Annotated in this window: 48 protein-coding genes; 17 read left to right on the top strand and 31 right to left on the bottom strand. The window is 64.2% G+C overall.

Features of this window, described 5'->3' with window-relative positions; all coding sequences use genetic code 11:
* On the top strand, window positions 1–192 hold a 192-nt coding region (locus tag JJ959_RS18420), incomplete at its 5' end, for a hypothetical protein (protein WP_292886998.1).
* A gap of 542 nt (window positions 193–734) precedes the next feature.
* Complete coding sequence (locus JJ959_RS18415; RefSeq protein WP_292886996.1) at window positions 735–2,066, top strand: peptidoglycan DD-metalloendopeptidase family protein; 1,332 nt, start codon at window positions 735–737, stop codon at window positions 2,064–2,066.
* A gap of 21 nt (window positions 2,067–2,087) precedes the next feature.
* Here JJ959_RS18415 and nhaA read toward each other — a convergent pair whose 3' ends face one another.
* The gene (nhaA, locus tag JJ959_RS18410) at window positions 2,088–3,308 is read right to left on the bottom strand and encodes a Na+/H+ antiporter NhaA (protein ID WP_292886994.1); all 1,221 of its coding nucleotides are present in this window, start codon (window positions 3,306–3,308) and stop codon (window positions 2,088–2,090) included.
* A gap of 225 nt (window positions 3,309–3,533) precedes the next feature.
* Here nhaA and JJ959_RS18405 point away from each other — a divergent pair, with 225 nt between their 5' ends.
* Genes JJ959_RS18405 through JJ959_RS18395 form a run of 3 tightly spaced genes read left to right on the top strand, consistent with a single transcriptional unit; the run spans window position 3,534 to window position 7,476 of the window.
* The gene (locus tag JJ959_RS18405; RefSeq protein ID WP_292886991.1) at window positions 3,534–4,457 is read left to right on the top strand and encodes a methylenetetrahydrofolate reductase; all 924 of its coding nucleotides are present in this window, start codon (window positions 3,534–3,536) and stop codon (window positions 4,455–4,457) included.
* 37 nt (window positions 4,458–4,494) lie between these two features.
* Complete coding sequence (locus JJ959_RS18400; RefSeq protein WP_292886987.1) at window positions 4,495–5,400, top strand: methyltetrahydrofolate cobalamin methyltransferase; 906 nt, start codon at window positions 4,495–4,497, stop codon at window positions 5,398–5,400.
* A gap of 18 nt (window positions 5,401–5,418) precedes the next feature.
* The gene (locus JJ959_RS18395; RefSeq protein ID WP_292886984.1) at window positions 5,419–7,476 is read left to right on the top strand and encodes an ASKHA domain-containing protein; all 2,058 of its coding nucleotides are present in this window, start codon (window positions 5,419–5,421) and stop codon (window positions 7,474–7,476) included.
* Window positions 7,477–7,663: 187 nt separating this feature from the next.
* Here the strand turns inward: JJ959_RS18395 and JJ959_RS18390 are convergent, their stop codons facing one another.
* The 4 genes from JJ959_RS18390 to JJ959_RS18375 form a co-directional block, all read right to left on the bottom strand.
* Complete coding sequence (locus JJ959_RS18390; protein ID WP_292886981.1) at window positions 7,664–8,149, bottom strand: toll/interleukin-1 receptor domain-containing protein; 486 nt, start codon at window positions 8,147–8,149, stop codon at window positions 7,664–7,666.
* A gap of 510 nt (window positions 8,150–8,659) precedes the next feature.
* On the bottom strand, window positions 8,660–9,049 hold the full coding sequence (locus JJ959_RS18385; protein ID WP_292886978.1) for a hypothetical protein: 390 nt from the start codon (window positions 9,047–9,049) through the stop codon (window positions 8,660–8,662).
* Between the two features lie 379 nt (window positions 9,050–9,428).
* The gene (locus JJ959_RS18380) at window positions 9,429–10,022 is read right to left on the bottom strand and encodes a hypothetical protein (RefSeq protein ID WP_292886975.1); all 594 of its coding nucleotides are present in this window, start codon (window positions 10,020–10,022) and stop codon (window positions 9,429–9,431) included.
* 226 nt (window positions 10,023–10,248) lie between these two features.
* Window positions 10,249–10,776, bottom strand: coding sequence for a PH domain-containing protein (locus JJ959_RS18375; protein WP_292886972.1), 528 nt, complete (start codon window positions 10,774–10,776; stop codon window positions 10,249–10,251).
* Between the two features lie 300 nt (window positions 10,777–11,076).
* Between JJ959_RS18375 and JJ959_RS18370 the strand changes: the two genes are divergently transcribed.
* From JJ959_RS18370 to JJ959_RS18360, 3 genes are all read left to right on the top strand, one after another.
* Window positions 11,077–12,210, top strand: coding sequence for a M20/M25/M40 family metallo-hydrolase (locus JJ959_RS18370; RefSeq protein WP_292886969.1), 1,134 nt, complete (start codon window positions 11,077–11,079; stop codon window positions 12,208–12,210).
* Window positions 12,211–12,720: 510 nt separating this feature from the next.
* Window positions 12,721–13,689, top strand: a complete 969-nt coding sequence (locus JJ959_RS18365; RefSeq protein ID WP_292886967.1) for a quinone oxidoreductase — start codon at window positions 12,721–12,723, stop codon at window positions 13,687–13,689.
* A 10-nt stretch (window positions 13,690–13,699) separates the two neighbouring features.
* Window positions 13,700–14,368 carry a DUF4286 family protein gene (locus JJ959_RS18360; RefSeq protein ID WP_292886964.1) on the top strand — a complete coding sequence of 223 codons (669 nt, stop codon included), beginning with the start codon at window positions 13,700–13,702 and terminating at the stop codon, window positions 14,366–14,368.
* 160 nt (window positions 14,369–14,528) lie between these two features.
* Here JJ959_RS18360 and JJ959_RS18355 read toward each other — a convergent pair whose 3' ends face one another.
* A complete protein-coding gene (locus tag JJ959_RS18355) occupies window positions 14,529–15,323 on the bottom strand; it encodes a phytanoyl-CoA dioxygenase family protein (protein ID WP_292886961.1) in 795 nt (264 codons plus the stop codon).
* Between the two features lie 236 nt (window positions 15,324–15,559).
* On the opposite strand from JJ959_RS18355, the gene JJ959_RS18350 reads away from it, so the two are divergent.
* The 3 genes from JJ959_RS18350 (at window position 15,560) to JJ959_RS18340 (ending at window position 18,193) form a co-directional block, all read left to right on the top strand.
* Window positions 15,560–16,378: a VOC family protein gene (locus JJ959_RS18350; protein WP_292886958.1), complete on the top strand. Its 819-nt coding sequence runs from the start codon at window positions 15,560–15,562 to the stop codon at window positions 16,376–16,378.
* Window positions 16,379–16,380: 2 nt separating this feature from the next.
* Window positions 16,381–17,217 carry a glutathione S-transferase family protein gene (locus JJ959_RS18345; RefSeq protein ID WP_292886955.1) on the top strand — a complete coding sequence of 279 codons (837 nt, stop codon included), beginning with the start codon at window positions 16,381–16,383 and terminating at the stop codon, window positions 17,215–17,217.
* A 139-nt stretch (window positions 17,218–17,356) separates the two neighbouring features.
* A complete protein-coding gene (locus JJ959_RS18340; protein ID WP_292886953.1) occupies window positions 17,357–18,193 on the top strand; it encodes a hypothetical protein in 837 nt (278 codons plus the stop codon).
* A 50-nt stretch (window positions 18,194–18,243) separates the two neighbouring features.
* Here the strand turns inward: JJ959_RS18340 and JJ959_RS18335 are convergent, their stop codons facing one another.
* The 3 genes from JJ959_RS18335 to JJ959_RS18325 all read right to left on the bottom strand — a co-directional run bounded on the left by JJ959_RS18335 (window position 18,244) and on the right by JJ959_RS18325 (window position 21,292).
* Entirely contained in the window at window positions 18,244–18,771 is a 528-nt protein-coding gene (locus JJ959_RS18335) for an N-acetyltransferase (protein ID WP_292886950.1), read from the bottom strand.
* Window positions 18,772–18,872: 101 nt separating this feature from the next.
* Entirely contained in the window at window positions 18,873–20,444 is a 1,572-nt protein-coding gene (locus JJ959_RS18330) for an ATP-binding protein (RefSeq protein WP_292886947.1), read from the bottom strand.
* Between the two features lie 242 nt (window positions 20,445–20,686).
* The gene (locus tag JJ959_RS18325; protein ID WP_292886944.1) at window positions 20,687–21,292 is read right to left on the bottom strand and encodes a peroxidase-related enzyme; all 606 of its coding nucleotides are present in this window, start codon (window positions 21,290–21,292) and stop codon (window positions 20,687–20,689) included.
* Window positions 21,293–21,434: 142 nt separating this feature from the next.
* Here JJ959_RS18325 and JJ959_RS18320 point away from each other — a divergent pair, with 142 nt between their 5' ends.
* From JJ959_RS18320 to JJ959_RS18310, 3 genes are all read left to right on the top strand, one after another.
* Window positions 21,435–22,043 (top strand): DUF1684 domain-containing protein, encoded by a 609-nt coding sequence (locus tag JJ959_RS18320; RefSeq protein ID WP_292886941.1) that lies wholly within the window; start codon window positions 21,435–21,437, stop codon window positions 22,041–22,043.
* A 90-nt stretch (window positions 22,044–22,133) separates the two neighbouring features.
* Window positions 22,134–23,180 carry an SDR family oxidoreductase gene (locus JJ959_RS18315; protein WP_292886938.1) on the top strand — a complete coding sequence of 349 codons (1,047 nt, stop codon included), beginning with the start codon at window positions 22,134–22,136 and terminating at the stop codon, window positions 23,178–23,180.
* 18 nt (window positions 23,181–23,198) lie between these two features.
* The gene (locus JJ959_RS18310; RefSeq protein WP_292886935.1) at window positions 23,199–23,708 is read left to right on the top strand and encodes a nuclear transport factor 2 family protein; all 510 of its coding nucleotides are present in this window, start codon (window positions 23,199–23,201) and stop codon (window positions 23,706–23,708) included.
* Between the two features lie 9 nt (window positions 23,709–23,717).
* Here the strand turns inward: JJ959_RS18310 and JJ959_RS18305 are convergent, their stop codons facing one another.
* Genes JJ959_RS18305 through JJ959_RS18295 form a run of 3 tightly spaced genes read right to left on the bottom strand, consistent with a single transcriptional unit; the run spans window position 23,718 to window position 25,412 of the window.
* A complete protein-coding gene (locus JJ959_RS18305; protein ID WP_292886932.1) occupies window positions 23,718–24,032 on the bottom strand; it encodes a virulence factor in 315 nt (104 codons plus the stop codon).
* Between the two features lie 13 nt (window positions 24,033–24,045).
* A complete protein-coding gene (locus tag JJ959_RS18300) occupies window positions 24,046–24,687 on the bottom strand; it encodes a DUF1638 domain-containing protein (protein ID WP_292886929.1) in 642 nt (213 codons plus the stop codon).
* Between the two features lie 11 nt (window positions 24,688–24,698).
* Window positions 24,699–25,412 carry a B12-binding domain-containing protein gene (locus tag JJ959_RS18295; RefSeq protein ID WP_292886927.1) on the bottom strand — a complete coding sequence of 238 codons (714 nt, stop codon included), beginning with the start codon at window positions 25,410–25,412 and terminating at the stop codon, window positions 24,699–24,701.
* 200 nt (window positions 25,413–25,612) lie between these two features.
* On the opposite strand from JJ959_RS18295, the gene JJ959_RS18290 reads away from it, so the two are divergent.
* Window positions 25,613–26,779: a hypothetical protein gene (locus JJ959_RS18290; protein WP_292886924.1), complete on the top strand. Its 1,167-nt coding sequence runs from the start codon at window positions 25,613–25,615 to the stop codon at window positions 26,777–26,779.
* Here the strand turns inward: JJ959_RS18290 and JJ959_RS18285 are convergent.
* The 17 genes from JJ959_RS18285 to JJ959_RS18205 form a co-directional block, all read right to left on the bottom strand.
* The gene (locus JJ959_RS18285) at window positions 26,776–27,495 is read right to left on the bottom strand and encodes a DNA helicase (RefSeq protein ID WP_292886921.1); all 720 of its coding nucleotides are present in this window, start codon (window positions 27,493–27,495) and stop codon (window positions 26,776–26,778) included. The two genes, JJ959_RS18290 and JJ959_RS18285, sit on opposite strands and share 4 nt — an antisense overlap.
* Before the next feature lie 172 nt (window positions 27,496–27,667).
* A complete protein-coding gene (thiD, locus tag JJ959_RS18280) occupies window positions 27,668–28,471 on the bottom strand; it encodes a bifunctional hydroxymethylpyrimidine kinase/phosphomethylpyrimidine kinase (RefSeq protein ID WP_292887003.1) in 804 nt (267 codons plus the stop codon).
* Window positions 28,472–28,499: 28 nt separating this feature from the next.
* A complete protein-coding gene (gene glmM / locus JJ959_RS18275) occupies window positions 28,500–29,864 on the bottom strand; it encodes a phosphoglucosamine mutase (RefSeq protein WP_292886919.1) in 1,365 nt (454 codons plus the stop codon).
* A gap of 43 nt (window positions 29,865–29,907) precedes the next feature.
* Entirely contained in the window at window positions 29,908–30,957 is a 1,050-nt protein-coding gene (gene folP / locus JJ959_RS18270; RefSeq protein ID WP_292886916.1) for a dihydropteroate synthase, read from the bottom strand.
* A gap of 88 nt (window positions 30,958–31,045) precedes the next feature.
* Complete coding sequence (ftsH, locus tag JJ959_RS18265) at window positions 31,046–32,980, bottom strand: ATP-dependent zinc metalloprotease FtsH (protein ID WP_292886913.1); 1,935 nt, start codon at window positions 32,978–32,980, stop codon at window positions 31,046–31,048.
* A gap of 46 nt (window positions 32,981–33,026) precedes the next feature.
* Window positions 33,027–34,448 carry a tRNA lysidine(34) synthetase TilS gene (tilS, locus tag JJ959_RS18260; protein WP_292886910.1) on the bottom strand — a complete coding sequence of 474 codons (1,422 nt, stop codon included), beginning with the start codon at window positions 34,446–34,448 and terminating at the stop codon, window positions 33,027–33,029.
* Window positions 34,420–35,496, bottom strand: coding sequence for a tol-pal system protein YbgF (ybgF, locus tag JJ959_RS18255; protein ID WP_292886907.1), 1,077 nt, complete (start codon window positions 35,494–35,496; stop codon window positions 34,420–34,422). The genes tilS and ybgF overlap by 29 nt, the downstream gene beginning before the upstream one ends.
* Before the next feature lie 172 nt (window positions 35,497–35,668).
* Window positions 35,669–36,178 carry a peptidoglycan-associated lipoprotein Pal gene (gene pal, locus JJ959_RS18250; protein WP_292886905.1) on the bottom strand — a complete coding sequence of 170 codons (510 nt, stop codon included), beginning with the start codon at window positions 36,176–36,178 and terminating at the stop codon, window positions 35,669–35,671.
* Window positions 36,179–36,346: 168 nt separating this feature from the next.
* Window positions 36,347–37,684 carry a Tol-Pal system beta propeller repeat protein TolB gene (gene tolB / locus JJ959_RS18245; RefSeq protein ID WP_292886902.1) on the bottom strand — a complete coding sequence of 446 codons (1,338 nt, stop codon included), beginning with the start codon at window positions 37,682–37,684 and terminating at the stop codon, window positions 36,347–36,349.
* A 68-nt stretch (window positions 37,685–37,752) separates the two neighbouring features.
* Window positions 37,753–38,715 carry a cell envelope integrity protein TolA gene (locus JJ959_RS18240; protein ID WP_292886900.1) on the bottom strand — a complete coding sequence of 321 codons (963 nt, stop codon included), beginning with the start codon at window positions 38,713–38,715 and terminating at the stop codon, window positions 37,753–37,755.
* Window positions 38,716–38,719: 4 nt separating this feature from the next.
* The gene (gene tolR / locus JJ959_RS18235) at window positions 38,720–39,169 is read right to left on the bottom strand and encodes a protein TolR (protein ID WP_292886899.1); all 450 of its coding nucleotides are present in this window, start codon (window positions 39,167–39,169) and stop codon (window positions 38,720–38,722) included.
* A 3-nt stretch (window positions 39,170–39,172) separates the two neighbouring features.
* The gene (gene tolQ, locus JJ959_RS18230) at window positions 39,173–39,904 is read right to left on the bottom strand and encodes a protein TolQ (RefSeq protein WP_292886897.1); all 732 of its coding nucleotides are present in this window, start codon (window positions 39,902–39,904) and stop codon (window positions 39,173–39,175) included.
* Window positions 39,905–39,911: 7 nt separating this feature from the next.
* Window positions 39,912–40,418: a tol-pal system-associated acyl-CoA thioesterase gene (gene ybgC, locus JJ959_RS18225; RefSeq protein WP_292886894.1), complete on the bottom strand. Its 507-nt coding sequence runs from the start codon at window positions 40,416–40,418 to the stop codon at window positions 39,912–39,914.
* Window positions 40,411–41,490 (bottom strand): Holliday junction branch migration DNA helicase RuvB, encoded by a 1,080-nt coding sequence (ruvB, locus tag JJ959_RS18220; protein WP_292886891.1) that lies wholly within the window; start codon window positions 41,488–41,490, stop codon window positions 40,411–40,413. Before ruvB ends, ybgC begins: the two co-directional genes overlap by 8 nt.
* The gene (gene ruvA / locus JJ959_RS18215) at window positions 41,487–42,110 is read right to left on the bottom strand and encodes a Holliday junction branch migration protein RuvA (RefSeq protein WP_292886888.1); all 624 of its coding nucleotides are present in this window, start codon (window positions 42,108–42,110) and stop codon (window positions 41,487–41,489) included. The genes ruvB and ruvA overlap by 4 nt, the downstream gene beginning before the upstream one ends.
* Window positions 42,107–42,685, bottom strand: a complete 579-nt coding sequence (gene ruvC, locus JJ959_RS18210) for a crossover junction endodeoxyribonuclease RuvC (protein ID WP_292886885.1) — start codon at window positions 42,683–42,685, stop codon at window positions 42,107–42,109. The genes ruvA and ruvC overlap by 4 nt, the downstream gene beginning before the upstream one ends.
* Window positions 42,686–42,721: 36 nt before the next feature.
* Window positions 42,722–43,474 carry a YebC/PmpR family DNA-binding transcriptional regulator gene (locus tag JJ959_RS18205; RefSeq protein ID WP_292886884.1) on the bottom strand — a complete coding sequence of 251 codons (753 nt, stop codon included), beginning with the start codon at window positions 43,472–43,474 and terminating at the stop codon, window positions 42,722–42,724.
* A gap of 423 nt (window positions 43,475–43,897) precedes the next feature.
* Between JJ959_RS18205 and JJ959_RS18200 the strand changes: the two genes are divergently transcribed.
* Window positions 43,898–44,464: a response regulator gene (locus tag JJ959_RS18200; protein WP_292887000.1), complete on the top strand. Its 567-nt coding sequence runs from the start codon at window positions 43,898–43,900 to the stop codon at window positions 44,462–44,464.
* Window positions 44,465–44,474: 10 nt separating this feature from the next.
* The gene (locus tag JJ959_RS18195) at window positions 44,475–44,969 is read left to right on the top strand and encodes a hypothetical protein (RefSeq protein ID WP_292886881.1); all 495 of its coding nucleotides are present in this window, start codon (window positions 44,475–44,477) and stop codon (window positions 44,967–44,969) included.
* Between the two features lie 9 nt (window positions 44,970–44,978).
* Here the strand turns inward: JJ959_RS18195 and JJ959_RS18190 are convergent, their stop codons facing one another.
* Both JJ959_RS18190 and JJ959_RS18185 read right to left on the bottom strand, forming a co-directional pair.
* Entirely contained in the window at window positions 44,979–45,422 is a 444-nt protein-coding gene (locus JJ959_RS18190) for a thioesterase family protein (protein ID WP_292886879.1), read from the bottom strand.
* A partial coding sequence (locus JJ959_RS18185; RefSeq protein WP_292886876.1) for an alpha/beta hydrolase occupies window positions 45,419–45,897 on the bottom strand: 479 nt, incomplete at its 5' end. The genes JJ959_RS18190 and JJ959_RS18185, both read right to left, overlap by 4 nt.

Raw genomic sequence — 45,897 nt, 5'->3', positions numbered from 1 at the left:
GCATGTGTTAGGCATGCCGCCAGCGTTCGTTCTGAGCCAGGATCAAACTCTCAGGTTGATCAAGCTATCCATCCGCATAAACACGAACAGACGCATCAACGTAAGACCGTCCCTAGCACAAGAGCTTCTGTGTTAACTTTAGCTCAGGATGCTCAGGTCGATCATCTGATCGAAAACCGGCAAACCACATAAGGCCGCCGCCTGCGCATCCCTTTCCTATATCTACTATGTCAAAGAGCCGCCCGGACCTCCGTCCGAACACCCCGGAAATCCTGCCGAAACAGTCCCTTCCGAGACCCCGCCGCCGCGCCGCTCAACACGCCGCCCCGCAACGGGAGGCGCCTTATACGACCCTCCCTCCAAAACCGTCAACAACATATTTGCACTTTTTTTGACAGCGGCGATTTTCCGCCGACCGGCGATACCGAATAAGGGAGAGCAGCGGGTTCGTCCCTCCACCACCCTGGCACAGGACCACCGGTCGGACCACTTCTGCTCAGGGCCAGACCGCTTGTGACCGCCGATTTCAGTTCCGTTCCTGGCGCGGCCAAGCTATATGAACTGCCGCGCGCCGCGAGCGACATTGCCCGGCGACGCGAAAAACCCCTCTGCAGATTAAATCCAAGCTTTAAGTTGACGGTCCACCACGCTGATTCAATTGCACTAAATCTTGACTTCGCAAGCGGGTCACAACAAAATCGGCCGAAATGATGCGTTTTTTTGGGGTCGCTTTCATGAATCACCGGGTTCGCTCACGTTCGGCAGTTACCGCCGGCGTTCTCGGCTCCGTTCTTCTCGCCGGCATTGCCGTGTCCGCGCTCCTCGGGACCATCGGCCCTGATTCCGATCCGACAACGGCAGATGCGTCGAGTGCGGTTCCCGCGCTGATCAGCGAGGCCAATGCCTTCAGCATCACGGCGCCGGACGGCGCCCCTGCCTCGGTGCAGACCAAGGCGGTCAAGGTCGAGCGCGGTGACACCCTGATGAAGCTGCTGACCCGCAACGATATCGACCGCCGCGACGCGCATGCGGCGATTTCCGCGCTGAGCGAGGTCTACGATCCCCGGCGCATGCAGATCGGCCAACTCTTCGAACTCTCGCTCGCCGATAGCGCAGCCGAGACGGCGGGCCCGAACCTGGTCTCGCTCTCCTTCAAGGCCGATCCGGTGCGCAGCATCCAGGTCCGCCTGACCGACGACGGGGACTACCAGGCGGAGGTCAAGGAAAAGGCGCTGAAGCGCGCCGACGGCTTCGGTGCCGGCACGATCAAGAGCAGCCTCTATGAGGCGGCGATGGACGCCGATATTCCCGCCGCCGTGCTGCATGACATGATCCGGATCTTCAGCTTCGACGTCGACTTCCAGCGCGATATCCAGCCGGGCGACAAGTTCGAGGTGCTGTATGACGAGCATGCGACCGAAGAGGGCGCCGTGGTGCGCGTCGGCGAGATCCGCTATGCGGCGATGACGCTTTCCGGCAAGGAACTCGCCTATTACCAATACACCCCGAAGAGCGGGATCACCGACTATTTCAATCCGCAGGGCCAGTCGGTCCGCAAGACGCTGATGCGCACGCCGATCAACGGCGCCCGTCTCTCTTCCGGCTTCGGCAAGCGCAAGCACCCCATCCTCGGATATACCAAGATGCACCGCGGCACCGATTTCGCAGCGCCGACCGGCACGCCGATCATGGCCGCCGGCGACGGCGTGGTGGATTTCATCGGGCGCAACGGCGCCTACGGCAAGTATATCCGCATCCGCCACAACAGCAGCTACAAGACGGCCTATGCACACATGTCCGGCTTCAAGCGCGGCCTGAAGCAGGGCGACCGGGTGAAGCAGGGCGACACGATCGGTTATGTCGGCACCACCGGCCGCTCGACCGGCCCGCACCTGCATTACGAAGTGCTGGAAAACGGCAAGCAGCGCAATCCGATGAGCGTGAAGCTGCCTGCCGGCGAGAAGCTCGAGGGGCAGGATCTGAAGCGCTTCGCCGCCTCCCTGCCCGCGCTGCAGCAGCGCATCGCCGTCGCCCGCGGCGAAGGACAGTTCCTGGCCCAGGACTGACCGCACACCGGACGACAGACCTCAGGCGCGGCCCGCCGTGCCTTCCGGCTCCGCCAGAACCCGTTTCAGAGCCAGATAGCCGAGCAGCGCCGAGACCAGCGAGCCGGCGAACACGCCGCCGCGCGATGCGGTTTCGTGCATGCCCGTGCCGAAGGCGAGACCGCCGATGAAAAGGCTCATGGTGAAGCCGATCCCGGCCAGCAGCGAGCAGGCGAAGAGCTGGGTCCTCGTCACATGCTCCGGCAGCTTCGCAAGGCCGCTCCAGAGCGCCAGCATGGAAGCAACGACGACCCCGAGCGGCTTGCCGACCACGAGACCGAGAAAGACCCCGAGCGCGACGCTGTTCCACTGCGCGGCGTCAGCGAAGGCGGCGAGCGGCAGCCCCGCATTGGCAAAGGCGAAGAGCGGCAGCACGAAGAAACTGACATGGTCGTGCACCGCCTCGTACATCCGGGTTAGCAGGGCCCGGCGCCGGTGCGGGTGCGGGTCAGATGGGATGGCGAGCGCCGTCATCACGCCGGCCACGGTCGGATGCACGCCGGCGGCCAGCAACGCCACCCAGAGTCCCACACCCGTCAGGAGATAGGGCACCGATGCCGAGATCCGGAAACGGTGCAGCGCCGCCAGCACTGCGATGCCGATCATGATCGCCACGAACGGCGCCGGCGCCATGGTTCCGGTATAGAAGACGGCAACGATAAGCACCGCGATCAGATCGTCGGCGATCGCCAGCGCCATCAGGAACAGCTTCAGCGATGCCGCCGCCCGGCCGCGAAAAAGCGCTAGCACAGCAAGCGCGAAAGCGATGTCGGTCGCCGTCGGCACGGCCCAGCCGCGCAGCACCATCGGTGCCTCGCCATTGAGCGCCGCGGTATTGACGGCGAGAAAGATCAGCGCCGGCACGAGCACGCCGCCGAGCGCCGCGAACACCGGCAACGCCGCCTGCTCCCGGTGCGCTGCAGTGCCGTGCGCATAGGCCCGCTTCACCTCAAGCCCGATCAGGAAGAAGAAGACGGTCATCAGGCCGTCATTGATCCAGAAGCGGAGATCGTGGCCGATCTCGGCCGTCCCGACGGTGATGATCACCGGCAGGGTGAGGAACGCGTCATACATCTCGGCCAAGGGCGTATTAGCGGCGACGAGACCCAGCACGGCGGCCGCGCCGAGCGGCAGGCCGCTGTCCGTCTTCGCCCGCAGCAGCAGTTTGACCGGGAAAACGCTCATCGAGGAGATGTCCGACATAGAATTGTGTCCATCCGGCAGATGATCCCCTCTGAGGACGCCGCTGGCAATGCGGCCGTGAAGCGCGGGGCACTTTGCCGGAGACGAAGCCGGAAAATGACGGATTTTCGCCACGTGTCGCAATTGAGAGAAGTTGTGACGCGCGGCAGCCATCAGGGTGACTTCACTCGCCTTACATCCGGATTACCGCGCGATCATGCGCGACGGCGATGCAAGGAGAGCGCGATGGCCGCTGGCATGTCGGATATCCAGGCCCTGATCCGGGGCTTCTCTGTCGAGACCACGCCCGGTTCGGCCGCCAAGGTCGACGACTTCGCCGCGCTGCTTCCCGCCGGCACGATTGTCAACGTGACCCAACTCCCCGGCTCCGCCCTCTCCGACACCATCGCCGTCGCGAAGCGCCTGCGCGCCGAGGGCATGGTACCGGTGCCGCATATCGCCGCCCGCAGCCTTTCCGGCGCGGACGAACTCGCCCGCTATCTCGACGGCCTCGTCAGCGAGGCCGCGGTTTCGGAAGTCCTGGTGATCGGCGGCGGCGTCGACAGGCCCGCCGGCAGCTTCTCCGAGACCATGGACGTGCTGAAGAGCGGCCGGCTCGAGGCCGCCGGCATCGCCAAGGTCGGCGTCGCCGGCCACCCGGAAGGCTCGCCCGACATTTCCGAGAGCGGCCTTGCAACCGCGCTCGCGGCCAAGAACGCTTGGGCGAAGCAAACCGGCATCGAGACCTATATCGAGACCCAGTTCTGCTTCGACGCGAGCGCCATCCTGAAATGGGAGAAGGCGATCCGGGCGGCGGGCAACGAGCTGCCGATCCATATCGGCGTGCCCGGCCTCGCGACCCTCAAGACCCTGCTGAAATTCGCCCAGGTCTCCGGCATCGGCCCCTCCATGCGGGTGCTGACGCGGCAGACGCGGAACATCGCCCGGCTGCTGACCGTGCAGGCGCCGGACCGGCTGCTGGTCGGGCTCGCCGACGGCATAGAGGCCGATCCGGACTGCCTCATCAAGCACCTGCATTTCTATCCGTTCGGCGGGCTTGCCAAGACCGTCGAATGGATCAACCAGGTTGAGGCCGGTGCTTTCGCGCTCAACGGCAAGGGAGGCTTCGACGCCGCCCCTTTGGCCGGACGCGCGGCGGCGGCCTCCTAAGCAAAATCCTCGGCCTCTTCCAGGGAGACAGATCGGAATGACCGACACCGTCATCAGCTCGGCGAGCAAGGAAATCGTGATCGGTTTCGAACGCCCGTTCTGCGTCATCGGCGAACGCATCAACCCGACCGGCCGCAAGCTGCTCGCGGCCGAGATGGCGGCGGGCGACTACAGCCGCGTCGAGGCCGACGCGCTCGCACAGGTCGCGGCCGGCGCCACCATGCTGGACGTCAATGCGGGCATCCCGCTGGCGGACGAACCGGCGATCCTCGCCGAGTCGATCAAGCTGGTGCAGTCGCTGACCGACGTGCCGCTCTCGATCGACAGCTCGATTGTCGCCGCGCTCGAGGCCGGGCTCGCGGTCTACCAGGGCAAGGCGTTGGTCAATTCCGTCACCGGCGAGGAGGAGCGGCTCGAGACCGTGCTGCCGCTGGTGAAGAAATACGGCGCCGCCGTGGTCGCGATCTCCAATGACGAGACCGGGATCTCGGAAGACCCGAACGTGCGCTACGAGGTCGCCAGGAAGATCGTCGAGCGCGCCGCCGATTACGGCATCCCGCGCGAGGATATCGTGGTCGACCCGCTGGTCATGCCGGTCGGCGCGATCAACCTCGCAGGCCGCTCCGCCTTCGACCTGATCGGACGGCTGCGCAACGAGCTCAAGGTGAACACCACCTGCGGCGCCTCCAACATCTCCTTCGGCCTGCCGAACCGGCACGGCATGAACGCCGCCTTCCTCTCGATGGCGATCCATGCCGGCATGACCTCCGCGATCATGAACCCGCTGCATGCCGAGGAAATGGGCGCGGTGATGGGCGCCGACGTGATGATGGGCCGCGACCCCGAATGCCGCCGCTGGATCCGGCGTTTCCGCGAGGCCCCGGCCGAAGGCGAGGCGGTCGGCGCGCGCGGCAACCGCGAACGCCGGCGGCGCCGGGCCTGACACAACAGAAGAGCGTCCATGTCAGAATCCGACCCAGTATCGAGTTCCGGTCCGTCAGACATTCCTGACGACGTTTACGTGGTCTTCACGCCGTCCGGGCGGCGCGGCTTCGTGCCGCCCGGCACAACCGTGCTCGACGCGGCGCGCGCGCTCGGGGTCGATCTCGATTCCGTCTGCGGCGGCCGCTCCATGTGCGGGCGCTGCCAGATCCAGCTTTCCGAAGGCGAGTTCGCGAAGTTCCAGATCACCTCGCGGCCGGATGCCATCAGCCCGGTCACCAGGTCCGAGGAGCGCTATGCCGAGAAGCGCGGGCTGAAGCCGAAGCGCCGGCTCGGCTGCAACGCGAAGGTGCTCTCCAACTGCGTCATCGACATCCCGCCGGAAAGCCAGGTGCATCGCCAGGTGGTGCGCAAGCGCGCCGAGGTCCGGGACATCGAGATCCGCCCGGTCACCCACCTGCATTACATCGAGGTGCGCGAGCCGGACCTGCACGACCAGTCGAGCGACTTCCGCCGGCTCTGCGAATGCCTGCGCGAGCAATGGCCGAACTGGGGCATCGCCGACGACATCTCCTGCGACCACGCCGTGCTCACCACGCTGCAGAAGGCGCTGCGCGAGGGGAAATGGAAGGTCACGGTCGCGCTCCGCGAGGGCAACCGGGTCACCGGCGTCTGGCCGGGCTTCCGCGACAGGATCTACGGCCTCGCCGTCGATATCGGCTCGACCACCATGTCCGGCCATCTCTGCGACCTCGCGACCGGCAAGGTGCTCTCCTCGGCCGGCACCATGAACCCGCAGATCCGCTTCGGCGAGGACCTGATGAGCCGGGTCTCCTACGTAATGATGAATCCCGGCGGCGAGGAGGAGATGACCCGCGTCGTGCGCGAGGCGGTGAACTTCCTCGCGACCCAGACCACGGCCGAGATCGCCGCCGGTTCGGACGAGATCGTCGAGCTGGTCTTCGTCGGCAACCCGGTGATGCATCACCTGATGCTCGGCATCGACCCGACGGAGCTCGGCGGCGCGCCCTTCGCGCTCACCGTCGACACCGCCGTCGAGCTCAGCGCCTCCGAACTCGACCTCTATCTCCATCCGGGCGCGCGGGTCTACGCCCTGCCCTGCATCGCCGGCCATGTCGGCGCCGACACCGCCGCCGTGGTGCTTTCCGAGACGCCCTACAAGAACGACGAGATCACCCTGATCGTCGATGTCGGCACCAATGCCGAGATCGTGCTCGGCAACCGGGACCATCTGCTCGCCTGCTCAAGCCCGACCGGTCCCGCCTTCGAGGGCGCGCAGATCTCGAGCGGCCAGCGCGCCGCGCCGGGCGCCATCGAGCGCGTACGCATCGACCCGGCGAGCCTCGAGCCCAGCTTCCAGATCATCGGCACCGACCGCTGGTCCGACGAGGAGGGTTTCGAGGAGGCGCTGGAGGAGATCGGCGGCATCACCGGGATCTGCGGCTCCGGCATCATCGAGGCGATCGGCGAGATGTTCCTCGCCGGCATGATCACCACCGACGGCATGATCGACGGGGCGCTGGCGGAGAGGTCCGAGCGGATCTATCCCGACGGCCGCACCTTCTCCTACCGCATTTCCGAGACCGTCTCGGTGACCCAGACCGACGTGCGCTCGATCCAGCTCGCCAAGGCCGCGCTCTATGCCGGCGCCCGCCTGCTGATGGACCGCCGCGGCGTCGACGCGGTCGACCGCGTAGTGCTGGCCGGCGCCTTCGGCAGCCATATCGACCCGAAATACGCCATGGCCCTCGGCATGATCCCGGACTGCGAGCTGGCCAACGTCACCTCGGTCGGCAACGCCGCCGGCACCGGCGCCCGCATCGCCCTGCTGAACGGCCAGGCGCGGCGCGAGATCGAATGGGTGGTGCGCACCATCGAGAAGGTGGAAACGGCGGTCGAGCCGCGCTTCCAGGAACATTTCGTCGGCGCCATGGCGCTGCCGCACAAGACGGACCCGTATGCGAGGCTGCGCGCGGCGGTGAAACTGCCGGAGCCGCGGAGCCTTACGGGCGGGGACGGCGAAGGCGGCGGACGGCGGAGAAGGCGGCGGGGGTAGCTCCGCGCCCGGCGCCCCTCCCCCGCACATTCGTCATCCCGGCCGGAGAGCCGGGACCCAGCTTTTCGTAGCGAGAGGACGGCGGCGCGGTGGATCCCGGATCAGGTCCGGGATGAGCGATTCCAGTCGGTGAATTGAGTGAAGCGTCGTCTTGATTTCGTTCCCCTTGATTTCCGAGCCCCAAACGCTAAGTCGCGACCAGTTCGGCGATCTTAGCCGCGACATCCGCCATCGACTCTTCGGCAGTGCTCAGTCCAGCTCGGGAGGCTAACAGGAGACTCACTCGCTCAAGCTCTTCATAGGTCGTGCCGTGAACAACTGGGACAAGCCGCTCGCGTCGGAGAAGCGCCGAAAGCTCTTTGTCAGCGATGCCTTCTGCCGGGAGACGTCGCAACATCGCCGGGGTCACCAATACGATACCGACGCGTGAATTCACCAAGCCCTTGTCAATCGCCCGCATCATTGGCACTCCGAGTCCAAGATCCTTCTCACTGAACCAAACGCGAACACCCCGCGCTTCGAGCAAATCATGGAGCTCTTTGGCGGAGCCTTGCCTGTCATCCCAAGCGTGACAGAGAAACACATCTCGGAGATCTGGTTCGGAGGCAGCTAGGTTCTCAACGTTTTCTCGAATCGGCGTGAGCGCCTGCACTTGTTCTGGTGTGTACCGCACCGTCGAGCCTGCTCCCGACCAACGCGGCTTTGCGGTACGATGTCCGGAACTGCTGCTGCTTCCCGATGAGGAGTATGAAGAGGACGAGTACGATCCATGGCTGCTATACCCGCCGCTATATCCGCCGTAACCGCTTAAGCGACCATAGCGATTCCTGCATGCAGGACAGTTGGCTGCGGCAGCCGATGAGCTGTGGCCCCTTACCGGAGCAGTACATCTAGCCATGCTTTTTCATCCCCTTTAGCGCTTCGCCAACGAACAGACCTGCTACTGCATTTTGTGGCCCAGAAAATCAAGGAAACGCTCGTTTTAGCTATAAATCATTTACTCATTGATCATTACAAGTTGCCGACAATATGAGAACCAACCCTATTCCCGCATCATAGCCAAATCGGAAATAAGGGAGCGCGCGACCTATTTCCGGACCCGATCCAGAACGACCAATTGTGACCCTCGAATTGGGTAACGTGCCTGCTAATTGCCCTTAACTGAGGGTTATATATGCTACTCTTATTGAAGGTGGGAATTCCCCAGAATGAGCAACTCAAGCTCGTTCACGCGGGTTCGCGTCACTTCCGCACACAGACCTGTATCCTCAAAAACGTAACCTTGCTGACCAAACCTATTCAAGATTGCGAACTGCTTGGGGAAGGATGGATCTTCCCTAATTGCCAGACAGGCAAAGGGTAACGCGGCAAGGTACATCTGTTTTGTAATCTGCTTCTGGTCCTGAAAGATGGCGTAGGCAATGTCGTTCCGGCCGCTCTCGCGAAAGTCGAACGAACCATAGGGCGCGAGCAACTCGCGAAGATCGGAGACTGTATCGGCTTTGGACACATAACCTGACATCAGAATAAAGATCAGAACCACCAAATACCTATTTATAATGTTCTTGAACATAATTCTCATTTATCCCCCAACAACACCATAAAAATTCATATACTGTAGTGTTGAGAATAAATTTTTTCTGATGCGCCTAAAATATACTTCAATTGAAAAGCGCGAAATTTCATTCTAACTCTAATGACAATGAACCTTCCCGGTTTTCCGATCCATATGACAGCACTGTCCCTTGGGTGAACTCTTTCTGCATCCACCCCCATGATAAATTACCGCCTCGTTCGTGGACGACACTTCGCCGTACCAGCTTGCTATTGAAACAGGAACATCCGCTACGCTTCCGCATGACCACCCAAAGATCGACGAAGCAAAAATAGATAGATAAAACAATCGCATACCCTTAAATCTCCACGAGTATTTTATTGCATGCCTTATGTCGTTAATTTGGCCGGAACCAAACATTGTAGACTGATCCGCCACTCTTCGAATTACAGGTGACATAGTACTGCCCCGGCCTGCTGGTGCTCTTGTCGCCAATCATGATCGAAGCGCAATTCTCGTCTTCTTTAAGGACCTTAAGCGCGCCTTTTTTCATGATCGCTTTGTCCTTGGCGTTCAGGAAAGACGCGTTATCGACATCCCAGATTAGGCCGGACGCCCTATCGGCCGACTGCAACGTAGAAACGAACTTCTTGCTGACCCAGCCCTTCTCCCAATTGACCGGTCGCCCGTCGGCTTCTGTGATATGCGCGTAGAGCCATCCATCGGTTTCACAGATTCCGGTCAAGGCATATTCCCTCGACAGCTTCCGAAGCGTTTTCGTTCCGAGAATCCGTGTTGCTTTCTCGTTCACAACGGGCTCAGCCGCTGCTGATGGTGCTGTCCTAAAATTCACGTCGGTACCGGTAATGAAGTATTTTCCGGAAACCGGCTTGCCTTGCGGGCATTGAGCAGCGTCTGCCTTACCGATTTCTAAATTTGCGAATGCAACACAAACGATCAGTACCGAGAAAATATGAACACGCTTTATCACTTAAACCCCTCCACTCTCATTGCAGGAGAGAGCGTACTCAGACAACCGCGTAACTAGCAACAAATCGCCGCTGGGAATTACGGGGACAGAACAGGAATTACGGGGACACACAACAGGAATTACGGGGACACACGACTTAATTTCAGATTCGCCCCAAGACGATGAATTCCGATCCTCGAATTTAGTGACGTGCCCCCCGTATATAGGTCGTTGGTCGCGCATCTCCTCAGTCACCCGTGGACATCACCGCCCCGTCGACAACCTCGGAAACTCTTTGATCCAGAACTCGCTTAAAGCTGCCCGGCGAGGCAATGCCCGGGATCGGCGAGATACCGCCTCCGGTGCCGCGGACCTCGATGGATCCATAGTCGAGGATACGTCCGAGGATGCTTTGGTCGAGATTGATGCCCTCGACCCGCCGCATATCCATCTCGACCGCCTTGCGTCGAATGAATCCGAATTTCGCGATCACGCGCCGGTTGGTCAAGACAAGCTCCGTACAGGCCCAGGCAATGAAGGAAGACAAGCCGACGTATAGGGCGACCAGGATGAGGATACTTGCCGCGATACTGATTAAGGCCCCGGGGGCGACGTTGTCAGGAGTGGCTTTCATGCTGATCGAGGCCCAAGCCAACAGACTCCCGAAGGCGAGGTAAGGCAACGGTCTCAAGAAAACAATCCAGTGAATTCTCGCCGCCGCCATGATGTTTTCACCGCCCACCAACTGCGCCTTCGCGTAGCTCGTATTGGCCATAGATACCCCAATCTCCATGGATAACGCGTCCGCAGTCTAGACACGAAATTCTGCAAGCGCACTCTCCGAGAAACGGCGACGCAGGACTTATCCCTGGCCGTGCTCTGACCGAAAATCTCCGGTGCCGACTTCAGCAAGACAGCAGCGGCGGCAGTGGATCCCGGATCACGTCCGGGATGACGGCGGTGATCGCGGGAACATGAGACTTGATTGACCGAGAATGCGCCACGCATCATTGGGCGCCCTTCCGAACTAGAGCCTCGAGCTGCCCCCTCCTTTCCCGAACCGCGGAGCACCCCCATGGACTTCAACGCCCTGCCCTTCGATTCCGATGCCATGTGCGCCGGCCTCCGCCCGTGGATCGAATGCGAGAGCCCGACCCATGACGCCGCCGCGGTCGACCGGATGATCGACCTTGCGAGCTACGACCTCGCCGCCATGGGCGCGACGATCGAGCGGATACCGGGACGCATGGGCCTCGGCGGCTCGGTGCGCGCCAGCTTCCCGCATGGCAAGGCGGGCGAGCCGGGCATCCTGATCGCGGGGCACATGGACACGGTGCATCCCGTCGGCACGCTCGCCCGCCTGCCCTTCCGGCGCGAGGGCGGGAAATGCTGGGGGCCCGGCATCCAGGACATGAAGGGCGGCAACTTTCTCGCGCTCGAGGCGATCCGCCAGCTGGCCGCGGCGAATATCGCAACCAAGCTGCCCGTCACCGTGCTGTTCACCCCGGACGAGGAGATCGGCACGCCCGCGACCCGGGAGCTGATCGAGGCGACGGCGCGGCGCCAGAAATACGTGCTCGTCCCCGAGCCGGCCCGTCCCGACGGCGGCGTCGTCTGGGGCCGCTATGCCATCGCGCGCTTCAACCTCCGGACCATCGGCACCCCGATCCATGCGGGCGTCGACCCGCGCCTCGGACGCTCTGCGGTCCGGGAAATGGCCCGGCGCATCCTCGAGATTGAGGAGATGAGCACCGACAGCTGCACCTTCTCGGTCGGCTGCGTGGTGTCGGACCAGCGCCACGTCAATTGCGTGCCCTCCGGCTGCTCGGCCGAGGCGCTCTCCATGGCGAAACGGCAGGCGGATCTGGATGCGGGCGTCGCGCAGATGCTGGCGCTGAACAATCCCGAGGGCGATGTCGGCTTCCAGATCACGCGCGGCGTCACGCGGCCGGTCTGGGAGCCGAGCGCGGCCGACAAGGCTTTGTTCGAACATGCAAAAAGCCTCGCCGCGGATCTCGGTTTCGAAATCGATGCCCATATGGCGGGCGGCGGCTCGGACGGCAATTTCACCGGCGCGATGGGCATCCCGACCCTCGATAGCCTCGGCGTCCGCGGCGCCGGCCTGCATACGCTGGACGAGCATATCGAAGTGGAGAGCCTCGCCGAGCGGGGCAAGCTGATGGCGGGGCTGCTGGCGACGCTGAGCTGAGGGGCGGGGACGCGAGTCCATTTCTTCGCCCCCTTTGACCGTCATCCCGGCCGAAGAGCCGGGACCTTGTCGAACGTAGCGCTCCGTCCTGCATAAGGTCCCGGATCGGGGTCCGGGATGACGACGTTGGGGAAAGCCGCGACCTCGTCGAACATCGGGCCCCGTCCTGCATAAGGTCCCGGATCGGGGTCCGGGATGACGACGTTGGGGAGAGCCGAAACCTTGTCGAACATCGTAGAGAATTAAGGGGACACGAGGCTCAATCGCGAAACCTTAGTTCCCATAACCTCGTCATACCGGCGGAGGCCGCTACCCAGGGGCGAGCCCGCTCCACGATCCCCTGGGCCCCGGCCTTCGCCGGGGTGACGGTGTTGGGATGACGAAAGCATTCCCGCCACATGGAAGCGAGCATTGACCCAAAGAGCTGGCCGGGCGGAAATGGCGGCCCAAGCGGGACGCACTCATCCGCACCCCAACAAACAAAACCAAACTTGAGGGAGATCCACCGCCATGGCGCACGCAATCATGATCCACGAGCAGGGCGGTCCCGAGGTGATGCGCTACGAGGAGGTCTCGGTCGGCGCGCCGGGGCCGGGCGAGGTGCGGCTCAGGCAGACCTGCGTCGGGCTGAACTATATCGACGTCTACCAGCGCACAGGGGTCTACAAGTTCGACCTGCCGACCTGCATCGGCATGGAGGCGGCGGGCGTGGTCGAGGCGGTCGGCGACGGGGTCGAGGTGGTGAAGGTCGGCGACCGGGTCGGCTATGTCATGGGCACGCCCGGCGCCTATGCCTCCGAACGGATCTACCCGGCCGAAAGGCTGATCCCGCTGCCGGACGATATCAGCGACGAGCAGGCCGCCGGCTCCATGCTGAAGGGGCTGACGGTCTCCTACCTCGTGCGCCGCACCTTTCCGGTGCAGGCGGGGCAGACCGTGCTGCTGCATGCGGCGGCGGGCGGCGTCGGGACCATCGCCTGCCAGTGGCTGAAGAAGCTCGGCGCCACGGTCATCGGCACCGTCGGCTCGGACGAGAAGGCGGAGATCGCGCGGGCGCATGGCTGCGACCATCCGATCGTCTATACGCGCGAGGATTTCCAGGCCCGGGTGATGGAGATCACCGGCGGCGAAGGCGTGCCCGTGGTCTATGACGGCGTCGGCGCCGCGGTCTTCGAGGGCTCGCTCGGTTCGCTCGCCCGCTTTGGCACGCTGGTGCATTTCGGTGCCGCCTCCGGCCCCGCGCCGGCGGTCGACCCGAAACTGCTCGCCCCCAAGGCGCTCTACTTCACCCGCCCGGGCCTCGCCCCGCACACCGCGACGCGGGCGCTCACCCTCGATATCGCGGAGGCGCTCTTCCAAAAGATCCGCGAGGGCGTGAAGATCGAGATCAACCAGAGCTACGACCTGAAGGACGCCGCCGAGGCCCACCGCGCGCTCGAGGCACGGGAGACCACGGGCTCGACGATCTTCAGGGTGTGAGGAACCAGAAATGACCGACGCCGTGATGGCCGTCTGGGGCGACGCGACGCCCGACTGCGACGCCGAGTTCAGCGAGTGGTATCATCGCGAGCACATCCCGGAGCGGGTCGCCATGCCGGGCTGGCGGAACGGGCGGCGCTACCGCAAGCTCGGGCGCGGCAGGCACAGGTACCTCGCGGCCTACGATGTCGAGCGGCTGGCCTGCTTCGACGATCCGGTCTACCGCCACGCACTTGATAATCCGTCGGACTGGACCTCGCGGATGATGCGGGAGTTCCGCAATTTCGTCCGCGCGACCAGCCGGGTCCGCTTCTCCAGCGGCGAGGTGCTGGGCGCCGTGGTCGCGACCGTGCGCTACGCGCCGGGCACGGGCGACGCCGAGGAGATCGCCCGCTGGCTCGCCGGTGTGGCGCTGCACGATCTCCGCAATCGCGAAGGCATCACCCGCGTGCAGCACTGGGAGGCCGATCTCGGCCGCTCGCTCGCGAAGACCGGCGAACAGTCGATCCGCGCGGGACGGGACGGCGAGGCCCCCTTCACCGCGGTGATCGAGGGCACCGACCGGAGCTTCGTCGAGGCGGCGCTGACGGAGGCCGGGATCGTCGAGGGTCTCAAGGCGCGCGGGGCGGCAAAGGTCGAGGCCGGGCTCTACCAGATGATGTTCGCGCTGCACGAGTGAAGCGCCCAACACAGCTCGTCATCCCGGCCGGAGAGCCGGGACCTTGTTGAACATCGGGCCATATCCGTCGAAAGGTCCCGGATCGGGGTCCGGGATGACGAATCTATTTGGTGGAGGAAGGTCCCGGCTCTTCGGCCGGGATGACGGATTGGGGTGTGTATTAGAGCAGCACCGGGAATTCCGGTCCGCTGAGCGGCTCACCATGCTTCAGCGTCACTTCCGGAAACGGCGGAGACGTCACGATCCCCTCGCGCCGGGCGAAGGTCGCGTCCTCGCCGACGAGGCGGAGCGAGAAGGCGCGGCGCTGGGCGGTCGCGCTCATGTTCGCCGGCGCGCCGTGCACGGTGCGGTAATCGAAGGCGAGCGCGTCGCCGGGCGAGAGTTCCCAGGCAATGATATCGTACTCATCGCGGTGACCGTCGATGTCCGGCAGGGTCTCGAGGCCGTCATTCTCGTTCAGCGCCGTGCCGTCGAAGCGCTGCGGGCGGTAGTATTTCCCCCAGAGATGCGAGCCGGCGATGAATTCCAGCGTGCGGTCGCGCGGGATCTCGTCGAGCGGGATCCAGATGCTGACCGTCTGGGTCGCGTCGAGGCAGTAATAGGGCAGGTCCTGGTGCCAGGGCGTCGGGATGCCGGTCTTCGGCGTCTTCACCAGCACATGCTCGTGGAAGAGCCGGACCGACTTGCTGCCCATCAGCTCGGCGCCGATCTCGGCTGCCGGCGAGTTGAAGATGAAGTCCTTGTATTGCTTCACCCGGGCCCAGTTGCAGTAATCGACGAAGAAGCGCCCGCCGTCCTCCGACTGGTAGTTCCGCACGTTCGGCGCCGGATGCTCCATGTTGTAGGCGATGCCCTCGGCGAGGGTCTCGATCCAGTCCCTGAAGACGCCGCGCAGCACCGTGGCGCCCTTGGTCCGGAATTCGGCGATGGTGTCTTCCGAGAGATGCTTGGTCATGTCGGCGGCCTTGTCTGTGCGGTGGTCGTGGCCGGGCGCGAGGGGCCGGCCGGGATGGAAAGCGATTGCGATATTCCAGCAGAAACAGGCGGCGCCTATCGCGCAAAATCAGGGAGAGGAACATCATCGCGCGAGAAACTCTCTCTGGCGGGCCCGCTTCGCCGCTTCTATCCTCTCTCCCGAACCGGCCCCGCAAGGAGGCCCGGAAAAAACGGAACAAGGCGGAGGAAGACCGGATGACCGGAGCGGGACGCGGTCCAGGCTGGGAGATCGCCCATATCGGGCTCGCGGTGCATGACCCGGACGAGGCCGCCGCGTTCTACGGCGATATCGTCGGGTTGACCCGGGCGGACGCACGCCACAGCTTCTCCAACGGGACGCAGGGTCTCACGCTCTTCCGTCACGATCCGGATTTCGGCCTCCGCCACCGGTCGCCGCACAATCCGTTCATGGTCAAGTCCGCAATGCTCGCGGTGCCGGACCTCGGCGCGGTCGCCGCGCGGCTGGAGAAAGCCGGGGTTGCCGCCTCGACGCTTGAGGCCCCCTTCCCCGGCCTCGGCGCGGTGCTGTTCTGCCACGACCCGGCAGTGAACCTGATCGGGTTCACGGAGCGGCAGCCGCTGGCGGACATGACGGATGCGGAGGGCTGGATCCTGCATCACGTCAACCTGCAGGCCCACGACGTCCGGGCGTCGGTCCGCTTCTTCGTGGAAACCGCCGGCATGGTCGAGGGGCACTGGCGGGCTCCCGCGGCGCGGGGCGATTTCAGTATCGATCCGAACGAGCTCGCGGTGCTGGATCTCGGCGCCGAGAACCGGGGCCTTCACGTGATCCGGCCCGACGCCGGCTTCGGCAAGCGCAACGGCTTCGCCCACAATCCCTCGATCGGCGGCCATCCCGCCTTCCGGGTTCCGGACATCCAGGCCGTGATGCGGCGCCTCGACGCCACCGGCGTAGTCTATTCGGACGCCGGCACCTACGCGATGGACGGCTATCACCAGGTCTATGTCTACGATCCGTCCTGCAACCTCATCGAGATCAACCAGCGGCTCTGACCATGCTCATCCAATCCGCCGCCGCGGACCTTCCCACCTCCGGCCTGCATCTCTTCCATTTCGCCACCTCCTCCTGCTCGCAGAAACTCAGGATCGCGCTCGGGATGAACGGAGCATCCTGGATCGGGCATGTCGTCGATCTCTCCGCCCACGAGAATTACGGGCCGGACTTCCTCGCCATCAATCCGCGCGGGATGGTCCCGGTGCTGGTGCTGGACGGCGCGGTGCATGTCGAGAGCAACGACATCCTCGCCCTTCTGGAGGAGCGCTTTCCGGAGCCCTGCCTCTTCCCGGCAGACAAACGGGCGGAGATCATCACGCTGCTCGCCGAGGAGGACGCGCTGCATCACGACCTTCGCCGTCTCAGCTTCCGCTTCGTGCATGGCCGGAGCGGCACGACCAAGACGCCGGAGCTGATGCGGGCCTATCGCGCGGGAAGCCCCACGGACGCGAAGAAGGCGGCGGAGATCGCCTTTTACGAACGCCTCGCGGAGACCGGACTCGACGCGGCGACCTGCCGGGCCTCGGCGGAAAAGTTCCGCGCCGCCTTCGACCGGTTCGAGGCGCGGCTGGCGGGTCACCCCTTCCTCATCGGCGAGACGCTTACCGTCGTCGACATCGCCTGGTTCGTCTATGCCTACCGGCTCGCGGCCGGAGGATATCCGCTGAAAGAGCTGCATCCGCGGGTACATGACTGGTTCGAGGCGCGGCGCGCGATGCCGGGCTGGGAGAAGGAAGTCGCCCTGCCCCCGATCGTGGTCGAGCGGGCTGCGGCGGCGCTTGCGCGGGACAGGGCGGCGGGCACGACGCTGGCCGCGCTTCTGGGCATTCCGGACTAGCGCTGGGTCCCGGCGGAAGTGGTCCAGCAACCTGAGTGTCACTGGACCGCACGGCCAAAAAGAGCTTACATTTCAAGCGGGAACGGTAGTGAACGGGCGCGCGGCCGGGATACCCCGCGCCAGAGACGGAGTGAATGAGATGAAACGTCTTCTGGGCATTGTCGTCGGCGGCCTCGCGGTCCTTCTGGTGGTCGTCGCCGGGATCTTCTTCTTCGTGCTGTCCAACCTCGACGGCATCGTGAAGGACGTGATCGAGAGCCAGGGCTCGGAAGTCGCGGGCGTGCCGGTGACCGTCACCGGCGTCGAGATCAAGCCGTTCGACGGCCGCGGCGCGATCAGCGGGCTGACGGTCGGCAACCCGTCCGGCTTCAAGAGCGACAGCGCGGTCGAACTCGGCGGCATCAGCGTCGCGATCGACACGGCGAGCGTCACCCAGCCGGTGATCGTCATCAGGGAAATCTCCGTCGACCGGCCGAAAGTGACCTACGAGCTCGCTCCCGGCGGCAACAATATTGATGCGATCTCCGCCAACGTGAAGAAGAGCACAGGCGACGGCTCCGGCGGCAAGGCGGAAGCAGGCGAGAGCGAGGCGGCTCAGCAGAAGCTCGTGATCGAGGTCCTGAACATCCGCGGCGGGACAGTGCGCGTCGCGGCCTCCACCGGTATTCTCGGGGACCAGCAGATCGAGGGCAGCCTGCCGGACATCACGCTCCGCGACATCGGCAAGGACGAGGGCGGCGCGACGCCTGAGCAGATCGCGGAGAAGGTCATGGCGGCCCTCACGGCGGCAGCGAGCCAGACCGCCGGCACGCTTGGCGTCGGCAAGACGCTGGAGGGCCTGAAGGACAATCTCGGCAAGCTCACCGGCGGCGCGATCCCGACCGACAGCGAAAGCACCAAGAAAGCGCTTGAGGATGCCGGCAAGAAACTCGACGGCACGGTCGGCGAAGGACTGAAGAAGCTGTTCGGAAACTGACGGCGGCGGGCGGGTCCCGGTTCTGCGGCAAGGGGAAGCGGCGTTCCGCGTCAGGCACCCCAATAGGCGGGTACGCGCCAGGGAGCCGGGACCATAAGCGTCCCGGAGAGAGAAATGGCGGCGGTACCGAGGTCGAGGGACCGCCAGGCCGGCCGCCAATCCTCGGGAATTTGGTAGGGCGGCGTTATCCCGGTCTCCGGCGCAAATCCGAAACGCCCGTAGTAGGCGGGATCTCCGAGCACCAGGACCTTCTGGATCCTCGCGGCCTTCATCCGCTCCAGCCCGGCGCGCACGAGCGCGCCGCCGATCCCCCGCCGCTGCAGGGCCGGCCGGACCGCAAGCGGTCCGAGCAACGCGACGCTCTCCGTCTGTCCGGCAAGACCGCAGACCGTGAAGACGGCATGCCCGGCCACCGACGGCCGCTCGAGTGCGAGCAGCGAAAGGACGCCCGATGTCTCGCGCAGCAGCGCGCGCACCACCGGCAGCAGATCCTCCTCCGGAAAGGCCGCCGGGTAGAGCGCCTCGATCGCCGGCTCATCGTCCGGCCCGCTCTCGCTGATCTCGATCTTTCCCGACATGCTCGTGTCAGCTGTACGACCAGTTGTCAGGATAGTCTGGCCTGTTCAGAAACACCGCGTCCACCGAAACAATCGTCTACTGCCAAAGACCCTTAATCGCTTCATGAGCTCAGCGCGGCTTCGCAAGCTGCGGCGAACTCATGGAACGAGAACGGTTTCTGCAAGTGGCGTATGCCTTCGTCCAGGCGACCGTGGTGAATGATGGCGTTCTCGGTGTAACCTGACAAGTAGATGATGCGTATGTCCGGAAACTGCTTCTGCATCAATGCCCCCAATTCCGGGCCGTTTATGTCGGATTGCAGTACCACGTCGGTAACGAGCAAAGAAACGTCGCGACAGATCTCGAATTTCGCGATCAGGTCGTGAGGATCAGTGAACAGAATTGCTGTACAGCCCAGCTTCTCGAGGAAGGAGACGATCACCTCGCCCACATCGGGATCATCGTCGACAACGATGCATTTCGCGCCGGGAAGCCCGGCGTCAGCCACCCTTTCGGGCTCGGGTTGCGAGGAAGCACCGGCTTTTTCAGCGACCGGAAGGTAGAGATTGACCGTCGTTCCCTTGCCCGGCTCCGAATAGATTTTCAGATTTCCCCTCGACTGTTTGGCGAAGCCGTAGGCCATGGAAAGTCCAAGGCCGGATCCCCCCGATTTGGACTTGTTCGTGAAGAATGGCTCGAAAACACGCTCCAGGACTTCTTTCGACATCCCGATACCGTTATCCGAGATCGAGAACCGCACATAACTCCCGGCTTCCACCTCGAAGTTCAGATCGACGTATGCCTGATCGAGCTCAACAGTATTGGCTTCCAGAAATATCCGGCCGTACCCATCGACCGCATCCCGGGCGTTGATGATCAGATTGATCAGAACCGTTTCCAGTTCCCCACGGTCTGCGAAACACTCGGAGACATTCGGCACAATGTGGTAGCTTATCTCCGCATGATCGGAAACGAACTGGGCGACAATCGGCTTCAGGGAATCGATCAGGTCAGAGACAGAAACGGCTTCCGGGGCCAGCGGCTGCTGTCTGGCATAGGCCAGCAACCTGTGTGTCGTCGTGGCCCCCCGTTCCGCCGCACCGAGCGCGATATTCAAATGCTTGGCGATCTCCGGATCCGGCTGTTTCGAAAGAGCGAGTTCGAGATTTCCGATAACGACCGCCAGGATATTGTTGAAGTCGTGCGCGACGCCTCCGGCGATTGTGCCAATCGTCCTCAGTTTCATATCGGCGGCGAGCTGCTCGTCGAGCGCCACTTTGTCGGTGACGTCCTCCGCCAATCCGGCAAGATAGAGCGGCTCGTTCCGATCATCTCGGACGACCAGTGAACGATCGTGTATCCATCGGGTCGACCCGTCTTCCTTGACGACCCGGTACAGAACGTCGAAATCGCCGAATGGCTGGCCCTTCAGGGCCTCGCGGACACTCGGGACGTCGTCCTTGTGGATCGCCTGCATCCAATCCAGTGGATCCTGCTCGAGAACTCTCTGATCGCGGCCGTACAACGCGCGATAGTCGCCGATATTCAGGATCGACTTTTCTTTCCCGTATGAATCGATCCAAATGACTTTATTTTCATGCTTCAAGACATCGTTCAAAGCATCCAGCGCAGCCGATTGATCATCCCGGCCCTTATGTTCGCCTCGGAAAAGGCGCAAAATCCTACCGATCATCGGGAGACACAATCCTCAAAAAAACATCCTGCGATTTCTGGATCGTTATTGGCCTGTGAAATGCATCCGAGCCTGTCGATCTTCTTGTCTTGCCTGATTTATCCGGCGTTGCACGCATTTAGCACCCGACATCACACCGTGAGAACTAAATGGACTTAATTCAACATGATTTCCGCGAGACTCACGATGGCGTCGGCCCCACCCAGCTCTGACATCAAAACATCGGGGACAGAGATCGTCACTCAGCTATGCGACCAGTTGTCAGGATCGTCGGACTCGTTCGGCGACAGTCCGAGAATATCCCCGTCCGTGTTCACCCCAAGCCCAAGGACCGTTCTGTTCGCGTAACAGAAGTAACTGACAACCTGGTTCACCTCGAGAATGCGCCCGTCATCGAGCCCTGCCGCCCGCATCGCCTCGATATCCGCCTCGGCGAGCGCAGCGGGATCCTTCGTCAGCTTCTCCGCATAGCGGCACATTTCCAGTTCCGCGCCATCGAATGCCTGTTCCGGCTTGCCCGCCTCGAGCGCGGCGCGGATCGCGTTCGCCCGCGCATCGTCGCCGAGCAGGCGGCGGAGGCCCTGGAAATGATGCTCGACGCAGTAAGCGCACCGGTTGATCAGGCTGACATAGACGCCCAGCGCTTCCAGCATCCATTTCGGCACCTTGTTGCCGGTGTGGTGCAGCACGTACTTGTAGAGATGCATGTGCCCTTCCATGGAATGAGGGCGCAGGCTGTGGGCCATCATGATGTTGTCGACATTGTCGTCCGGCCCCTTGACCCGGTCATAGAGCGTCTTCAGGCGCCCTGTCGCCTCGGCATAGGGCACGGTCGCAATCCAGGTCATGGGCTTTTCCTTCAGTAACGGGTGATGGAGGAAGAGCTTCGGCGTGCACCCGCCCGCGGTCAAGCCAGGCCTCACGTGCCCGTGACGTGCTACCGTCCGGCGCACGTTCTATGTCAGGCAGTATGATTATCAGGGGATCGACATGAAGACCGTTTCGCTTGCCGACTGGCGCCGCCGGGTGTCCGATCTCTATACCGACATCCGGCGCACCGAGGACCCGGAGGCAGCCTGGCAGCTCTGGCGCGACACCCGCGACGCTCTCTTTTGCGGCCACGATCAATCGCCCATCGAAAAGGACCGTCGCGGTGACTTCGGCTCCATCCCCCTGTTCGACTACGACCCGGGAATGCGCTTCGAAGTCGCGCTGGACGAGCCGGAGAGCACAGAGATTCTGGCCGGAGAGATCGGCGCCGACGGGCATATCGCGCTCCGGCCCTTCGCCCGCACGCGAGGCCTTGCCTCCAAACTCGGCGGCGAGCTGACGGTCTACTGGATCGAAGGCTATGGCGGCGGCACCTTCCTGCCTTTCACCGACGCCACCAGCGGCCGCGAGACCTATGGCGGCGGACGCTACATGCTCGACAGCATCAAGGGCGCCGATCTCGGGCAGACAGAGGACGGACGGCTGATCCTCGATTTCAACTTCGCCTACCATCCCTCCTGCTACCATTCACCGGACTGGGTCTGCCCCTTGGCCCCACCGGAAAACCGCCTGCCGGAACCGGTGCGCGCCGGTGAGCGGACCGGCTGAGTCGCAGCAGAGCCCCTCCCGAAAACGGAAATCCCCTTGCCGCACAGCTCCTCCCCGGTGTGCAGTTGGAGAAAAAGGGGAGGAAAACAGATGACAAGGATGAACGCCCTGGTGCTCGGGGCGAGCGGGATGGTCGGCGGCGCAATCTGCCGCCAGCTCATCGCGGAGGGCCACACGGTGACCGGCGTCAGCCGCAGACCGCTCCGGACGGATCTCCCGATACACCACGTTTCGATGGACATGCTCGATCCGGCGGACTGCCGCGCCAAGGCGGCAGAGCTCTCCCACATCACCCACGTCTTCTACGCCGGCCGCGCACCCCACGGCGAGGGCGGGAACGAGTCGGTCGAGGACAATCTCGCCATGCTGGTCAACGCGGTGGAGGCGATCTCCGCCGCCGCGCCCGGCCTGAAGCACGTCAACCTCGTGCACGGCACCAAGTATTACGGAAACCATCTCGGCGCCTACAAGACGCCGGCCGAGGAGGACGATCCGCGGGCGCCGGTGCCGAACTTCTATTTCGACCAGCAGGACTGGATCTCCGCTCTCGACGTGCCCTGGAGCTGGAGCGCGGTGCGGCCGCCGCTGGTCTTCGGCTTCACCCCCGGCAAGGCACGCAACCTCGTCTCGGTGCTCGCCGCCTATGCCGCGATCATGAAGGAGCTCGGCCGCCCGTTCAGCTTCCCCGGGACGGAGACCGCCTTCGACTGCCTTGCGGAATGCGCCCATTCCGATCATCTCGCCCGCGCCATCGTCTGGATGGCCGGTGCGCCTGAAGCCGCCAACCAGGCCTTCAACATCACCAACGGCGACATCTTCCGCTGGCGCTACATGTGGCAGCACTTCGCCGCCTATTTCGGCATGGAGGCCGGCCCGCCGCTCGGCATCTCGCTGGCCGAGACCATGGCGGAACACGAGCCGGTCTGGGACCGCATCGTCGAGAAGCACGGACTTGCCCCGACGCCCTATCGCGACATCGCGCTCTGGCCCTATGCCGACTATGTCTTCGCGCCGACCTGGGACATCGTCTCGGACACGACCAAGGCCCGTCTTGCCGGTTTCCACCAAGTGCTGAAGTCGGAGCAGATGTTCTTCGATCTGTTCGACCAATATCGCGCCGCACGGCTGGTCCCGTGATACGGGAAGGACACCGATATGAATGACATCGATCTCGCCCGCTATGCCGACACCGAGGCGATCAAGCGTCTGAAGGCGCAATATTGCCGCTACATCGATACCAAGCAGTGGGACCGCCTCGCCGGCCTCTTCGCCAAGGGAACCATGTTCGAGGGCTTCGGCTCCGCCCCGACCGGGTCCGACGAGACGGTCTTCGTCAAAGGCATCTCGACGCGGATGAAGGACGCGGTGTCGATCCATCACGTGCATTCACCGGAAATCGCCTTCCTCGGCCCGGACCGGGCACGTGGCATCTGGGCGATGATGGACCTCGTCGAACTCGGTCCGGGCGTTCATCTGAAGGAGTTTCCGGGCGGGCGCGGCTATTGCGGCTACGGCCACTACGAGGAGGAATATGTCCGTACCGGCGGCGTCTGGAAGTTCAGCTTCCTCCGCCTCACCCGCCTGCGCCTCGACCCGATGGCGCCGGATCACCCGCCGATCCGGCACGATCTGCTGGCCCATTCGCCGCACTGGCTCGACGGTTGAGAGACGGGATTATTCGGCGGCGTTGCCACCATTGGCGATGAGCGCCTTCAGACGCTCACCGTCATACTCGGCCTCAAGCGCCTCGGCCGCACCTTGCGCCTCGGCCTCAAGGTCTGCGCCGCACTCCACCGGATCGGAGCGGCGCCAGCCGGCGAGGTAGGCGTCCTCGTCCTCGGAGCCATCGCGCATCGCCGCCATGTCGATGGCATGAATAAAGCGGACCGGCAGTTCCACCTTGGCCTGGCTCCGGCGCCGGCCGCGGCCTTCCTCGGCGATCACCTGGGCCGGGATGTCCCGCCAGTAGACGGTGATGAGATGCGCCATCTCTCCGCTCCGTTCAGTGCCCGTTCCGGGCTTCTTCAATGCGCCCGCCCCGGGCTTCTTCTATGAAAGTCTGCAGCTCGCCGTACCCGCAATAGCGGTACTCGAATGCGAGGCCGAGTCGCTCCGCCGCCTGCTGCGCCTTGGCTTTCAGGCGTTCGTCTTCCGTCTGGGCAATATAGACCAGCGCGGTGTAGTTGCCGAAATACATGTCCCGAAGCTCGGGAAACCGGTCGAGGCCGAGTCCCTTCACGATCAGCCGGTCGAAATGGCGGACCAGATAGTCGGTGAGGAAGAAACGGGCCGGATCGTCATCGGTCATCCGTGTGAAGTCGTCTGTCCCCATGAAGAACTGGTAGCAGTGCGGCCCCGCGATCCGCTCGACGCCGAATTCCTCGATCACGGCATCCACCTCGCCGCCGGTGCCGCAATCGCCGTAGGCGACGAACACCGCGTCATAACCGTCGGCCGCCTTCAGCTTGCGGCGGAGGCCGGGCGCAATCTTTTCCGGGTGATTGTGCCATATGGCGGGCAGGCAGGTGATCTCGAGCGCCTCCCAGCCGGTCGCTTCCTTGAGGGCAACCAGCTCGCGCCCGAGGGCACCGCAGGCCACCACGAGGGCCCGCGGCATCGCCTGCGCTGTCGTCGGAGCGGCCATCGCCGCCCCGCTCAGCTGACGCCCATGGCGGCGGAATTGGAGCGGTCGCGCTCGGCGATCAGCTTCTTCGCCATCTCCACGGCGACGGCCGCGTCGCGGCAATAGCCGTCCGCGCCGACATTCTCGGCGAAGGCCTCGTTCAGCGGCGCGCCGCCGACAAGGACGATGTAATCGTCGCGGATGCCTTTTTCCTTCATCGTGTCGATGACGACCTTCATATAGGGCATCGTGGTGGTCAGCAGCGCCGACATGCCGAGGATGTCCGGCTTGTGCTCCTCGATCGCCGCCAGATAGTTCTCGACCGGATTGTTGATCCCGATATCGATCACCTCGAAGCCGGCGCCTTCCATCATCATGGAGACGAGGTTCTTGCCGATGTCGTGGATGTCGCCCTTCACCGTGCCGATCACCATCTTGCCCATGCGCGGTGCGCCGGTCTCGGCGAGCAGCGGACGCAGGATGGTCATGCCGGCCTTCATGGAGTTGGCCGCCATCAGCACTTCGGGCACGAAGAGGATGCCGTCGCGGAAGTCGATACCAACGATCCGCATGCCTTCGACCAGCGCCTCGGTCAGCACCTTGTAGGGCGTCCAGCCGCGCTCGAGCAGGATATTGACGCCCTCCTCGACTTCTTCCTTCAGGCCGTCATAGAGATCGTCGTGCATCTGCTGCACGAGTTCTTCATCGTCCAGTTCCGACAGAACGATATCGTCTTCTTCGGCCATATCGCCTCCACGCGAAAACACGCCCGGGATCCGGGCTTTCTCACAACAAGTACGGCGCGAACGTCTCATCTCTATGCTTACGGGCGACACCAAGTGTCGGTGGCGCGACCACGCCGGAACAATCGAAAGCTGGAAAAGGCCGTCGCCAAATAGTACTTAAAATTACAATTCTACGAAAATTCCTCCGATTGGAGACCGCCATGCTGCTCGTCACAGCCGTCGACGGCCCTTCAACCGCGGAAGTCGGTTCCGTCGCGCGGTACACGGCAACCGCCTTCAATCAGCCGTCTCCTTCCGAAAGCGATCTTGCCCGGATCAACTGGGAGGTGCGTTGCGACGGCGTCAGCGTGGCCCGGGCGATGCATGCGGGACCCCGGTTCGATTTTTCGATTACGCCGGAATATGCCGGACGCCCCCTGCTCGTCATGCCGTTTGCCAACAGCCCGACGGAGAGGGTCTCCGTCAGCACCCGGGTTGCCGGCGCCCGGCAGCAGGTCGACCGGCCGGCGGAGGTCACGCTCAGGATCGACGGGCAGCGCTATTTCGCGCAAGTGAACGGCGGCGCCGAGTTCTTCGTCGGCAGCGACGTTTCCTATCAGCAGCGCCGCGGCCTGATGAACACGACGCCGGGAACCAATGTCTTCGCGCCGCAGAACTACCGCGAGCAGTTCGGTTTCTGGGCAGACGTGATCACGCCCACGGCGATTTGCGAAAGTCAGGGCAGTTTCCATTGCCTCAATACCTATGACCGCGCCGCCTTCACCTTCGGCTTCTATCAGGAGGCCGCACACGAGCCTGACGAGAATTTCGTGCTGCTGCTGCGCCGTTTCCTGCTGCTGCCGGACGCCGCGTTCTATTTTCCCGATCTGACGCTCGCCGGAGGCCATGTCGCGCAGAAGACGCCGGACGGCACGGTGCAGCTCGAGGACAGGAGCAGCAGCGAAGCGCTCATGAACTACCTCAATCCCGATGCGGACAAGGTCGGCGAGCAGGAGGCCGAGGTCGCCGCGAAATTCGTCCACTGGGCGGAAAACAGCGCGGACAACAGGGCGACCCAGGTGGTCTTCACGATCGAACAGCAGCGGCAGAAATTTGCCGACTATGCGCGGCGCTACGATCTGGACGGAGCGGAGGACAGTGTCTGCATCGTTGTCGCGGACATCCGCCATCAGGGCCGGGCGAAGAGCAGCGTCATCGAACAGGCCCTGGCCGCCGCCGACCCGCTGAACGCCCTTCTCGAGATCGGCGCTTCCAGCTACCCCGAGCGCATCAACACGCTCAGAACCGAAATCGAGCGGATGACCGAGGACGGCATCTTCGGTCATCACAGCTACAGTCTGGCCAACCAGGATTTCGTGCTCGACTAGGCGGCTTTCAACGAGTCCAGGCGGGCTTCGCCGTCGTGCAGAAAGCAGGCCTTGGTAAAGAGCGTCAGGTCGACCGGGTTCGGCTGCCTTACATCCGCGAGTCCCGGCATGCCGCCGCCGCGCCGGTCAAAGGCACGATCGATCTGCGATATCAGCACCAGGATCTGCCCCGAAGAGACGGCAAAGCGCTTCAGATCGCGAATCTGGGCGTTGATTTCGGGATTCGTGCGCCGCTGGTCGAGAAGCTGCAGGTAATCGATGACCGACAGGGTGCCGCGCGGCGATTTCTCCAGCGTCGCGATGACATGGGCGGCGCAGATATCGTCCGAGGTGTCGAGGGCAAACGCATTCGCCGCCGCCTCTCCGTCCGCCAGGAAAGCGACGCTCCGCGCCACGTCTGCCTCGTGATAGTCGAGAGTGAAGAATGTGCCGCTCCTGCCGGCCTTCGCGGCCTCGAGCAGCAGCCCAAGCCCGAGCAGCGTCTTGCCCTGACCCGGCCTCGCGCCGAGCAGGAGCATGTCCCCCGGCTCCAGCTGCCGGAAGATCCCGGCGGCCGGCCGGGACTCGCGCCCGACACGGGCCGCGAGCTGGCTCCAGCTCCGGAAGCCTTCGGCGGCGGCGATGTGATCGAGCGCCTTGTTGAGGGGGATGCCCTTCTCGCGCGAGAGCAGACGGGCCTGACGTTTCAGACGGAAGAGCGGTGCAGAGAGTCTCATTGCGGAACCTCCTGATGCGGACGTCATCGCAATCCCTCCTTATGCGCAGGCCCGGTCAGCGGATCCGAGAAGTAAGATGCCCCGCATGTCGGATGCTTTCCCGTCGGAGGGAGGAGGTCCGGGCCGGACCATGGATGAAAGTCTAGGCCCGGTGACACATGGACTCAAGCCGTCAGACGTCCGCCTTCAGCGTATGCGCATGGTTGAGCGGCCCATGGCCATGGCCGTAGCCCGGTGCGCTCAGAATCGCCTTCCGCACATAGTCGCGCGCCCGCGCAACCGCGTCCTCGACGGCGAGCCCCTGTGCGAGGCCCGCCGCGATGGCGGAAGCAGTGGTGCAGCCTGTACCGTGGGTGTGGGCGGTATCGATCCTCTGCCCGCGGAACTCGACCGGCTCTCCGTCCTGCGAGATCAGGATGTCGACCAGCTCGCTGCCCTCCATGTGCCCGCCCTTCATCAGCACGTGTTTCGGGCCGAGCTTGAGCAGGGCTTCCCCCGCCTTCAGCATGTCGTCGCGGCTTTTGATCTCGCGCGCAGTCAGGAGCGCCGCTTCCGGGATGTTCGGCGTCAGGATGGTCGCGCGGGCAACCATTTTCCGCTTCATTGCTTCGAGCGCCTGGGATTCGAGAAGCGGATGCCCGCCTTTCGCGACCATCACGGGGTCGACCACCAGCGGCACGTCCGGCGCGAATTCGTCCAGCGCCTTGCGCACGGTCTCGATCACCGGGATCGAATGCAGCATGCCGGTCTTGATGCAGTCCGCGCCGAGATCGGTCAGCACGACCTCCATCTGCTTTCGGATGAATTCCTCGTGCACCTCGTGGACGTCATGCACGCCCTCGGTGTTCTGCGCCGTCAGGGCGGTGATCGCCGTCATCGCGAAGCCGCCGAGCCCCGTCACCGCCTTGATATCCGCCTGGATACCGGCGCCGCCGCCGGAATCGGAGCCGGCGCAGATCAGAACCTTTCCGCGCATCGGGTGCAGGTCGCTCATGTCGATGGACTCATCCTGCGGCACGTTCGATCTCCCGTGCGATATCGTTCACCACGGCCTCGACGAGCTTGCTGTCCTCGCCTTCCGCCATGACCCGGATCAGGGGTTCCGTCCCGGACTTCCGGATCAGGACCCTCCCGCTGTCCGCGAGGCGTGCCTCGCCTGCGGCAATCGCCGCTTTTACCGCGTCGCTGCCAAGCGGCGGCTCGCCCGTATAACGGACGTTCTTCAACAATTGCGGCAGGGGCGTGAAGATCGAGGCGACCTCGCTCATCGGCCGGCCGGAAGAAATCAGCACGGCGAGCACCTGCAGCGCCGCGATCAGCCCGTCCCCGGTCGTCGCATGATCGCTCATGATCATGTGGCCCGACTGCTCGCCACCGAGATTGAAGCCCTCGGCGCGCATCTGCTCCAGCACGTAACGGTCGCCGACCTTGGTGCGGTGCATGCCGATGCCGATCCCGGCAAGATATTTCTCGAGGCCGAGATTGCTCATCACGGTCGTGACCAGCGCCCCGCCCTTCAGCATCCCCGCCTCGGCCCAGGAGGTCGCGATCAGCCCCATGATCTGGTCGCCGTCGATGATCCGGCCGCGTTCATCGGCCATGATCAGCCGGTCCGCGTCGCCGTCGAGCGCAATGCCGAGATGCGCGCCGCTCTCGACCACGGCGTTGCACATCGCCTGCGGCGCGGTCGCACCGCATCCGGCATTGATGTTGATGCCGTTCGGCTGCACGCCGATCTCGACCACCTCTGCTCCGAGCTCGAACAGCACCCGCGGCGCGACCCTGTAGGCCGCCCCGTTGGCGCAATCGACCACCAGCTTCAGCCCGTCGAGGCGCAGCCCCTTCGGGAAGGTGTTCTTGGCAATCTCGATATAGCGGCCCTGGGCGTCATCGAGCCGGCGCGCGCGCCCGAGCCGGTCCGCCGGCGCCCGGTCGTCCGCGTCGAGGCGGTCGATCCGGTCCTCGATCTCCTGCTCGACCTCGTCGGAGAGCTTGAAACCGTCGGGCCCGAACAGCTTGATGCCGTTGTCCTGATAGGGATTGTGCGAGGCCGAGAGCATGACGCCGAGATCGGCCCGGAGAGAGCGGGTCAGGCTCGCCACCGCCGGCGTCGGCAACGGGCCGAGCAGCACCACATCCATGCCGATCGAGGTGAAGCCGGCCACCATCGCCGGCTCCAGCATGTAGCCGGAAAGCCGGGTGTCCTTGCCGATCACGACGAGCGGCCGGTGGCCGGTCTTCGGCGCGCCGTTGCTGTGGACGAAATGACGTCCGGCCGCCATCGCGACCCGAAGAGCGGTCTCCGCGGTCATCGGCTCGCTGTTGGCCGTGCCCCTGATGCCGTCGGTTCCGAAGAGAGATCTGGTCATGAAATACCGAAAAATACTTGGCTATTGAGTATCGGGGCGCAGTCTACCGCTCTCCGGCAACAGCCGCCCATATTTTTAGCGCCTGCACGGTCTCGGCGACATCGTGCACGCGCAGGATCTGGACGCCCTGCTCCATACCAGCAAGCGCGGCTGCGAGCGATCCGGGAACCCGTTGCTTCGCGGGCTCCTCCCGGCTGAGCAGTCCGATGAAGCGCTTGCGCGAGACGCCGAGAAGGACCGGACAGCCGAGGCCGTGCAGGAGACCGAGCCGCGCCAGAACTTCTAGGTTATGTGTGGCGTTCTTGGCGAATCCGACGCCGGGATCGACGATCATGCGCGCCCGGGCGATGCCGTCGCGCTCGGCCTCGAGCACGCGTTCCTCCAGCTCTTCGAGGACCTGCAACGGCGAGAAATCGTAGACCGCCTCGCCCTGCATGCTCTGCGGTTCGCCGCGCATATGCATCAGCATCGCTGGAACGCCCGCCTCCGCGACGATCCGGCGGCTCTCGGGATCTTTGAGGCCGGTGACGTCGTTGATGATATCGGCTCCCGCGTCGAGCGCCGCCCGCATGACGTCCGGCCGGCGGGTATCGACACTGATCACGGGACGCTTCGCGCCGGCACGGCGGCGGATGCCCTCGATCACCGGCACGACGCGGCGCAGTTCCTCCTCGACCGGCACCGGGTCCGCACCCGGACGGGTCGACTCACCCCCGATGTCGAGAATGTCCGCGCCCTGCATCAGGAGTTCGAAGGCGTGGTCTATGGCGATGGCGCCGTCGGCAAAGTCTCCCCCGTCCGAAAAGCTGTCCGGGGTGACATTGACGATGCCCATGACCAGCGGGCGATCCTGCGGAAGGCCGCAGAGCGAGGGACGGGGAGCGGAGAGCGCATCCAGTTCTGTAGCGAGGGTGGCGGCAAGCCCGTCCTGCTCCGCCCAGCGGACGGCTTCGGCAAGCGGAACCGGCCCGGCCAGGAGAACCCCATCCCGGGAGCGGGCGACGATTTCGATCGTGGTGAAGGCGGCCGGCCCTCCGGCAAGCGGCCGCGCGGTCCCTGCCGCGACCAGCCGCGCCGCGCTCTCGCCCCACAAGATGTTCTCGGGCCGCAGGCGGATCCGGGATCCGGATGTGAAAAGGCCGCGCCGAAGCGCGGCCTCTCGAAAGATTTCGGCCATAGGTCTATTCGCCGGGCTGGGGATCGGGCTCCAGTCCGCCACCCGGCTTGCCTTTGCCTTCGGCGCCGCCGGTCGGAACGGAGGACCGGCGTCCGGCGCCGGGCTTCGGCCCGTCTTCCTTGTTTTCCTTGTGCAGACTCTCGCCCGCCAGCAGAGCCTTGATCTCGTCGCCGGAGAGGGTCTCGTACTCGAGCAGCCCCTTGGCGAGCGTTTCGAGCTCGTCGTGATTGTCCACGAGGATCCGGCGCGCGTCGGAATAAGCCTCGTCCACGATGCGACGGATCTCCTCGTCGATCACCTTCGCGGTCGCGTCGGAAACGTTCTTCTGCTGGGTCACGGAGTGACCGAGGAAGACCTCCTGCTGATCCTGCGAATAGGCAAGGAAGCCGAGCTTGTCGCTGAGGCCCCACTCGGTGACCATGCGGCGCGCCATGTCGGAGACCATGCGGATGTCGGAGGAGGCACCGGTGGTGACCCGCTCCTCGCCGAAGATGATCTCTTCCGCCAGACGGCCGCCGCAGGCGACGCGCAGGTCGGCGTAGAGCTTGGCGCGGGAGAGCGAGATCCGGTCGCCTTCCGGCAGGCGCATCACCATGCCCAGCGCACGGCCGCGCGGGATTATGGTGGCCTTGTGGATCGGGTCGCTGTCCGGGCAGTGCAGCGCGACCACGGCATGGCCGGCCTCGTGATAGGCGGTCAGCGCCTTTTCCTCGTCGGTCATGACCATGGAGCGGCGCTCCGAGCCCATCATGACCTTGTCCTTGGCTTCCTCGAACTCGGCCATGCCGACCACGCGCTTGCCCTTGCGGGCTGCAAGCAGGGCGGCCTCGTTCACGAGGTTGGCGAGATCGGCGCCGGAGAAGCCCGGGGTGCCGCGCGCAATGACTTTCGCGTCGACGTCCGGCCCCAGCGGAACCTTCCGCATATGCACCTTCAGGATGCGCTCGCGGCCGAGAATATCCGGGTTAGGAACCACGACCTGACGGTCAAAGCGGCCGGGACGCAGCAGGGCTGGGTCGAGCACGTCCGGGCGGTTGGTCGCGGCGATCAGGATCACACCCTCGTTCGCCTCGAAACCGTCCATCTCGACCAGCAGCTGGTTCAGGGTCTGCTCGCGCTCGTCGTTGCCGCCGCCGAGACCGGCGCCGCGATGACGGCCGACCGCGTCGATTTCGTCGATGAAGATGATGCAGGGCGCGTTCTTCTTGCCCTGTTCGAACATGTCGCGCACGCGGCTGGCGCCGACGCCGACGAACATCTCGACGAAGTCGGAACCGGAAATCGTGAAGAAGGGCACATTCGCCTCGCCGGCGATGGCGCGGGCGAGAAGCGTCTTACCGGTGCCCGGAGGGCCGACGAGCAGACAGCCCTTCGGGATCTTGCCACCGAGACGCTGGAAGCGCTGCGGATCCTTCAGGAACTCGACGATCTCCTCGAGTTCGGTCTTCGCCTCGTCGATGCCGGCAACATCGTCGAAGGTGACGCGGCCGACCTTCTCCGTCAGCAGTCGGGCACGGCTCTTGCCAAAGCCCATGGCCTTGCCGCCGCCGCCCTGCATCTGACGCATGAAGAAGATCCAGACACCGATGAAGAGCAGCATCGGGAACCAGGAAATCAGGATACCGAGCAGGCCGGACATGCCCTCTTCCGGCGGGGCCGCGGAGATCCGGACGCCGCCCTCGCGCAGCCGGTCCACGAGGCCCGGGTCGTTCGGCGCGTAGGTCGCGAAGTTCCGGCCGTCGTTGAAGTGGCCCTTGATGGTGTTGCCCTGGATCACGACGTCGGTGACGCGGCCCTGTTCTACGGCGCCAAGGAAATCCGAAAAGGCGAAGTTCGGATAGCTGCCGGTCTTGTTCGAGCTGTTGAACAGGTTGAACAGCGCGACGAGCAGGACGCCGACGATGATCCACAGTGCGAGATTCTTGCCGAAATTGTTCACGCTGATCGTGCCTCGGTAGGGTTCCTATACAGCCGGAGGCCCATTCTTAGACTTTCGCTCCGGCCCTGTCATCCCTGCTCGCCCGGAACGCATCTGCGACCCAGGACACGGCGGGACGAAATTCAATTTGAAGACGACCGTCTTTCGACTGCGCCGTATCTGTCCACGTCTCCGGAAAGTGGGGGGCAAAGAGACGCCCGTCAAGGTCGGTGACCGCCGGAAGCGAGCACCGGACGCTCTCGGGCAGGGCCGGCGCCGGCCCTGCCGGATGCCGCAGGCGGCGCAGGCGGCGGTCGCCATCGCGGGTCAACATGTGCACCCAGGCCGGTCGGTCCTCGCGCCATGTGACGTCGAAACGCCCGTCCCAGCGCAACACCGAGCCGGCCCCGACAGTCCGCGGCCTCAGACCGCGCGGCGTCTCCCGCACAATCCAGATACCGTCCTTTTCCGTTTTCCAGACCAGGCACCCGGCGAGCGTGACGCGAGAGCCTCCACCCTCCGAGAGCCAGCGTTCGAGCCGCGCCAGGCTCTCGCGGCGCGGCGGATAATCCCCTCCGCCGACGGATTGCAGGAGGCCCGAAAGAAACTTGTGCCGCAGGGGAAACGGCAAACCGACGAGGGCGGCCGGGTCGAGCCGTGCAAAGCCGCGCGGATCGAGCAGTCCCGCTTTCCGCAGAAACGCCGCCAGTTCACCGTCGCTCCAGTCCCGGAGCCGGGAGAACGCCGACGCCACGCGATGCAAGACCGGCGCGTCCAGACCAGCCGCGCGCCGTCCGGCCGCCTCCTGACGAACCCGGACACGCTCGAACCTGCAGTCACGATTGCTCGGATCCTCGACCCAGGCCTGGGCTTGCGCGAGACAATGGGCCCGCAGGCGCTGCGGCGGGGTGCCTAGCAGCGGCCGGTAGACGGGGATCTCCGCGTGCATCTGCCGCATCCGGATTCCCGCCAGTCCGTCGGGACCGCTGTCCCGGCCAAGCCGCATAACCATGGTCTCGGCTTGGTCTTCCAGATGATGCGCGAGGAAAATTCCACGGGCCCCGAGCTCCCGGGCACGATCCGTCATGAGCGCGAACCGGGCGGCGCGCGCCGACGCCTGAACGCCCGCTACCGGTTTGACGGGGGACCAGCGGAGGATATCGGAAGCGATGCCGCGCGCCTGCAGCCAGCCCGAGACACGAGAGGCTTCCGCGGCGGACTCTGTCCGCAGCCCATGGTCTACGATGAGCGCTCGGCACCGGTGCCCGTTGGTCCGGCACCAGCGATCGAGGAGCAGGCAGAGGGCCATGCTGTCGGCACCGCCGGAGACACCGGCAAGAAAGAGCGACGGCGGCGCGTCGGCCAGAGCCGGGTCAACAGCCCGGATGAGCCGGCCGAACTCGTCCTCGCCGACCGGCGCGCCCCCCGATGTAGCGCTCTCCAGCCGTCCCGGCCGGAGATCAGCAGCCGATGCGCTTGCGCTCGGCATCCGCCCGGCGCTTGATATTGTCCGACGCGTTCGGGAAATCGGCCCGCAGCTTGTCGAAGGTGACGCAGGCATCTTCTTTCCGGTCCATACGGGCGAGGGAAAAGCCGAGCTTCAGGAGATTGTCAGCGGTTTTCGAGCTGCCCGGGTAATCGGTATAGCCGGTCGCGAAGGTCTTCGCCGCCAGGGGGAAGTCCTTGCGAACGTAATAGGTCTCGCCGAGCCAGTACATTGCATTGCCCGCAAGCGGACTCTTCGGATGCCGTTCGAGAAACAGGCTGAGGGCCTTCTCCGCGGAATCGAAGTCCTGCTTCTGCAGATAGGCAAAAGCATGCTTGTACTGTTCCTCCGGCGTGCCGTCCGGGAGGATCTGTCCGCTCGCCGGAGCACTCGCCACCGCCTCGGGCTTGCTCGCCGCCTCACCTTCCGGTGCCGGCAACTGGACAGTACCCTCGTCGACAGCCTTGATCTCGGCCTGGCTCAGGGTCCCCAGAACCCCCTGTCCCTGGCCCGGAACGGGGGCATTCTCCGCCTGCGGCGACTGGACGATTGAGCCGCTCCCCTGCCCGTCCGTTCGGGCCGGGGCGCCGCCCTGCTCCAGTGCCTGCAGCCGGAAGTCGATGTCGCGCACGAGCCGGTCGAGGCGTCCGGAATTCTGCTCGACGCGGAACTCGACCTCCTCGATCTTCCCGGTCAGCGAGCGGATCAGCGTTTCAAGCTGCTGCAGACGCACTTCGACGCGCGCGGCATAGCTGGTGTCGAGCGATCCCGGCTGGCCTCCGGCAGAGTCAGAGGTCCCGGGGCCACCGGTGATCGGGGCAGGGCTGACCGGCGTCGCCGTGATCCCGGTTCCGGCGCCGCCGGCCCCCGGAGTCGAGAGCGTGTTGCGATAGAGCTGGCGCTGCAGATCCTGCATGTCCCGCTCCATCCGGTCGAGCCGGTTGAGCAGATTCTGCACATCCTGCGCTGCGGCAGGCCCGATCACCGCGATGGCTATCGCGATAGCCGCTCCGAACAGACAAAAGCCGCGCACTCCGTATCGCCTGATCATTCTCAAAACTCCCGGCCTCTGATTTACCGCGAAGCCCAGTGTTGCCCGATATTCGAGCAGGAATATGGCACCGATACGGATCGCCGCACCCGGTGTCCTGTGCCTGAAAAGACGACGCGCCGGCCTGGAGCCCCAGACCGGCGCGGTCCTATTCAAATCAACCGGCAGAACCTTAGTTGATCGTGGTCACACCACGACGGTTCTGGGCCCAGGCTTCCTCGTTGCTGCCAAAGGCAACCGGGCGCTCTTTACCGTAGCTGATGGTCGCGATGCGACCGGCATCGATACCGAGAGCAACCAGATAGTCCTTCGCCGCAGTGGCACGACGCTCACCGAGGGCGAGGTTGTATTCCCGCGTGCCGCGCTCGTCACAGTGACCTTCGATGGTGACCGTCACGCTCGGGTACTTACGCAGCCAGAACGCCTGACGCTCAAGCGTGGTCCGCGCTTCCGAGGTCAGGTCGTACTTGTCGAAGTCGAAGAAAACGCGGTCACCAACTTCCGCGACAAATTCTTCGCGGGATCCGGCGACAGGACCGGACGGGGCCGCACTGGTCGCAGGCTGGTTCGCAGCCGGCACAGTCGATCCCGCGCCGCCCGACTGGGAAGCCGTCTCCTGGTCGGTCGAGCAAGCGGCAACGAGCAACGCCGCGGCCACGATTGAAAGAAACTTCTTAGCCATTCTAAAACACCCCCACGGAAGTGAGCCTTCAATCCAAGTTAACGGTCGTGCCCCTGCGACTCATAGCCGGACGCGCCAATCCTTTGTGTTGTTTAACAGATTTCAACACGTTGGGATAGCCGCTCGTTATTGGATTCGCTCGATCGCGCGCAATATATTTGCACGCAGTCAGGGAATCAAGGGCGACCATGCAGGATCGGAGGCGTCCACCGGCGTGACAATTTCGCGCTCGTTATACCCTGTGAGGTCAATGGAATAGAGCTTGGTTTTGCCACCACGACCGGATGAATCCGATGGGAACTGCTTGAAATATATCAAAACTCTGCCGTTCGGAGCCCAGGTCGGCGCTTCCACGAGATAGCCCTGAGCAAGCAGACGCTCGCCGGTTCCATCCGGCCGCATGACGCCGATATAGAACTGGCCGCCCGTCATTTTGGTAAAAGCGATCAAATCTCCGCGCGGCGACCAGACAGGCGTGGCATAGCGCCCTTTGCCGAAACTGATTCGCTGCACGTTGCCGCCGCTCGCGTCCATCACGTAGATTTGTTGTGTACCGCCCCGGTCCGAGTTGAAGGTGATCTGCGATCCGTCCGGCGAATAGGTCGGCGAAGTATCGATCGACGGACTATCGGTCAGGCGCCGGACCCTGCGGGTCGCGAGGTCCATCGTGTAGATATCGGTCACACCGTTCCGGGCGAGGCTCATGATCACCCGGTTGCCGTCGGGCGAAAAGCGCGGCGCGAAGGTCATGCCCGGGAAATCGCCGAGAACTTCCTGCTGCCCGGTCTCGATATTGAAGATGTAGACCCGCGGCTTGTCGTTGTAATAGGCGAGGTAGGTAATCTCCTGCAGCGTCGGCGAGAATCGCGGCGTCAGGACGAGGTCCTTGCCGTCGGTCAGGAAACGGTGATTGGCGCCGTCCTGATCCATGATCGCCAGACGCTTGGTACGGCGGTCCGGCGGCCCGCTCTCCGCGATATAGACGATACGCGTGTCGAAATAACCGCTCTCGCCGGTCATCCGCTGGTAGATCGCGTCCGAGATGATATGCGCGACGCGGCGCCAGTTCGCGGGCACCGTCGTATAGGCGTTCGCAACCATCTGCTGCTCGGCGAAGACGTCCCAGAGCCGGAACTCGACCTTGACCGCGCCGCTCGCCTCGAAGCTGACCGCGCCATGCACCAGGGCCTGCGCGTTGATGATCCGCCAGTCACCGAACCGCGGCAGGGCGCTCAGAGAGACATTCTGCTGAATGAAGGCCGACTTGTTGATCGGCGCAAAGAGGCCGGAACGCTCCAGGTTGGCCGCAATGACCGCCGCGATGTCGCGCCCGATCTGTGCGCTTTCTCCATTGTTCCCGGTAAAGTCCGCGATCGCCACGGGCAGCGGATCGACCTTGCCCTGGGTGATATCGATCCGGAGCTCGGCGCGCACCGTGCCGGTGAAGAAGAGCGCGGCGAACAGAGCCGGCAGGAGCAGGCGCCAGAACAGCGCGGCAGGTGACATTTCGGCAGTCCGGGACAGTCCAGCGAACCTCATGATCGGCCTCTCAAGTCGGTCGTGATCGCAGATCTTCACAGCAGATCCCTCGGATTGAAGGTCATGGTGATGGTTTTCCATGCCTCGTATTTTTCAGGCGGCAGCGGAAGCTTGCCGCAGCTCAGAACCGCGCGCCGCGCGCTCTCGGCGGCGGTGCGGAAAAACGGATCGCGGGACAGCCGCGACTGATCGACAATACGGGCATCCCGCACGCTGCCGTCGCCATTCATCTGCAGCGCGATCTCGATATAGAGATCCTCGGCATCCTTGGCGCCGGCCGGCACGTTCCAGCATTGCGCGATCTGCCGGCGAACGGCGTCGATCTCGCTGACGGAAACCTTGTTCTCCGGATCGAAGGCCTTGTCGGAGCGGCTACGGGCCGGCGCGTTCAGCTTCGCCAGAACGTCCTTCAGAGGATCGGTCTTGTCCTCTTCTTTCTTCTCTTCCTCTTTCGGCTTCGCCGCGGTTGTTGTCTCGGTTTTCTCAAGCGTCTTCAGCAAACGCGAGAAATCCTGTTTCTTGTCGTCCTTCTTCGGCTTCTCCGCCGTGTCCTTCGGATCCGGCGCGGGCGCGCGCGGCTTCGGGCGCGGCTTCGGCGCCGGCTGCGGCGCCTGGGCGACCTTCTCCGGCTCCGGCTCCTTTTCAGGCGCGGGCTTCGGAACCGGCGCCGGTTCCGGCTCGGGGGCCTCGGCGACGGGTTTCGGAGTCGGCTCGGGAGCCGGTGCGGGCGGCGGCGGAGGGGGCGGCGCTTCGGCCTGAGGCGGCGGAGGCGGGGCTTCCTTCGGCTCGGGCTTCGGCGCTTCGGGCTCCGGCTCCTTCGGCTTTTCGGGCTCGGCCGTCACGGTCGGGGTATTCGTCACCTCGGTGATCGGCACCATATCGACGATCACCAGCTGCTCCGGAAGGATGTCGTCGTTCCGGAGCTGGGGCAGGCCGAACCAGGCGATGGCAAAGACCGCCGCGTGCAGGCCGACAGATATGGTGAGCCCCGTGCGCATGGTGTCAGCGCGTTCCCTTCATCGTGTCCGGAATCTCGGCGAGCAGAGCGACCTTGGTGAAGCCGGCGGCGCTGATGAGCCCCATCACTTCCATCACCGTGCCATACTGGATCGCCTTGTCGCCGCGCACGAAGATGCGCACATCGGGACGCTGGCCGGTGACGGCATTCAGCCGCGGCACGAGATTTTCACGCGGCACCTCGGTTTCCTGCAGGAAGATCACGCCCTCTGCGTTGACGGAGACCACCAGCGGTTCGACCTCGTCGGTCAGCTGTGCCGCCTCGGTCTTCGGCAAATCCACCGGCACGCCGACGGTGAGCAGCGGCGCCGTCACCATGAAGACGATGAGCAGCACGAGCATGACGTCGACCAGCGGCGTCACGTTGATCTCGCTGAGCGGCCGGTAGCGGTTCCGACCCTTGCTGCGCCCGTTTCCGATCATGGAAGCGGCCATGGCTCAGCCTCCCTCGTCGAGCTGACGCGACAGGATGGAGGCGAACTCGGCGGAGAAGCTCTCCAGCCGGCCGGCGAAACGGCCGAGGTCGGTGGAGATCTTGTTGTAGGCGATGACCGCCGGGATGGCGGCGATCAGGCCGAGCGCGGTGGCGAAGAGCGCCTCGGCGATACCCGGCGCGACGACCGCGAGAGAGGTGTTCTTGGTCGCGGCGATGGACTGGAAGCTGTTCATGATCCCCCAGACCGTGCCGAACAGGCCGACGAAGGGCGCGACCGAGCCGACCGAGGCAAGGAAGGTCATGTGCTTTTCCAGACGGTCCATTTCCCGGCCGATAGAGAGGTTCATCACCTGCTCGATGCGCTGGCGCAGGCTGGCCCGGATCTCGGAGCCTTTTGAGGTCAGCCCCTTGGCTGCCGAACGGCGCCATTCCCTCATAGCCGCGGAAAAAACCGCCGTCATCGGATCGCCCGGCTGCCCGCCGATCCGGTCATAAAGATCTTCCAGAGACCCGCCGGACCAGAAGCTTTCCTCGAAATCTTCAGCCGCCTTCGAGAGACGGCGCAGCTTCATCGTCTTGTCGACGATGATGGCCCAGCTCCAGATCGACGCCAGGATCAGCACGACCATGACGGTCTTCACGATCCAGTCCGCGGCCAGGAAGAGGCCCCAAATGGTCATGTCGGTGGCGGCCGTACCCCCAAGCGCTACGGTGTCGACGATTGCTTTTTCCATCTAGATGCTAATCCCCGGATTCCTGAACGTCCGCCTTACGCGGTTCCTGGTTCGTCCCAGCCATGATCGTGCGGTCCAGTTTCTCCCGGACCGATTTCGGGACCCGGACCGGCCGGCCCTTGGTGTCGAGGCACGCGATCGTGCTCGCGACCCGGACCAGATAACCGTCGGCTCCCGTTTTGCTGATTTCCTGCTCGACCTCGAAGGAGGCCCCTTTCATTTCCCCGATCCGCGTCGTGATCTCGAGCGCATCGTCCAGCCGCGCCGGCAGGCGAAAATCGATGACACTGCGCCGGACCACGAACAGAACGCCCTCCGTATCCGAAAGTTCCGACTGGGAAATGCCGAGATCGCGCAGATATTCCGTACGCCCGCGCTCGGCGAAGCGCAGATAGTTGGCGTGATAGACGACGCCCCCGGCGTCCGTGTCCTCGTAATAGACCCGGGCGCGGAGCACATGGGTTCCGTCCGCCGTGAACGAGGTCACCGCAGGCATCAGCTTGCGCTCAGACATCGCACCCCTCGGGGTCGTCTTCGAGCAGGGTCATCTGCGCAACTTCGGCCGGCGTGCGGTTCGGCGCGGCAAGACCGAGATAGCGGTAGGCGGCTTCCGACAGCACCCGGCCGCGCGGCGTCCGCTGCAGCAGGCCCTGTTGAAGGAGGTAGGGCTCGATTACTTCCTCGATCACGTCGCGCTGCTCGGAGAGCGCGGCCGCCAGCGTTTCAGCCCCGACCGGCCCGCCGCCGTAATTCTCGGCGATGCAGCGCAGATACTTCCGGTCCATCGCATCCAGTCCGCGCTCGTCGATATCGAGCCGGTTGAGCGCGCCGTCGGCCGCCTTCTGGCCGATCTCCTCGACACCGGCCACGGCGGCAAAGTCGCGCACCCGGCGCAGCAGGCGCCCGGCAACGCGCGGCGTGCCGCGGGACCGATTGGCGATCTCGGCGGCACCGTCCGGCAGCAGATTCATTCCCAGGAGGGACGCACCGCGCATGACGATGCTCTGCAGTTCCTCCGGGGTGTAGAACTGCAGACGCAGCGGAATGCCGAAGCGTTCGCGCAGCGGCGTCGTGATCAGGCCGGAGCGCGTCGTCGCCGCCACCAGGGTGAATGGCGGCAGATCGATACGGATCGAGCGCGCAGCCGGACCCTCGCCGATGATGAGGTCGAGCTGAAAGTCCTCCATGGCGGGATAGAGCACTTCTTCTACGGCAGGATTAAGGCGGTGTATCTCGTCGATGAAGAGCACGTCGCGGGCCTGAAGATTGGTCAGCAGCGCGGCGAGATCGCCCGCCTTGGCGATCACAGGACCCGAGGTCGCGCGGAAGTTCACACCGAGTTCGCGGGCGACGATCTGCGCCAGTGTGGTCTTGCCGAGACCGGGCGGACCGAAGAACAGCGTATGGTCCATCGCCTCTTCGCGCGCCTTGGCAGCCTCAATGAAGACCTTGAGATTCTCGCGGCTCTGTTTCTGGCCGACGAAATCGTCCAGCGTGACCGGCCGGAGCGCCCGTTCCGGGGTATCCTCGACGGAACGCTCGCCGTCGACCAGCCGGCCGCCCTCCTCGTCTTCCCAGGCGCTCACGAGGCAAGCTCCTTGAGGCCGCCGGTGATGAGCTGGTCAAGCCCCGCATCCGCGCCGGCGGACTTTGCCGCGGCATGAACCGCGCCATAGGCGACGCTGCGGTCATAACCGAGATTGACCAGGGCCGAGATCGCATCCGCCACCGCGGCGGACTCCTTCGAAGGCGCCGCCCCTTTTGCGGAAGCTGCAGGCGCGCCGGCGTCCGCTCCGAGGGAGACGTTAACCGCCTTGTCCTTCAACTCGTTGACGATGCGCCCGGCCAGCTTCGGCCCGACCCCGTCGGCGCGGGTCAGCATCTTGGCGTCGCCGGCCGCGACCGCACGGATGATCTCGTCCGGCGAAAGCGCGGAGAGGATCGAGAGCGCCGCCTTGGCGCCGACCCCCTGCACGGTCTGCAGCATCCGGAAGGTGTCCTGCTCCGCCTTGTCGGCAAAGCCGTAGAGATGGATATGATCCTCACGGACATGGGTCTCGACATGGACCGAGACCTCGCCGCCGCGGTCGCCGAGGCGTCCGAGAGTGCGGCTGGAAGCGAAGATCAGGTAACCGACGCCCCGCACGTCGATCACGGCCGAGCCGTCGCCGAAAGAGTCCAGGATCCCGCGCAGTTTCGCGATCACAGCCCCATCTCCTTCCTGAGCGCCGCCTGCACGGCCTTCTCGTAACCGCCGGTCGCGGACTGCTTGCGGATCCGGGAGACCCCGACGGCATCGCCGAAGGCATGACGGCTCTGGGCGAAATGGGCGTGGCAGATCGCAACCGCAAGCGCATCCGCCGCATCCGGGGTCTCGAAGGCGGCATCCGGCAGCAGTTTGGTCACCATGACCTGGATCTGGTCCTTGTTGGCGTGACCCGCCCCGACCACGGTCTTCTTCACCCGGTTCGGGGCGTACTCGGTCACCCGCATGTCTTTCTTGGCCGGGGCCAGCAGCACCGCGCCACGGGCCAGCCCCAGCTTCAGGGTCGATTCCGGATTCTTGTTGACGAAGGTCTCCTCGACAGCAGCCTCGTCCGGGCGGTGGCGCTCGATGATCTCGAGCACGCCGTCATGCAGCTCCAGCAGCCTCTCGGCGATGCTCAGCGACGCCGTCGATTTCAACGTGCCGTTGGCGACATGACGCAGACGGTTGCCGTCGACGTCGATGACACCCCAGCCGGTGAAGCGGAGTCCCGGATCGAGACCGAGAAGCCTCATGTCAGCAGCATCTCCCCAGTTTCCGCAAAACGGCGATCAGGCCGCCGCCGTCAGCTTGCGCATGACGTCGTCCGGGATCTCGAAATTGGCCGAGACCGACTGCACGTCGTCATTGTCCTCGAGCACGGCGAGCAGCTTCATGATGGTTTCCGCGTGACCCTCGTCGACCGGCACCGTGTTCTGCGGCTTCCAGGTGAGCTCCGCGTTTTCCGGCGCACCGAACTTTTCCGACAGCGCCTCACGGACCGCACTCAGTTCCTCCGGCGCGCAGGTGATCACGTGACCGTCCTCGGAGGACTCGACGTTCTCCGCGCCGGCTTCGAGCGCCGCCTCGAACATGGCATCCGCGTCCGCCTTGTCCGCCGGATAGCTGATCTGTCCGATCCGGTCGAACATGAAGCTGACCGAATTTGTCTCGCCGAGCGTCCCGCCGTGCTTGGAGAAAGCGGCACGGACTTCGGACGCCGTCCGGTTGCGGTTGTCCGTCAGCGCCTCGACGATCATCGCGACACCGCCGGGGGCATAGCCCTCGTAGCGGATATCCTCGTAGTTATCGTCCTCGCCGCCGCCTTCGGCCTTCTTCAGGACCCGGTCGATATTGTCCTTCGGCATGTTCGCCTCGCGAGCCGCCTGAATGGCGGAGCGCAGACGCGGGTTCGACGCGGGGTCGGTGCTGGCCTTCGCCGCGACCGCGATTTCCCGGATCAGCCGTGTGAACAGCTTGGCGCGCTTCTTATCCTGCGCACCTTTCCGGTACATGATGTTCTTGAATTGGGAATGCCCTGCCATTTCCTTCAGTCCTCAATGGAGTCCGGCTTTTGCGAATTGCCGGTGCGGCGGTTCGTCTGCCCGACCCGACCGGCGGGCCGGAACAATCTGCGAATCGGGCGCCAAGTCAAGAGCCCCGGACAGATTTTCGCACTACCGGACCGCAGATTTCCGCCAAATAAAGCCAAACCCAGTCTAGTCGATCTCAAGAAATTTTATACCAGATATTGTGCCGACGCGCATCTCCGACAGAGGATTTTTGCAGCAGGACGACAAATCGCCATATACGGCACTTGGTAATTTTATTCGCCACTTTGGATTGAGAGGGAAACAATCTGACTATAGCCTTACCTATCGGAAGTCGACTAAACTCCCCGAACTTTGCGTGATTTTCGAAGGTCCCCGAAACTTCAACGAATTGGGACCGGGGAAACAGGGTTGAACATGTCTCTAGGGCCGATCAACGAAGCGCGCTTCCAGCGTCTGACCGTGATGATTGTCGAAGACAGTCAGCCGATGCGGGAAGTCCTGCGGGCATTGTTGCAGGCGATCGGAGTGAAGAACATCGTCGACGCCCGCGACGGGAACCACGCAATCCGGAAGCTGAGCGAATACCAGATCGACGTCATCATCACCGACTGGGTGATGGAAGAAATGGACGGGCTCGAACTGACCCGCTGGATCCGGAATTCGGAGCACAGCCCCGACGAGTTTCTGCCGATCATCATGGTCAGCGGCCATACGGAAGCACATCGCATCGAGATGGCCCGCGATGCCGGCGTGACGGAATTCATCGCCAAGCCGCTGACGGGCATCGGTCTCGTCCAGCGTCTTGTCGCGGTGATCGAACATCCGCGCCCGTTTGTGCGCACAGACAATTATTTCGGCCCGGACCGCCGCCGCAAGATTGAGCCGTTCGACGGCGAGGAGCGACGCGCCTCTGAACTCCGGGACAGGGACGCCCGGCAGACGCCCCCGCCGACGAAAGCGCACAGCCATGCCGGATCGTGAAAGGCAGCCGATGTCGAAGTCACCCAAAGGCTCCTATGAGGTCATTCACCAGCCGAACAAGCTGAAGGATCTGGTCGGCGGACCGGCGCGCATGGACGAACGGCTGATCGAGAAGGCGGAAGCGGCGCTGGCCGACGCGATCGCGAATATCGACCTCGCGGAGACCGCAAAGGAAAGCATCGAGAAACTGGACACGGCCGTCGAGCTTCTGAGGCAGGACGGCAAGGAACCCGCCGGGCCTGAGCGCACGATCTATACGGTCATGCACGACCTGCGGGCCCAGGGGGCGAGTTTCGGCTATCCCATGGTCGAGAAGATCGCGACCTCGATGAACCGCTATCTGGAGCTGGGTGCTCCGGGAGCGCGCGGCCATAACGACATCGATGCCATCAAGGCCCATGTCGATGCCCTGAAGGCGGTCGTGGCGACGAAGATGAAGGGCGAGGTCGGGGCTATCGGCCAGCAGATCGTCGACGGCCTCTACAAGATTTCCCGCACGAAGTAGGCCTACGGCCTAGCGATCCAGAAGCAGCGACTCCATCGCGGCCCGCATCCGCTCCGGAATCGGAACCGGGGTCTGGCTCTCGCGCTCGACATAGACATGCACGAAATGGCCGAGCGCGGCGATCTCGTCATCTCCGGCACGGAACAGGCCGACATTGTAGACCACGCTGGAACGGCCGATCTTCTCGACCCGGATGCCTGCCTCGACCACGTCCGGAAAAACCAGCGACTTTTTGAACTGGCAGCGGGTCTCGACGACCAGACCGATCACCGGGCTGTTGTGAATGTCGAGCCCGGCCTCGCGGATCAGATGGCTGTTCACCGCGGTATCGAAATAGGAGTAGTACTGCACGTTGTTGACGTGCCCGTAGACGTCGTTGTCCATCCAGCGGGTCGGGATCTCCAGCCACCAGCGGAAGCGGTCCCGGGTTTCCGTAACGGCCGCCTCGCTCACGCCTTGCCTCCGAAGAAATCCGCGAGCACGTCGAGGGTCTCGTCAGGCTGCTCGATCATCATCATGTGCCCCGCACCGGGCAGCACTTTCGTCGTGCAGTCCGGGAGCGCCTCCGCAAGCGGACGGGCCAGCTTGGCCGGTGTCATCTTGTCATCGGAACCGCAGAGCAGCAGCGCCGGGCAGGACAGCTTGGCCGCCGTCTCCAGCGCCGCGCCATAGGCGTCGCAGGCGGCAAGGTCGGTCGCCAGGACCGCATAGTCGCCCGCCTCGAGAAGCCGCATGCTGGCTCCGGAGACCCAGCTACCGGGCGCCCGGTGACCGCCGATCTGCGCCCGGCGCCCGACACCCCAGCCGACCATGGTTTCCAGCGCCGCGTGATTGGAGTTCCGCGCCGCACCGAGCAGGTCCGGGTGCACCTTCATCTCCGGCACCGAGCCGAGCAATGCGAGCGCCTTCGCCCGGGTGCCCAGGCGGG

Origin of the sequence: Nisaea sp., from assembly GCF_017640745.1 — a bacterium.
In the GTDB taxonomy this organism is placed as follows: domain Bacteria; phylum Pseudomonadota; class Alphaproteobacteria; order Thalassobaculales; family Thalassobaculaceae; genus Nisaea.
Note: the sequence above shows the minus strand (reverse complement) of the source record. Positions and strands in the feature narration are given on the sequence as shown.

Excerpts from the sequence above, each read along its gene's own strand:
- JJ959_RS18415 (WP_292886996.1), top strand. The coding sequence starts at position 735 with ATGAATCACCGGGTTCGCTCACGTTCGGCAGTTACCGCCGGCGTTCTC.
- nhaA (WP_292886994.1), bottom strand. The coding sequence starts at position 3,308 with ATGTCGGACATCTCCTCGATGAGCGTTTTCCCGGTCAAACTGCTGCTG.
- JJ959_RS18405 (WP_292886991.1), top strand. The coding sequence starts at position 3,534 with ATGGCCGCTGGCATGTCGGATATCCAGGCCCTGATCCGGGGCTTCTCT.
- JJ959_RS18400 (WP_292886987.1), top strand. The coding sequence starts at position 4,495 with ATGACCGACACCGTCATCAGCTCGGCGAGCAAGGAAATCGTGATCGGT.
- JJ959_RS18395 (WP_292886984.1), top strand. The coding sequence starts at position 5,419 with ATGTCAGAATCCGACCCAGTATCGAGTTCCGGTCCGTCAGACATTCCT.
- JJ959_RS18385 (WP_292886978.1), bottom strand. The coding sequence starts at position 9,049 with ATGTTCAAGAACATTATAAATAGGTATTTGGTGGTTCTGATCTTTATT.
- JJ959_RS18375 (WP_292886972.1), bottom strand. The coding sequence starts at position 10,776 with ATGGCCAATACGAGCTACGCGAAGGCGCAGTTGGTGGGCGGTGAAAAC.
- JJ959_RS18370 (WP_292886969.1), top strand. The coding sequence starts at position 11,077 with ATGGACTTCAACGCCCTGCCCTTCGATTCCGATGCCATGTGCGCCGGC.
- JJ959_RS18365 (WP_292886967.1), top strand. The coding sequence starts at position 12,721 with ATGGCGCACGCAATCATGATCCACGAGCAGGGCGGTCCCGAGGTGATG.
- JJ959_RS18360 (WP_292886964.1), top strand. The coding sequence starts at position 13,700 with ATGACCGACGCCGTGATGGCCGTCTGGGGCGACGCGACGCCCGACTGC.
- JJ959_RS18355 (WP_292886961.1), bottom strand. The coding sequence starts at position 15,323 with ATGACCAAGCATCTCTCGGAAGACACCATCGCCGAATTCCGGACCAAG.
- JJ959_RS18350 (WP_292886958.1), top strand. The coding sequence starts at position 15,560 with ATGACCGGAGCGGGACGCGGTCCAGGCTGGGAGATCGCCCATATCGGG.
- JJ959_RS18345 (WP_292886955.1), top strand. The coding sequence starts at position 16,381 with ATGCTCATCCAATCCGCCGCCGCGGACCTTCCCACCTCCGGCCTGCAT.
- JJ959_RS18340 (WP_292886953.1), top strand. The coding sequence starts at position 17,357 with ATGAAACGTCTTCTGGGCATTGTCGTCGGCGGCCTCGCGGTCCTTCTG.
- JJ959_RS18335 (WP_292886950.1), bottom strand. The coding sequence starts at position 18,771 with ATGTCGGGAAAGATCGAGATCAGCGAGAGCGGGCCGGACGATGAGCCG.
- JJ959_RS18330 (WP_292886947.1), bottom strand. The coding sequence starts at position 20,444 with ATGATCGGTAGGATTTTGCGCCTTTTCCGAGGCGAACATAAGGGCCGG.
- JJ959_RS18325 (WP_292886944.1), bottom strand. The coding sequence starts at position 21,292 with ATGACCTGGATTGCGACCGTGCCCTATGCCGAGGCGACAGGGCGCCTG.
- JJ959_RS18320 (WP_292886941.1), top strand. The coding sequence starts at position 21,435 with ATGAAGACCGTTTCGCTTGCCGACTGGCGCCGCCGGGTGTCCGATCTC.
- JJ959_RS18315 (WP_292886938.1), top strand. The coding sequence starts at position 22,134 with ATGACAAGGATGAACGCCCTGGTGCTCGGGGCGAGCGGGATGGTCGGC.
- JJ959_RS18310 (WP_292886935.1), top strand. The coding sequence starts at position 23,199 with ATGAATGACATCGATCTCGCCCGCTATGCCGACACCGAGGCGATCAAG.
- JJ959_RS18305 (WP_292886932.1), bottom strand. The coding sequence starts at position 24,032 with ATGGCGCATCTCATCACCGTCTACTGGCGGGACATCCCGGCCCAGGTG.
- JJ959_RS18300 (WP_292886929.1), bottom strand. The coding sequence starts at position 24,687 with ATGGCCGCTCCGACGACAGCGCAGGCGATGCCGCGGGCCCTCGTGGTG.
- JJ959_RS18295 (WP_292886927.1), bottom strand. The coding sequence starts at position 25,412 with ATGGCCGAAGAAGACGATATCGTTCTGTCGGAACTGGACGATGAAGAA.
- JJ959_RS18290 (WP_292886924.1), top strand. The coding sequence starts at position 25,613 with ATGCTGCTCGTCACAGCCGTCGACGGCCCTTCAACCGCGGAAGTCGGT.
- JJ959_RS18285 (WP_292886921.1), bottom strand. The coding sequence starts at position 27,495 with ATGAGACTCTCTGCACCGCTCTTCCGTCTGAAACGTCAGGCCCGTCTG.
- thiD (WP_292887003.1), bottom strand. The coding sequence starts at position 28,471 with ATGCGCGGAAAGGTTCTGATCTGCGCCGGCTCCGATTCCGGCGGCGGC.
- glmM (WP_292886919.1), bottom strand. The coding sequence starts at position 29,864 with ATGACCAGATCTCTCTTCGGAACCGACGGCATCAGGGGCACGGCCAAC.
- tilS (WP_292886910.1), bottom strand. The coding sequence starts at position 34,448 with ATGCCGAGCGCAAGCGCATCGGCTGCTGATCTCCGGCCGGGACGGCTG.
- ybgF (WP_292886907.1), bottom strand. The coding sequence starts at position 35,496 with ATGATCAGGCGATACGGAGTGCGCGGCTTTTGTCTGTTCGGAGCGGCT.
- pal (WP_292886905.1), bottom strand. The coding sequence starts at position 36,178 with ATGGCTAAGAAGTTTCTTTCAATCGTGGCCGCGGCGTTGCTCGTTGCC.
- tolB (WP_292886902.1), bottom strand. The coding sequence starts at position 37,684 with ATGTCACCTGCCGCGCTGTTCTGGCGCCTGCTCCTGCCGGCTCTGTTC.
- JJ959_RS18240 (WP_292886900.1), bottom strand. The coding sequence starts at position 38,715 with ATGCGCACGGGGCTCACCATATCTGTCGGCCTGCACGCGGCGGTCTTT.
- tolR (WP_292886899.1), bottom strand. The coding sequence starts at position 39,169 with ATGGCCGCTTCCATGATCGGAAACGGGCGCAGCAAGGGTCGGAACCGC.
- tolQ (WP_292886897.1), bottom strand. The coding sequence starts at position 39,904 with ATGGAAAAAGCAATCGTCGACACCGTAGCGCTTGGGGGTACGGCCGCC.
- ybgC (WP_292886894.1), bottom strand. The coding sequence starts at position 40,418 with ATGTCTGAGCGCAAGCTGATGCCTGCGGTGACCTCGTTCACGGCGGAC.
- ruvC (WP_292886885.1), bottom strand. The coding sequence starts at position 42,685 with ATGAGGCTTCTCGGTCTCGATCCGGGACTCCGCTTCACCGGCTGGGGT.
- JJ959_RS18205 (WP_292886884.1), bottom strand. The coding sequence starts at position 43,474 with ATGGCAGGGCATTCCCAATTCAAGAACATCATGTACCGGAAAGGTGCG.
- JJ959_RS18200 (WP_292887000.1), top strand. The coding sequence starts at position 43,898 with ATGTCTCTAGGGCCGATCAACGAAGCGCGCTTCCAGCGTCTGACCGTG.
- JJ959_RS18195 (WP_292886881.1), top strand. The coding sequence starts at position 44,475 with ATGTCGAAGTCACCCAAAGGCTCCTATGAGGTCATTCACCAGCCGAAC.